Source organism: Streptomyces sp. LUP47B, from assembly GCF_001746295.1.
Taxonomy (GTDB): domain Bacteria; phylum Actinomycetota; class Actinomycetes; order Streptomycetales; family Streptomycetaceae; genus Streptomyces.
The window spans coordinates 1-57,671 of sequence record NZ_MJAH01000031.1; the positions used below are offsets into that span (position 1 = coordinate 1).

Annotated in this window: 42 protein-coding genes and 6 pseudogenes (1 of these 48 running past the window's edge); 31 read left to right on the forward strand and 17 right to left on the reverse strand. The window is 68.9% G+C overall.

Annotation, left to right across the window (positions count from 1 at the left end; all coding sequences use genetic code 11):
* Positions 1-2,018, forward strand: a 2,018-nt coding sequence (locus BFN33_RS46925; protein ID WP_141758081.1) for an FtsX-like permease family protein, incomplete at its 5' end; no start/stop codon positions are given.
* Positions 2,019-2,053: 35 nt separating this feature from the next.
* Positions 2,054-4,888 (forward strand): hypothetical protein, encoded by a 2,835-nt coding sequence (locus tag BFN33_RS46930; RefSeq protein ID WP_256123066.1) that lies wholly within the window; start codon positions 2,054-2,056, stop codon positions 4,886-4,888.
* Between the two features lie 13 nt (positions 4,889-4,901).
* Here BFN33_RS46930 and BFN33_RS46935 read toward each other — a convergent pair whose 3' ends face one another.
* Positions 4,902-5,870: an ABC transporter ATP-binding protein gene (locus BFN33_RS46935; protein ID WP_069766390.1), complete on the reverse strand. Its 969-nt coding sequence runs from the start codon at positions 5,868-5,870 to the stop codon at positions 4,902-4,904.
* A gap of 612 nt (positions 5,871-6,482) precedes the next feature.
* Between BFN33_RS46935 and BFN33_RS46940 the strand changes: the two genes are divergently transcribed.
* Both BFN33_RS46940 and BFN33_RS46945 read left to right on the forward strand, forming a co-directional pair.
* Positions 6,483-7,580 carry a HEAT repeat domain-containing protein gene (locus BFN33_RS46940; protein ID WP_069766350.1) on the forward strand — a complete coding sequence of 366 codons (1,098 nt, stop codon included), beginning with the start codon at positions 6,483-6,485 and terminating at the stop codon, positions 7,578-7,580.
* Between the two features lie 413 nt (positions 7,581-7,993).
* Positions 7,994-9,493, forward strand: coding sequence for a hypothetical protein (locus BFN33_RS46945; protein ID WP_069766351.1), 1,500 nt, complete (start codon positions 7,994-7,996; stop codon positions 9,491-9,493).
* On the opposite strand, the pseudogene BFN33_RS51035 reads toward BFN33_RS46945, so the two are convergent.
* The 6 genes and pseudogenes from BFN33_RS51035 to BFN33_RS55080 form a co-directional block, all read right to left on the reverse strand.
* A pseudogene (locus BFN33_RS51035) lies at positions 9,462-10,279 on the reverse strand (IS5 family transposase). The gene BFN33_RS46945 and the pseudogene BFN33_RS51035 sit on opposite strands and share 32 nt — an antisense overlap.
* Before the next feature lie 1,435 nt (positions 10,280-11,714).
* Positions 11,715-12,647, reverse strand: coding sequence for an aldo/keto reductase family oxidoreductase (locus BFN33_RS46960; protein ID WP_069766353.1), 933 nt, complete (start codon positions 12,645-12,647; stop codon positions 11,715-11,717).
* A gap of 287 nt (positions 12,648-12,934) precedes the next feature.
* Positions 12,935-13,093: a hypothetical protein gene (locus BFN33_RS55070; RefSeq protein WP_256123067.1), complete on the reverse strand. Its 159-nt coding sequence runs from the start codon at positions 13,091-13,093 to the stop codon at positions 12,935-12,937.
* A 397-nt stretch (positions 13,094-13,490) separates the two neighbouring features.
* Positions 13,491-14,086: pseudogene (locus tag BFN33_RS55760) on the reverse strand (transposase); the annotation flags it as partial.
* A 96-nt stretch (positions 14,087-14,182) separates the two neighbouring features.
* On the reverse strand, positions 14,183-15,799 hold the full coding sequence (locus BFN33_RS46970) for a flavin monoamine oxidase family protein (RefSeq protein ID WP_069766354.1): 1,617 nt from the start codon (positions 15,797-15,799) through the stop codon (positions 14,183-14,185).
* Between the two features lie 276 nt (positions 15,800-16,075).
* Positions 16,076-16,712, reverse strand: a pseudogene (locus BFN33_RS55080) (transposase); the annotation flags it as partial.
* 48 nt (positions 16,713-16,760) lie between these two features.
* Between BFN33_RS55080 and BFN33_RS46975 the strand changes: the two are divergent.
* Both BFN33_RS46975 and BFN33_RS51065 read left to right on the forward strand, forming a co-directional pair.
* On the forward strand, positions 16,761-17,264 hold the full coding sequence (locus BFN33_RS46975) for a GNAT family N-acetyltransferase (protein WP_069766355.1): 504 nt from the start codon (positions 16,761-16,763) through the stop codon (positions 17,262-17,264).
* A 138-nt stretch (positions 17,265-17,402) separates the two neighbouring features.
* Positions 17,403-17,558: pseudogene (locus tag BFN33_RS51065) on the forward strand (CGNR zinc finger domain-containing protein); the annotation flags it as partial.
* 593 nt (positions 17,559-18,151) lie between these two features.
* Here the strand turns inward: BFN33_RS51065 and BFN33_RS46985 are convergent.
* On the reverse strand, positions 18,152-19,522 hold the full coding sequence (locus BFN33_RS46985) for an APC family permease (RefSeq protein WP_069766357.1): 1,371 nt from the start codon (positions 19,520-19,522) through the stop codon (positions 18,152-18,154).
* Positions 19,519-20,397: a carbon-nitrogen hydrolase family protein gene (locus tag BFN33_RS46990; protein WP_069766358.1), complete on the reverse strand. Its 879-nt coding sequence runs from the start codon at positions 20,395-20,397 to the stop codon at positions 19,519-19,521. The genes BFN33_RS46985 and BFN33_RS46990 overlap by 4 nt, the downstream gene beginning before the upstream one ends.
* Positions 20,398-20,590: 193 nt before the next feature.
* Between BFN33_RS46990 and BFN33_RS46995 the strand changes: the two genes are divergently transcribed.
* A complete protein-coding gene (locus tag BFN33_RS46995; protein WP_069766359.1) occupies positions 20,591-21,487 on the forward strand; it encodes a LysR family transcriptional regulator in 897 nt (298 codons plus the stop codon).
* A gap of 752 nt (positions 21,488-22,239) precedes the next feature.
* Here the strand turns inward: BFN33_RS46995 and BFN33_RS47000 are convergent.
* Complete coding sequence (locus BFN33_RS47000) at positions 22,240-24,207, reverse strand: beta-lactamase family protein (protein WP_256123068.1); 1,968 nt, start codon at positions 24,205-24,207, stop codon at positions 22,240-22,242.
* Between the two features lie 731 nt (positions 24,208-24,938).
* Between BFN33_RS47000 and BFN33_RS47005 the strand changes: the two genes are divergently transcribed.
* The gene (locus tag BFN33_RS47005) at positions 24,939-26,948 is read left to right on the forward strand and encodes a hypothetical protein (protein WP_141758082.1); all 2,010 of its coding nucleotides are present in this window, start codon (positions 24,939-24,941) and stop codon (positions 26,946-26,948) included.
* 225 nt (positions 26,949-27,173) lie between these two features.
* Entirely contained in the window at positions 27,174-27,848 is a 675-nt protein-coding gene (locus tag BFN33_RS47010; RefSeq protein WP_069766361.1) for a hypothetical protein, read from the forward strand.
* A gap of 588 nt (positions 27,849-28,436) precedes the next feature.
* Here the strand turns inward: BFN33_RS47010 and BFN33_RS47015 are convergent.
* Complete coding sequence (locus BFN33_RS47015; RefSeq protein WP_256123069.1) at positions 28,437-29,192, reverse strand: hypothetical protein; 756 nt, start codon at positions 29,190-29,192, stop codon at positions 28,437-28,439.
* Between the two features lie 87 nt (positions 29,193-29,279).
* On the reverse strand, positions 29,280-29,804 hold the full coding sequence (locus tag BFN33_RS47020; RefSeq protein WP_079141413.1) for an SMI1/KNR4 family protein: 525 nt from the start codon (positions 29,802-29,804) through the stop codon (positions 29,280-29,282).
* 36 nt (positions 29,805-29,840) lie between these two features.
* On the opposite strand from BFN33_RS47020, the gene BFN33_RS55765 reads away from it, so the two are divergent.
* Complete coding sequence (locus BFN33_RS55765) at positions 29,841-30,182, forward strand: diguanylate cyclase domain-containing protein (protein WP_370743394.1); 342 nt, start codon at positions 29,841-29,843, stop codon at positions 30,180-30,182.
* Here BFN33_RS55765 and BFN33_RS47025 read toward each other — a convergent pair.
* Complete coding sequence (locus tag BFN33_RS47025) at positions 30,163-30,687, reverse strand: AAA family ATPase (RefSeq protein WP_069766363.1); 525 nt, start codon at positions 30,685-30,687, stop codon at positions 30,163-30,165. The two genes, BFN33_RS55765 and BFN33_RS47025, sit on opposite strands and share 20 nt — an antisense overlap.
* 343 nt (positions 30,688-31,030) lie before the next feature.
* Here BFN33_RS47025 and BFN33_RS47030 point away from each other — a divergent pair, with 343 nt between their 5' ends.
* Positions 31,031-32,038, forward strand: coding sequence for an FAD-binding oxidoreductase (locus BFN33_RS47030; protein WP_176742656.1), 1,008 nt, complete (start codon positions 31,031-31,033; stop codon positions 32,036-32,038).
* A gap of 403 nt (positions 32,039-32,441) precedes the next feature.
* Here the strand turns inward: BFN33_RS47030 and BFN33_RS47035 are convergent, their stop codons facing one another.
* Positions 32,442-34,631: a glycogen debranching N-terminal domain-containing protein gene (locus tag BFN33_RS47035; protein WP_069766364.1), complete on the reverse strand. Its 2,190-nt coding sequence runs from the start codon at positions 34,629-34,631 to the stop codon at positions 32,442-32,444.
* Between the two features lie 210 nt (positions 34,632-34,841).
* Here BFN33_RS47035 and BFN33_RS47040 point away from each other — a divergent pair, with 210 nt between their 5' ends.
* The 15 genes and pseudogenes from BFN33_RS47040 (at position 34,842) to BFN33_RS51090 (ending at position 50,142) form a co-directional block, all read left to right on the forward strand.
* Positions 34,842-35,876, forward strand: coding sequence for a LacI family DNA-binding transcriptional regulator (locus tag BFN33_RS47040; protein ID WP_069766365.1), 1,035 nt, complete (start codon positions 34,842-34,844; stop codon positions 35,874-35,876).
* Positions 35,877-36,036: 160 nt separating this feature from the next.
* Positions 36,037-37,281 carry an extracellular solute-binding protein gene (locus tag BFN33_RS47045; protein ID WP_069766366.1) on the forward strand — a complete coding sequence of 415 codons (1,245 nt, stop codon included), beginning with the start codon at positions 36,037-36,039 and terminating at the stop codon, positions 37,279-37,281.
* 51 nt (positions 37,282-37,332) lie between these two features.
* Complete coding sequence (locus tag BFN33_RS47050; protein ID WP_079141415.1) at positions 37,333-38,586, forward strand: carbohydrate ABC transporter permease; 1,254 nt, start codon at positions 37,333-37,335, stop codon at positions 38,584-38,586.
* Between the two features lie 109 nt (positions 38,587-38,695).
* Positions 38,696-39,610 carry a carbohydrate ABC transporter permease gene (locus tag BFN33_RS47055; RefSeq protein WP_069766367.1) on the forward strand — a complete coding sequence of 305 codons (915 nt, stop codon included), beginning with the start codon at positions 38,696-38,698 and terminating at the stop codon, positions 39,608-39,610.
* Positions 39,611-39,677: 67 nt separating this feature from the next.
* Positions 39,678-41,345: a glycoside hydrolase family 13 protein gene (locus tag BFN33_RS47060; RefSeq protein ID WP_069766368.1), complete on the forward strand. Its 1,668-nt coding sequence runs from the start codon at positions 39,678-39,680 to the stop codon at positions 41,343-41,345.
* Between the two features lie 385 nt (positions 41,346-41,730).
* Positions 41,731-42,789 carry a YihY/virulence factor BrkB family protein gene (locus tag BFN33_RS47065; RefSeq protein WP_069766395.1) on the forward strand — a complete coding sequence of 353 codons (1,059 nt, stop codon included), beginning with the start codon at positions 41,731-41,733 and terminating at the stop codon, positions 42,787-42,789.
* A 276-nt stretch (positions 42,790-43,065) separates the two neighbouring features.
* Entirely contained in the window at positions 43,066-43,485 is a 420-nt protein-coding gene (locus BFN33_RS47070; RefSeq protein WP_069766369.1) for a phage holin family protein, read from the forward strand.
* Positions 43,482-43,949, forward strand: a complete 468-nt coding sequence (locus BFN33_RS47075; RefSeq protein WP_069766370.1) for a DUF3618 domain-containing protein — start codon at positions 43,482-43,484, stop codon at positions 43,947-43,949. The genes BFN33_RS47070 and BFN33_RS47075 overlap by 4 nt, the downstream gene beginning before the upstream one ends.
* Positions 43,946-44,212, forward strand: a complete 267-nt coding sequence (locus BFN33_RS47080) for a DUF4235 domain-containing protein (protein WP_069766371.1) — start codon at positions 43,946-43,948, stop codon at positions 44,210-44,212. The genes BFN33_RS47075 and BFN33_RS47080 overlap by 4 nt, the downstream gene beginning before the upstream one ends.
* A 106-nt stretch (positions 44,213-44,318) precedes the next feature.
* Positions 44,319-44,514, forward strand: a pseudogene (locus BFN33_RS55090) (hypothetical protein).
* Positions 44,515-45,074: 560 nt separating this feature from the next.
* Complete coding sequence (locus tag BFN33_RS55095) at positions 45,075-45,287, forward strand: ankyrin repeat domain-containing protein (RefSeq protein ID WP_256123070.1); 213 nt, start codon at positions 45,075-45,077, stop codon at positions 45,285-45,287.
* A 24-nt stretch (positions 45,288-45,311) separates the two neighbouring features.
* The gene (locus tag BFN33_RS55100; protein WP_256123071.1) at positions 45,312-45,674 is read left to right on the forward strand and encodes an ankyrin repeat domain-containing protein; all 363 of its coding nucleotides are present in this window, start codon (positions 45,312-45,314) and stop codon (positions 45,672-45,674) included.
* A 540-nt stretch (positions 45,675-46,214) separates the two neighbouring features.
* Positions 46,215-47,735, forward strand: coding sequence for a hypothetical protein (locus tag BFN33_RS47090; protein ID WP_069766373.1), 1,521 nt, complete (start codon positions 46,215-46,217; stop codon positions 47,733-47,735).
* Between the two features lie 520 nt (positions 47,736-48,255).
* The gene (locus tag BFN33_RS47095) at positions 48,256-49,113 is read left to right on the forward strand and encodes a GAF domain-containing protein (RefSeq protein ID WP_256123072.1); all 858 of its coding nucleotides are present in this window, start codon (positions 48,256-48,258) and stop codon (positions 49,111-49,113) included.
* Positions 49,114-49,351: 238 nt separating this feature from the next.
* Positions 49,352-50,142 (forward strand): IS5 family transposase gene (locus tag BFN33_RS51090; RefSeq protein WP_370743396.1). Its coding sequence is split into 2 segments (ribosomal slippage): positions 49,352-49,682 and positions 49,682-50,142, totalling 792 coding nucleotides; the frame shifts between segments, so codons are not numbered across the junction.
* A gap of 535 nt (positions 50,143-50,677) precedes the next feature.
* Here BFN33_RS51090 and BFN33_RS47110 read toward each other — a convergent pair.
* Positions 50,678-51,124 carry a nuclear transport factor 2 family protein gene (locus BFN33_RS47110; RefSeq protein WP_256123073.1) on the reverse strand — a complete coding sequence of 149 codons (447 nt, stop codon included), beginning with the start codon at positions 51,122-51,124 and terminating at the stop codon, positions 50,678-50,680.
* Positions 51,125-51,487: 363 nt separating this feature from the next.
* On the opposite strand from BFN33_RS47110, the gene BFN33_RS47115 reads away from it, so the two are divergent.
* The 3 genes from BFN33_RS47115 to BFN33_RS55105 all read left to right on the forward strand — a co-directional run bounded on the left by BFN33_RS47115 (position 51,488) and on the right by BFN33_RS55105 (position 55,685).
* The gene (locus BFN33_RS47115; RefSeq protein WP_069766375.1) at positions 51,488-52,237 is read left to right on the forward strand and encodes an SDR family oxidoreductase; all 750 of its coding nucleotides are present in this window, start codon (positions 51,488-51,490) and stop codon (positions 52,235-52,237) included.
* 477 nt (positions 52,238-52,714) lie between these two features.
* Positions 52,715-53,551, forward strand: a complete 837-nt coding sequence (locus tag BFN33_RS47120; RefSeq protein WP_069766376.1) for a helix-turn-helix transcriptional regulator — start codon at positions 52,715-52,717, stop codon at positions 53,549-53,551.
* A gap of 1,294 nt (positions 53,552-54,845) precedes the next feature.
* Positions 54,846-55,685 (forward strand): hypothetical protein, encoded by an 840-nt coding sequence (locus tag BFN33_RS55105; RefSeq protein WP_256123074.1) that lies wholly within the window; start codon positions 54,846-54,848, stop codon positions 55,683-55,685.
* Between the two features lie 65 nt (positions 55,686-55,750).
* Here the strand turns inward: BFN33_RS55105 and BFN33_RS47135 are convergent, their stop codons facing one another.
* Together BFN33_RS47135 and BFN33_RS47140 are read right to left on the reverse strand one after the other, a co-directional pair.
* Positions 55,751-56,218 carry a hypothetical protein gene (locus BFN33_RS47135; RefSeq protein WP_069766377.1) on the reverse strand — a complete coding sequence of 156 codons (468 nt, stop codon included), beginning with the start codon at positions 56,216-56,218 and terminating at the stop codon, positions 55,751-55,753.
* A 28-nt stretch (positions 56,219-56,246) separates the two neighbouring features.
* Entirely contained in the window at positions 56,247-56,675 is a 429-nt protein-coding gene (locus BFN33_RS47140; RefSeq protein ID WP_069766378.1) for a hypothetical protein, read from the reverse strand.
* On the opposite strand from BFN33_RS47140, the pseudogene BFN33_RS51095 reads away from it, so the two are divergent.
* Positions 56,623-56,976 (forward strand): annotated as a pseudogene (locus BFN33_RS51095) (transposase); the annotation flags it as partial. The gene BFN33_RS47140 and the pseudogene BFN33_RS51095 overlap by 53 nt on opposite strands.
* Before the next feature lie 50 nt (positions 56,977-57,026).
* Positions 57,027-57,671 carry the 5' portion of a class I SAM-dependent methyltransferase gene (locus BFN33_RS47150; RefSeq protein WP_069766380.1) on the forward strand. The gene runs 24 nt beyond the window's last position, so the window shows 645 of its 669 coding nt (coding positions 1-645); it begins with the start codon at positions 57,027-57,029; the stop codon falls past the right edge of the window.

Here is a 57,671-nt window from a genome sequence, read left to right on the forward strand (position 1 = left end):
GGACGGGTCCGGGCCGCGGCGCACGGGCCGCCGCCGCGCAGCGGCTCGGCGCCGACCTGGCGCTGGCGGCGGTCGCCGCCCTGGGGTATCTGGAGTTACGGCGGCACCACTCACTGCTCGCCGGCCTGGGCAGCGGCAGCGCGTCCGCCGACCCGGTGCTGGTCCTGGTACCGGCCCTGGTGGCGGGCGCCGGAGCGCTCCTGCTGCTACGACTGCTGCCGCTGACCTCTGTCCTGCTGGACGCGTTCGGCCGTCGCAGCCGGGGACTGGTCCTCGCGCTGGCCGGATGGCAGCTGAGCCGACGAGCCGCCCGCAACGCGGGACCGGTGTCGCTGATGTGTCTGGCCGTGTCGGTGAGCGCCTTCGCCACCACCGCGCTTGCCTGCTTGGGCGGCCTGGCGTCCGAGGAGGCCGCGTTCACCGTCGGTGCCGATGCGCGGATCTCCCCGTCCGCGGCCGACAGCTACCCCTCCTCCGTACTGGCCACCGCTTATCGCGCACTGCCCGCGGTGACCGCCGTGACACCGGTGACACGGTCGACGGTGAACCTGCCCGGCGGCGCTACCGAAGACCTGGTCGGCACCATCGGCGGGCCCGCGCCGCGCACCCCGTCACCGGACGTCTTCGGGATACGGCTCCCCGGACGTCCGACCGCGCTGCTTCTGGACGAACGGCTGAGCAGCGACGGCAGCCGGGCGGCGCCCAGTCTGGGCCTGACCGTGCAGGACGCGTCCGGCCTCGTCAGCACCGTGACGACCCGTCTGCCCGCCGCCGACGGAGCCCGGCACACCGTCGTGGTCCCCCTTGATGTGGCGCTGAGTGGCGGCCATCTGCGGGAGTATCCGCTGACGGTGACCGCCGTCAGCGTCCTGCCGCAGCCGAACGTGCGTCCCGCACGACTGGACCTGGAACTGATCCGGGTGGGCGCGCGCCGTACCGCTGACGCCTGGGGCCCCCGACTGCCCGGTGGGCAGGTCTGGAGCAACGGTACGGACAACGCCTCCGACTCCACGGCGGGGGCGTGCGAAGGAACGTCCACCGGCGCCTACGAACTCGGCACTCCCGGGGTGTGCTCCATCGTTGCCGGCGGCTCCGAAGTGCTCCGGACCACCATCAGTACCGGCATCCGGGCCTCCCAGGCCGTCGATGACGCCTTCGGTGGCGACCTGTCCGACAGTGACTACGACACCCGTCCCCTCAGCCAGGTGCGACTCGTGGCGGGCCCGGCCGCAGGGCAGGCGCCGCTGCCGGTGCGCGCCGACGCCCCGGCGTTGCGCGAGGCGCGCCTGGGCGTGGGCAGCACCGCCACGCTCGATGTGGGTGGCGCCCGGATCACCGCCAAGGTGGTCGGCCGGGTCGACTCGCTGCCCGGACTGGGCCGCGGACAGGGGCACTTGATCGCCGACCAGCGCCAACTCGCCACCGCGATGACGCGGGCCGGCGCCGACCCCGAGGATCCCGCGTTCTGGTGGCTCAGCAGCACCGACAGCGCGCGCACGGCCTCCGCCGCCGAGGCGCAGCCCGCGCTGGGCCGCGTCACCACCACGGCGCGCACCGCCGCTTCCCTGCAGGCCGACCCGTTCCGCAGCGGGCTGCGCCGGGTGCTGGAACTGGTCCGGTATCTGGCCCCCGGCTTCGCGGTCATCGCCTTCACGGTGCACGCCGTGGTCTCCACCCGCCAGCGCCGCAAGGAATTCGCCCTGCTGCGGGCCATCGGCGTCCGTGCCGGAAGCCTGTCCGCGCTGCTGGGCGCCGAGCAACTGGGTCTGGCGCTGTTCGCGGTGGTCCCGGGGGCGCTGATGGGTCTGGCCCTGGCGTCGGCGGTGCTGCCATTGGTCACCGTGGACGACAGCGGGCAAACCCCCTATCCGCCGCTGCCGCTGGTCATCCCCTGGGGCACTGTGGCGCTCACCGTGGTGGCGACGGCTGCTGCCATCAGCGCGGTCGTGCTGGGGCTGGCCCGGCTGCTGTCCCGAGTGGACCTGGTGCGTGTGCTGCGAGCGGGGGAGGACCGTTGAGGCCAGGGGGCGGACAGGACCGGAAAGGGCGGACGGTGACGCGAACCGTGGGCGCGGGCGCGGCAGTGACGCGGCGCCTGATACGCAAGGAGGCCCGCGGCGATCTGCCGCTGCTGGCCTGCCTGGCGGTGGTCGTCCTGGGGCTGACAGCGCTCTGCGCGTGGGTCCCCGCCTTCGCGGGCGGTCAGGAGGACCGGGCACTGCGGCAGCGTGTCGACGCCGCGCAGGCCCAAGTGCCCCTGATCAGTCTGAGCACCACTCCTGAGGTCTTCGAGACCGTGCCGCCCGCCATGGACGCGGCCGGACTGCTCGACGCCGGACGCACCCTCACCGAGCAGCTCAGCGGCCCAGCCGCGCGGCAGGTGACCATCACCGGAGGCAGCTACGACTACGCGCAGGCGTCCCTGATCTCACCGCGCCCGCCGGGGCCGGCGAACACCGGCACCCAACTGCGGGTCAGCTATCTGCCGTCCGCGCGGACCCATCTGCACTACGTCAGCGGCCATGCGCCGGCCGACCACACACCGCCGGGCACCGCGCCTCAGATCGGGCTGTCGCAGGCCACCGCGCAGGCGCTCGGCGTCCGGGCCGGCAGCCGGCTGACCCTCGAGTTCGCGAAGACGCTCGGGGTACAGAACGCACCGCCCCGCGCGCGGCTGCTGGTGAGCGGGGTCTACCGCACCACGGCCGCGACCGACGGCTTCTGGTCGGGCCGCGAAACGCTGGATCAGCCCTTGCGCTACCCGGCCGAGCACTCCGCCGGCACCGTGCTCGCCGTCCGCGGCCTCGTCGGCCTCGACGCGGCCGACCTGCTGGCCGGCGCCGGGGTGGGCGGCCCCCGGGTGACCTGGCAGTTGCGCGCCGACCTGTCCGGAGCGGCGCTCGACCAGGCCAGCGCATTGACCGGCCCGCTGTCCCACTACGGCGCGGACCTCAGCGACGCCCTGTGCCAGGGCGTCGACCCGATCACCAGCGACCTCAGCTGCCATGTCGGCGGCCAGGCCACCGGGGAACTTCTGGTGATCGACTCCCTGACGCCACTGCTCGCCGACTTCACCGCTCAGGACCAACAGGCCAGGGGACTGGCGACGTTCGCCGTCGACGCGCTGGCCGCGGTCGCGCTGGCCACCGTCACTGTCGCGGTACGGCTGCTGCTGCGCCGGAGACAGGCGCACCTGCGGTTGCAGCGCGCGCGGGGCGCGTCCACCGTGCGGCTGGTGCTGCTGCGCTGCGCCGTGGCCTGGCCGGTGGTGCTGATCGCCGCACTGCTCGGCTGGGCGCTCGGAGGGGCCCTCGCTCCCACCGGCACGTCCGGATCACCGCAACCGATGACCGCCGCCCTCGCCGCAGCGGTGGTGGCGCTGACGGTGCCGCTGCTGACCTGGCTCGCGGTCCGTGAGCCGCGCAGACCCGGCCGACTGCGGCGCTCACGCCGGAACATCGCCATCGGCCGGCGCGTGGTCCTGGAGCTGACGGTGCTGGTCACGACGGCGGCGGGCGTGGTCGCGCTGCGCTCGCAGGGCCCCGACGGGATTCTGGGCGCGGTGCCGGTGCTGGTCGCGCTGACCGTCGTACTGATCCTGCTTCGGATCTACCCGCTCGTGCTGCGCCTGGTGGTGCGGGCAACCCGGCGCGGCCGGGGAGCGGTGGGCTTCGTCGGAGCGGCCCGGGCCGCCCACGACGCCCCGGCGACCGGGCTGGCCCTGTTCGTCCTGGTCCTGACCCTGGGGACGGCCGTGTTCGGCGGCCTCGTGCACCGTACGATCGACGACGGCCTGGCCACAGGGGCGGCCTGGACCACCGGCGCCGACGCGAGCGCCACCGTGGCCGGGACCGTTACCTCAGCACCGGACACAGGCACCACCGGAACACGGACCGCCCTCCAGCACGTGTACACCCTCACCATGGCAGGACAGGCCGACGGCGCGGAGATCTCCCCGGTCGCCGTGATCACCGTGAATCCCCGGCAACTGGCCGCCGTCGCCCCGAAGTCGCCGATGGCCGCAACCCTGCTGGCCCGGCTGACCACCCCGACGGGCGCCCGAGCCGACCCGAACACCCCGCTGCCGTCCCTCCTCTCGCCCGGCCTGCGGGCGAGAGAGCGCACCGGAGGATTCACCGCCACCGTCGTGCCCGACGGGCAGCGCCCAAGGGACCTGACCTTCAAGCCGGTCGGCACCCTCACCGCCGCGGAACTGCGAGACCCGCTCCTCGGCCCGGTCACCGCGCAGATCCCCGCCGGAGCACCGATGCTGATCACCACCACCGCAGCCGAACAGCTGATACCCCATCAGCCCTCGGGAAGCACCGTCCTGCTCCTCAAGGGCGACACCCCCGCCACCGCCGAACCCGCCGCACTGCGAGCGGCGGCGGCCAAGGCACTCGGGCCACTGGCCCGGATCCGCGTCCGCTCCGAGACGCTGAGCGCCCTGCGCACGGACGGCCTGACGCGGGGACTCGGCACGATCTACACCACCAGCTCGATCCTGGCCGCCCTGTCGGGCCTGCTCGCGCTCATCCTGGAACTGACCCTCACCTCGAACGAGCGCAGCCGCACCACCTCGTTCTTGCGCACCCTCGGACTCGGCGGCAGGCAAGCCGCAACACTGCACTTCCTGCAACTGCTGCCGCTGGCGGTCGCCTCAGCGGTGGGCGGCACGCTGCTCGGGCTGCTCGAACCGCGGCTCATGGCACGGACCCTGGACCTGCAGCAGTTCACCGCAGGCCCCGCCCAACCGGCGCTGCACACCGACTACTCACTGACCGTCGCCCTCGTCGCCGGCGTGACGGCGCTGATCCTGGCCGCCGCGCTCACCGAGGCCGTCCTCGCCCGCCGGCGCGGACTGCGAGCCGTACTGCGCCTCGCGTGAAGCCTCGACGCGATCAGCGTTCGGGGCCACCGCCGGCCGCGTCCTGCGCGGCGGACCGTGCCCGGCGCGCGGCCTCGTCGGGCCACACACCGACGTGGTCGCTCTCCAGAACCAGCCGCACCCGCTTGCGCAGGTGAAGCCGCTCGGTGAACTCGCCCGGCAGCTGCAGCCGGCCACTGCCGTCCAGTACCGCGTACTCCTCGGCGCTCAGCACCTCGACTCCGTCATCGCCGGTGGCGACGCGGCGCAACACCTCCGTCGAGGTACGGCCGTTGCGGATCCCTACGGTGCGTTGCACCTGCTCGGACACCAGCGCGTCGTGGGTGACCACGACCACGGTGACACCCAGGTCCTCATTGGCCCGGCGCAGCGCCGCGAAGACCTCGTCGCTGGTGGCGGTGTCGAGTTCACCGGTGGGTTCGTCGGCGAACAGCACCCGCGGCTCGTTGGCACTGGCGACGGCAATGGCGACCCGCTGCTGCTCGCCACCGGAGAGCGTGTCGGGGGTGCGGTCCCGGCAGTGCCCGACCGACAGCAGATCGAGCAGTTCCTCCGCCCGGGCCCGGCGCCGGGACCGTTTGATCCCGGTGTACGTCATCGGAAGCATCACGTTCTCCGCCGCCGAGAGATAGGGCAGCAGATTGCGGGAGGTCTGCTGCCAGACGAAGCCCACCGTGCGGCGCCGGTAGCTGAGCCGCTCGCGGCGCTTCATCGCCAGCAGGTCGTGTCCGGCGACCTCGGCGCCACCCGCGCTGGGCACGTCCTGGCCGGAGAGTATGCCCAGCAGAGTGGACTTGCCTGAACCGGAGGCCCCGATCACCGCGATCATCTCGCCCTGGGCCACCGTCAGATCGAGGCCCTGGAGAGCCTGCACTTCGACGCCCTCGGTCTGATAGATCCGCACCAGGTTCTCGCAGACCACCAGCCCGGCCTCGCGTTGCGGGACAGCGGTGGCCACCGCCCGCCGACCCAGCTCGTCCAAGTCCGGCACTGCGGACGGCTGTTCGTGAACTGGCACACGGTCCCCCGAAGAGATGAGGTCTGCGGACAACGCTGTCAGACAGTCGCCAGGATAATGCGGAAGTCTGTACGAAGTCGCGTCGACGTCGTCACACAGCCGGGCCCACCGCCCGTGCGGACCCGCTTCGGTGAACAGCCGCTGTTCATCAGGCTCGGCCATCAGCTCGCCGTCCGCATACCCCTGGCCCGGTGAGAACCGCCCCTCCGCGGCCTGGTCGCCTTCGGGAAGAAGTGGCCTGCCGGCCATCCCGGCGATCTCGTATCCCGGTTGTCACCGGCTGCGGCGCCCCGCAATCGGCTGACCTGCGCCGCAACCACGGGGGGCGGCAACCGCCCTGTCAAACTGCATCCGTCGGATAGCGAGCCGTCGACCTGGCTTTCCTGGAGGGTAGTTCACAGAACCACCCACAGGCGGCAACGGGTAACCATCTGAGCTATGCCTGTGGGGGCCCCGGGCACCCCCGTGTGACCGGTTGTCAGTGCTGTTCGGCAGGGTGTCCATGTGACGAATCGAGACGAGGAACGTGGCGCCCCCATCTGGCCAGGGCTGCCTTCGAGGGCCGGAGAACTGCTCATGGCGACCGAATGGAGCGCTCTGCAGCATGCATATGGGAGCGCCGAGGACACCTCGTCGTACCTGTGTCAACTTCTGAACGAGGATCCCGAGGTGCAGGCCGAGGCACTGGGAAAGCTCGATATGTCCGTACTGCATCAAGGATCCCTGTACAGCTCCACCCCGCCGGCCGCACTGTTCGTCGCAGCGATCCTGACCCACCCCCATACTTTGGCCGAGCACGAGAGCTCCTTGCCCTGGGACGACCGGACCCGACCCCTACGGGCCGCACTACTCGACTGGCTCGGCCAGATTGCCGACTCGGCCTCCTACGGCGAGACCCCCGGCAGCGAGGACGAATACGGGCATGAGTACGACGGCGGGGACGAAGACGAGCTCGAAGCGATCCACGCATGCCGGAGTATCCGACGGGAGCTCTACGACGCGGTCGAACCGTTCCTCGACGATCCGCATCCGGACACCCGAGAGGCAGCCCTCGGAGCGGTCACCCTGCTTCTGAAGGCACCCGACCTCACCGAGCTCGTTCCCCGCGCCGCCCACCGCCTGCGCAGCGTTCTCGCAGCGGACGGCAGCCGCCGAGAACGCTCCTCCGCAGCTCTGGCCATGGGCGCCTGGAGCCAGGACATCACCGGCCTCCTCAACGATCCTGATCCAGCCGTGCGCACCTGCGCCGCTCTGGCCACCGGATGCGCGCACCTGCCACGCGCCACCGCCGTCCTGCTCGAAGCCCTGCAAGACCCGGTCGAGGCAGACCACTGGTTCCCCGACCCACTCCCTCAATTCGACGGCTGGCTCCGCTTCACTCTCCTGAAGACCGTCCTTGACCGTGTCGACGCCTTCGAAGAACTGGTTCCGGCGGCCATGGCCCTGATACCGCTCGCCAGCGACTACACCGTCGACCGCGACTGGGGTCCGCTGCTCGTCAAAGCCTTCCCGACCGGCTACAGCCCCGGCCTGCCACTGTCGGCCGCGCAACGAGAGCTTCTGAATGCCGTCACCGCAAACGGCAAGTGCTGGGGGAACATCGGCAACAAATTCCGCTGGCTCAGGGAAGCCGGCCTGCCAGAGCAGCGCGACGCCATCCGAGCCCTGCTCTGATCACGGGCCGCCGGCCGATCTGGTCCAAGAACCAGACCGCAGTCCCCTCTGTACGGGGCAAAGGTCGTCCTGTCGCACTGAGCCTGTCGGACTTCTCGTTGCGTCGTGGCGCGCGCAGTCCGGCGGTCCGGGCGCCAACAACCTGCGGCCAACCCGCCCGGACTCGCTGACGACTTCACGGCATGGGTCCGTGTCGGCTGAGGTATTCGTGGGCTCTGACCGCAGATTGTCGTGCATCCGTCGGCGGGGGTGGATGCGGAATCTGGCGGTGTGCCGCGGACGGTCAGGGTACGCATGATGAGCAAGGCACTGCGCGACGTGGTCCGAAGCCCTGCGGACGGAGCCGCCGGTCAGCGCCGACGAGGGAGGCATCGGACGGCCTGGTCCAGGAGGCGAGGTGGCAGGATGACGCGGTGTCCGACTCTCTCTGTGAACTGTGGCTGCGCGGCATCGCCTTCAACCCGGTGGCGTCCGCCGACGTACTGATACGTCTCCTGGACGAAGCGGCAGGTGAGGCCGGCTCGCTGATGTGCGAGGGACGCGACCTGCCCGGCGCCGTCATCGACGCGGCCCTCCGCCACCCCGTCGAGCGAATCCGCTGCGCCCTCGCCCGCAACCTGTACGTCGACCCGGCGCGACTCGCTCCCTTGGCATCGGACCCTTCGGGACTCGTCCGTGCGCGTCTCGCCGGCGGCACCCGGCTCCAGCCCCGATGGGTCCGGCCCCTGCCGGACGACATCCTCGTCACCTTTCTGACCGCCCAGGACGGAGGCGAGGACGGCAGGGTCACCGAAAAGGAGATCGCCGGGGAGCTCTGGTCCTCCCGGCAAGTCCCTCTGTCCTTCCCGCGGGACATGGCCGGTCACGACCACCCCGCACTCCGTCTCTACGCCGTCTTCCAGTGGCAGTCGCTCACCGTTGCGCAGCGCCATGCCCTGCTCGACGACCCGGACCCCGCCGTACGGGAAGCAGCCAAGAAGGGCAGCCGGCAGCTGGACCCGGAGGCGGTGGAGGCCGAGCTGCCGCCCATCGGATCACGCTACGCGGTGTCCGTGCTCAGCACCTGTGCCCTGTCACCCGCCGTCGTCGAACGGTGCTTCGCGGCCGACGAGGTAGACCCGCTGGCCCGGAACCGCCATACACCGGCCGACGCCCTCGCCCGGCTCGCCCGCCACCCCGATGCTGAGATCCGCAGGCTGGTCGCCACCCGTCCCGACCTGGGACAGGCGGCGGAGCGGCTGAGGCAGGATCCGGACCAGGACGTGCGGATGCGTGCCCGCCTCCAGCCCTCCATCCGTACCTGGGTCGAATTCCAGGAGGTCCAAAAGGTCGTCGATCACGGGCGCGACTGCACGTGCCCGATCACGCAGCCGGCCTCCGAGCCGTCGCCGGACTGGTACGCCACCTGCGCCGCGTCCGAGGAACCGGTGCTGCGCCGGGTCGCGGCGAGTTGGCCCGGCCTGCCCGCAGAGCTCGTGGGGACGCTGGCGCTGGACGATGACGAGGAGGTACGGATCCGGCTGGCCTGCCACCATCCGCTGGCTCCGCCGCACCTTCTCCGGGACGTCTTCGTGACCCGCCCGGCCCACCGTCCGCACCTGCTGACCCTGCCCGCGTTCCCCCGCACCGGCTGGACCCATCTCATCGCCCACCCGGACCCCGAGGTGCGCGCGCTGGCGGCGGCCGACCCCACCCTGCCCGAACCTCCGCTGGGAGACACCGACGATGCAGTACGCCGGGCAGCCGCCGCCAACCCGACCCTGACACCGGAGACCCTGGAGACCCTCCTCACCGACCTCCGCACCGCAGAGGGCGCCGCGGCCAACCCCTCCCTCCCCGTCCACCGCATGCACGCACTCCTCGACCAATGCCTTACTGGCCCTAACAAAGCCTCTGGACGTGCCGGTGGGTGATCAGGCAGACGGCAAGTCCGAGGAAGGCCTCGTGGATGTCGTCGCGGCGTTCCCAGCGGATGCGCAGGCGGCGGAAACCGTGCAGCCAGGAGATCGTCCGCTCGACGACCCATCGGAAGGTGCCCAGGCCGGTGCCGTGCGGTTGTCCTCGTTCGGCGATCGCAGGCTGGATGCCGCGTTGCCGCAGGAGTCGTCGGTACTTGTCGTGGTCGTAGCCGCGGTCCGCGAAGAGCATGTCGGGCCGCCGACGCGGTCGGCCGACGACTCCGGCCACGGCCGGGATCTTGTCCAGCAGGGGCAGCAGTTGGGTGACGTCGTTGCGGTTTCCGCCGGTCAGCGACACCGCGAGCGGGATGCCCTGGCCGTCGGTGATGAGGTGGTGTTTGCTGCCCGGCCGTGCGCGGTCGACCGGGCTGGGCCCGCTTTTGGGCCCCTGCGTGCGGCCCTAACGTGGGAGGAGTCGATCACCGCCCGCGACCAGTCCAGCTGGTTCTTCGACCGCAGCTTGTTCAGCAGGAGTTGATGCAGCTTCTCCCAGACGCCGGCCTCGTTCCAGGCAGCCAGGCGGCGCCAGCAGGTCATGCCCGAGCCGAAGCCCAGTTCCTGGGGCAGGTACTCCCACTGGATTCCGGTGTGCAGCACGAACAGGATGCCGCACAAGGCCTGCCGGTCGGGCACCCGCGGCCGTCCCTCGACCTGCTTCGGCGGCGGCTCGGGCAGCAACGGCTCGATCAGCGACCACAGTTCATCCGAGACGATCCACGGCCGCGACTGTCTCTTCCCCACGGCCAGACCAACGATCCAGCGGGCCAACAGTCACATGATCAACAGCTTTTGTTAGAGCCAGTTAACGCCGCCGTCGCCGCGCCGACGGCGGCCCGACGCCGAGAGACGACACCCACGTAGCGATCACGCACAGGGCAGCCTCCGTCGGCCATCGACTGACGCCAACGCGCTGGGCGAGTGGTTGCGACTCTCATCAACATTCCGCACACCAGCAAAGGCGACTGCTCCAGCAACTCGTCTACAAACGTTCCTCCTTCTCGCCTACGCAGCCACAGCACGGTGCCCTGGCCGGGCCCGAGAGCCTGAGTCGCGAAAGCCTCGGGCAGGGCTGGACGGAGCGGATGCTGTTCGACACCGTCGCCGCCGTGGTGCCCGGCGCCCGGGCCGTGCGGCGCCACCTGGACGACGTGGGCTGCACCGCCTCGTACGAAGACGTCCAGGGCCACTTCCCCGTGCACCCCGACGCCGATCGCCCCGAAGCGGATCGACGGCACCCTCACCAGCATCCGCGCCGTTCGGCGCCGGGTCGGCCCCGACAACCGGTCCAACCTCCTGGAGAGGAACGACCGCAGGCGCATCCACTGGATCGATCCGGCCCTCCTGGAGGGCCTCAAGCGTGCTTTCGACCTTGCCGACGCCCCGCCCGACCTGCTGCGCCGCTGCCCACGGCGAGGTCCATCGAGATCCAGGCCTCCGTGCCGCTGGAGGGGATCGATCCGATCCGTGTCCCGGGGGGCTACTGCCTGGTGCCGGACGGTCAAGTGGCGGCGAAGCCGTACAAACTGCTGCGGCAGGGGGCGTCGAGGGTGGCGATCGCCAAGTACGCCTGGAGCGCGTGGGAACGCCTCGGACTGCTGCGTACTGACGGAGATCACTTATTCCTGGCGCGGCGGGGTATTCCGTGCGCTCAGGCTTAGCGACGCTGAGGCCAGGGGTAACCGAGTTGCCTGGCGAAAACCCTGGTGAGCCACCGCAGACCTCGGTGGCTTGGCGTGGGTCAGCTGCGACGAGTTGCTCAGCGAGCCGTTCAGTTTGGTCTGCCGGGTCGTCACTGGAGACGGCGAGGATCATCCGGAACTGCAGCCGCGAACGGTCTTCCTTGATAGCGGAGCGGCCCGGATGGAAGAGGAAGACGTTGATCAGGCATCCTCGCCGATCTCTTGAACGCGGCGGCGTGACCGCCGCCCGATGCCCTGGCACGCCAAGGAACGGTGCAGAACCGAAGCGCCGTCGATCTTATGTGGAAGGGGGTCGCACCGTCCGCGACAGCGGCTGATCAGGGCTCTGCCTGATACGCCCGGTGCCGTCTGGGCGTCGCCCTCGAGCGGGCCCGCACGAAAGCGATGCGGCCACTCCCGGCCACGGCGGTACCGCAGGGATCCTGTGCTGTCAGGCCCAACAACCGAACGGAAAGGTCATCAGGAAGGGGCAGAGGCTAGGGCACCTTGTATCCGGCGGCGCGGAACAGTTCGTACCATTCGGATCGGGTGAGCGGGAGGTCGGAACCGAGCGCGGCGGCCGTGACGCGTTCTGGCGTGGTCGTGCCGAGCACGACCTGCATCTGCGCGGGATGGCGCGTGATCCAGGCGACCGCGATCGCCTCGGCCGGCACGCCGTACTTGTCGCTCAGCCGGTCGATCACCGCGTTCAACTCGGGGAAGCGATCGGAACCGAGGAACGGGCCGTCGAAGAATCCGGCCTGGAAAGGCGACCACGCCTGGATCGTGATGTCGTGCAGGCGGCAGTAGTCGACGATTCCGTCATCACGTACGACCGACTGATCGAGGTCCTGCATATTCGCGGCAACGCCCTGCGCGATCATCGGCGCGTGAGTGATCGACACTTGCAGCTGGTTCGCCACGATGGGTTGCGTGACGTGCTTGCGCAGCAGGTCGAGCTGTCGGGGGGTCTGGTTGGAGACGCCGAAAGCACGCACTTTGCCTGCCGCCGACAGCTCGTCGAAGGCGCGGGCCACCTCTTCCGGCTCGACGAGAGCGTCGGGACGGTGCAGCAGCAGGATGTCGAGATAGTCCGTGCCCAATGCCTGAAGTGAACCGTTCACGGACTCGATGATGTGGTGGTGAGAGAAGTCGAAGTACGGCCCGTCCTTGACGATGCCTGCCTTCGACTGAATGACGAACTGCTCACGCTCCGACGAGCTGAGCTTCATGGCTTCAGCGAAACGACGCTCACAACCGTGGTCGTCCGAGCCGTAGACATCGGCGTGATCGAGGAACGTGATGCCGGCGTCGCGCGCAGTGTTCACCAGCCTGCGCACCGCCTCGTCGGTCATGTTCTCGATGCGCATCAGGCCAAGGACGACGTTGGGGACCACGATGTCGGTGCCGGGCAGAATGAAGGTCTTCATGTGCTTCTTTCGCTGTGACTTGACGTTTCAGACGGAGGAAAGTGCGAACTGGTCAGCCGTGGGCTCGAGACCGGGCCCGGCTGCGGAGTCGCGGTGCTTGCGGAGCGCGAGGCGGCGAGGTCCTTCACGTTGGTCGATACCGCCAGGGCAGGAAGCAAAGGCCGCCCCGGCTGGGGTGGAAGGCGGGCGAGAACTGGTCCTGCACCGACACGAGCCGTTCGCCGGGCACCTCGCGGGCTCGTGGGCTACGTCGGTCTGCGAGACGCCGGCGTTCGAGATGCCGGCCATCACGACGACACCCTCGTCGAGCAACTCCCACGTTGCACCCACCGTGAGGGCGGGCTCGGACGATGGAACCGGTAGGGACTGATCGCGTCGACGGGACTGATCGCGTCGACGGCGCCGATCGGGGAGACGGTCCGGTCGTCGAGAGTGCGATGCTGCATGAGTTTCCTCCTCCCGGACGCCTTGGCGAGTGCGCGGTGCAGTGCGACGTCGCGTGCTCACTCTAGAAATCACCGATCTGGAAATCCAACAGCTGTTGGTTCTGATATTGAGAACTGTGGGATGTGAATGGATCTGCGCCAGACGGCGTGGGTGCCTGCGATCGCTGAGTGCGCGACCGCCTTGACTTCCGCTCGCCCTCCTATGGGGAGGTGATGCCTACCACGGTCGGCTGACTGCCAGCAGACCTGGCAGGTCGGCTCGAGCCGTCCGATGCGATGGAAGCTGCGGCCGAACTTCGCGGCCTTTTACTCCAGCATCGTCACGGACGCGGACCATCCCGCGTCGTGGATGAACTTGGGCAGCCGCGTACGGGCGAGCCCCTTCATCGCCAGGTCCTCAACGGCAATCGCTTGGTGATCGCGAATGATCCTCGTTGAGCGCTGGTGGTGGAACTCGCGCCGTGCGTCGGCCACCCACGCGTAAGCGCGGGGCGGCCTTGATGCGAGCCTTGTCCCTGTTCTTCGATCCCTTGACCCTGCGGAACAGGCGGCGCTGTTCCCTCTTGAGTTTCTTCTCGGCCCGGCGCAAGAAGCGCGGGGCGTCGATCTTCGTGCCGTCGGACAGAACCGCGAAGTGTCCCAGGCCCAGATCTCTGGGCCGGGTCCGGTGCAGCGAGGTGAACGCCCCGTACGGCCCCTCGACAAAGGCGCGGCTGCTGACCTGGACGTTTCGCAGGCCGGCGCTGGTGCTGCCCGCCGCCTTCGCCGTGAGGCGCAGCCCTATTCCGCCTGGCGCCGCCGATAGGGGTTGGCCAGCCGCCAGTGGTTGTGCCCGGGGAACCGCCGAAGCAGAACTGACCCGCCCTGGCCGGCAGCTTGTCGAGGTGTCGGCCGGTGACGTACACGGAGACCACGTTGTCCGACTCCGTGCACCACGGCCGCGACGCGGAACCGGTGGTAGGCGTTGCGCCACAGCGGCATGACGACTCGGCCCTCCGTGTGGGCCGCATACGGACCAGCCACCGGCGAGCCGTCGGCTATCTGGCGCCCGCCCTTCCGAATCGATCCGCGCGCCGCCGAAGGAGAAGGTCAGGCGGCGAGCACGCGTGTGTGGAGCTCTGTGACGATCTTGCGTGCCGAGGAGATCGCCCCGTGCTGCCAGGCGTCGAGATAGCTCAGGTAGTCGCCGGCGAAGTACACATTGCCCTGCGCCATGTTGAGTGGCGCGTACGCCGGCGCGTCGGGGCCTCCGGGCATCGAGTGCCAGGCGCCCTCGAGGTACGGGGCGAGCTTCCACTGATGGGAGAAGGAAGTCGCCAGCTCGGTACGGTACTTGTCGCCGTGGATCATGACGCCCTGCGCGACGGCACGCTCCAGCCGTTGAGTCGGGGTGAGCGCCGAATACACGTCCGAGTGAGCACCGGTGTTGTAGTAGCCGATGATCAGGCCACGGTCGCCGAGGTGGCCATAGGACGGGTACCAGATGTGGTCCAGGTCCATGTCGGTCTCGGTAATGCCGCCGAAGATTCTGAGGTCCTTCTCCCACCACCGGGTCTTGTACTCGAGGCCGATCTTGGAGGCGTTGGCGGGCTTCACGGCGAGAAGCGCGGTCTGCACCGTGGTGCCGAGGTTGTGCGGGGTCTTGGCGAGGACATGCGGTGCCAGGGTGGCGATGCAGTAGTCGGCCTTGACCACACGGGTTCGGCCGCCTTGGGTGTAGGTGACCACCACGCCGTCCGTAGTGTTCTTGATATCGGTCACGGCCGCGCCGGTGCGGATCTTCTCGTGTCCGACGGCTCGCGCGAAAGCCTTGGGTATCTGGTCCATCCCGCCGACCGGCTGGAACATCAGCATCGCCTGGTCGTAACCGAATTCGAACGAGAAGGTGCGGCCCACGTTGGAGGCAAAGACGTCCGACAGTGACGGAACGCTGCCGAGTTCCTCACCGGGCGTGCCGGAGGCGCCGGGGTCGACGGTGAACCCGCGGTGTTCGGTGCCGGTGTACGTGTAGTCGGCGCCGAGCGAGCCGTAGCTCTTGAGGAAGGTGAGCAGCCGCTCCTTGTCGTCGGCCGTCAACTCGCCGTCGAGAGCGCCTGCGTTGGTTGCCTTGGAGAGCAGCTCGGAGACATAGCCGTATACGTCGGCTTTCGCGGTCCGGTATTGGACCGGTTTCGTCATGCCCCGGCCGGGGTTGTAGATGAGCGCACTGGCATTGGTGTTGGTGAAGACCTCGATCGGTACGCCGAGTTCGCGGCAGTAGTCGAGGGTGACCATCCATTGGGCGAGGCGGGCCGGGCCTGCATTCATGTACTGGCCGTCGCTGAAGTGGGCTGTCTGGCTGATGCCGTTGATGTCCGTGAGGCTGTCGCCGCCGCGGATGGTGAGGTTTCGGCCACCGACGCGGTCCCGGGCCTCGAGGATCGTACAGTCGTAGCCGGCCTTCCCCAGCTCGTAAGCCGAGGTGAGGCCCGCGATGCCCCCTCCGATGACGACCACTCTGGCGGGCTTGCCGCCGCGTCCCTGAAGGGTGAAGTCGCTGCGGCGTGGTGCCTGGAAGGACGCCTCCTTCTCTGCCGCGTAGGCGGCCGTGGGCGCGAGGCCGAGCGCCCCCATGGTGGCGAACATGGCTCCGGCGCCACCGGCAACTCCTACGCGGCGAAGGAACGCTCGGCGACTCGTTCCCGGCCCGACCTGAGGCTGTGCCATGACTGGGCTCCCATTCGATCTGGAATGAAGACCGGGGAAGCCTCCCAATGATCGATTACGGCCCGTGGATTGTTGATGTGACCCACACGTTTCTGCAAGCTCGTATCTCGAAAGGACAGGGTGGCGTGTTCGTGGCATCGGGTGGGTGTCAGCAGGATGGGATGCTGGGTGCCCGGTCGTGGGGACAGTTGCGGCCCGGTCGGTCACGACCGCGGGAGTGGTGTATTGACGGCACCCGGTGATCTCGTTTTGAGGCAATGCGGTGAGTTCGGTGGGCAGGGCGGTGTCGTCGGTTTCTGATTCGATCGGGTGGAGGCGGGCCTTGGCCGGCCGGTCGAGTTCCATGTAGCGGCGTGCTTCAGTCCATTCGTCGTTCCGCTCAGCCCGACCGCGCCGACGAGCCGGATCACGGCGGTGCGGTTGGGAAGGATCGCGACCACGTCGGTGCGACGGCGGATCTCCTTGTTCAGCCGCTCCTGCGTTTGTTGGACCAGATAGCCCGCGGGAACGCGGTGAAGGCCGGCAGGTCGTGCTGTGCGGTGTCCAAGTGGGTTGCGGCTTGGGGAATTTGGTCTCCAGCGCGTCCAGGAGGTGCCGTATCTGGGCTTGGTCGGCGTCGGTGTCGGGCTGTTCGAAGCCGGTGCGTAGCAGGGTGGCCACCCATGGCTGGGCCGATTTCGGAACCTGGCTCAGCAAATGTCGGGTCGTGCGTGCGGCATCGCTGCTACGAAGCACCCGGTAGGACCGCGCCGATGGCATCAACGAGGCCGTCGTGCGCGTGGGAGATCACCACGCGGACTCCGGACAGGCCGTGGGCGGGGGAGCGCGGGAAGGTGCCGACCGCGATGAGCGCATGGACGTTGACGATGCCGCCGCCCTCGCGGACCAGAGAGCAGGACCTGGCGGTATACGGGGAAAATCCAGGGGATGGAACGGCGGCGCGCTGCTACGGTCGGGCGCCATGAGCTGGCTTCCCGATGACTTCGTCCACCCCGTCCTGGTACCGCTGCCGGGCGGTGCTCATCACCTGCGGCCGATCCGGGAGGCGGACACCCCGCTCGACTATCCGGCTGTGATGGGTTCGCGCGAGCGGCTGTGGACCATCTTCGGCCCGGCCTGGGGCTGGCCCGCGGCCACCATGACCTACGAGGCCGACCAGGCCGACCTGTTGCGGCACGAGAAGGAGATCGCCGCCCACCAGTCCTTCAACTACGCGCTGTTCGACGCGGCGGAGACAGCTCTGCTCGGCTGCGTTTACATCGACCCACCGGAGAAGGCCGGCGCGGACGGCGAGATCTCCTGGTGGGTGGTGGACGAGCTGGTGGGCAGCAAGGTCGAGCAGGCCCTCGACGCGCTGGTGCCGCAGTGGATCGCCGCCGACTGGCCGTTCGAGCGGCCGCGCTTCATCGGCCGCGAGATCTCCTGGTCGGACTGGCTCGCCCTGCCGGAGCGTCCCGAGGGGTAAGCCGCAGGAACGACGACCTGACAGCCGCTACTCCCACGGGTTGTGCCGCGCCTATCCGTGACGAGCGGAACACGTCAATCACACCCGGAAAGACAACAGCTTTGAAGGGTTCCAGACCGCCGGCCCGATTGCATCTGGGGGCGGGGCATGCACCGGCTGCCGCGCTGCGAGACGACTGAGTGCGGCACGGCCTTCGCCGACACCTCGCGCACCGGACGACAGCGCTACTGCTCCCTGCGCTGCGCCAACCGCGACGCCGTCCGCAGACACCGGGCGCGAGCCACGCTCACCTGACCAGTTGACGGCACGAACTCATGGTCGCCTTCGCTCGTCTTGCAGCTCTGCCCCGGCCCGCCACCTAGCCAGAAACGCGGTCTCTGCCCACCCACGACTGAGGAACTCTGGAGAACCCGACCCCGCGCCGCAACAGGGTCCTGGACGCCCTCCAGCGGGCGGAGCGCAAAGTGTTCACTCGGCTCATGCCGAAATCCGCGAAGGCCCAGATGGAATTCCTCTACACCCACACGCGCGCGAAGCGCCCGGTTCGACGCGCGGCGCGAGCACCTGGCCACGACGAACGCGGCGGGGCGGAGCTCGTGGGATGGAAGCGCATCGAGCAGCTGCTCGCCGACGCGGCCCCGGACGGCGTCTACGAATCGGACGCCGACGACGTCGTCCAGGCGGAGCTCGCCACCGACGCCGCGGCCGCCGCCGCGCGGGAAGCCGAGCTGCGTGAAGCCGCAGGGGTCGCGGCCCGCGCCGATGAACTCCAGGCGCTGCGCGAGCTCGGCACGCTGGAGCGCGCCGAGCCCCGCGCGGGCGACGAAGCCGTACGTGACGAACTCACCCGGCGGTCGGCGCCCTCGTCTCCGCACGTCGCGAGGGAGCTACGCGGTGACTCTGTCCCGGGCCGCGGTGTCGTCGTCGAAGGTCATCTCCGGTGCGGGCCGGCGGAAGCCCTTGGTCAGGACGGCCAGGTAGACGACGCCGATCGCCAGCCAGATGCCGCCGATCTGGAGTGCGACGTGACCGAGCTTCGTGAGCAGGTAGAGGGAGACGGCGGCGCCGATGGCCGGCATCACCAGGTACGAGAAGAGGTGGGGGGTGCGCCCGTGTCCGCGCTCTCGGACCAGGTGGGCGATCACGCAGACGTTCACCAGGGTGAAGCCGAGGAAGGCGCCGAAGTTGATGAACGAGGTGGCTGTGGTCAGGTCGAGTTTCATGGCGATGACACCGGCGGCCGCGGTCAGCAGGAGGTTCAGGACGGGCGTGCCGGTCTTCCCCGACAGGTTGCCGAAGACGGCCTTGGGCAGTGCGCTGTCGCGTCCCATGACGTACATGAGGCGGGCGGCGGAGGCTTGCAGGGCGATACACGAGGCGATGGATCCGGCGATGGTGACGAAGTTGATGATCTCGGCGTACGTCGTGCCGCCGACCTGCACCTTCAGGTGGTAGGCGGCCGCGTCGACGTCGGCGAACTTCGCGCCGGGGTGGACCAGTTGCATCACGAAGGACAGCACGATGAAGATCGCTCCGGCTGCGATGACGCAGCCGATGATGCCGCGGCCGATCGTCCTCGCCCCGCCCCTGGCCTCCTCGCCCAGGGTGGAGACGGCGTCGAAGCCGAGGAACGAGTAGGCGGCGATGGCGGCGGCCGCGGTGACCGCGCCGATCGACGTGCCGGAGTTCCACAGGGCGTCCGTGGCAGGCGCGGAGGAGCCGTGCTTGCCGAGGAAGACGACACACAGGGTGGCGAAGAGAACCAGCGACCCCAGAGCGATGAACATCAGGACCTTGTTGACGCGGTCCGCGAGCTTCATGCCGAAGACGTTGATGGCGGTGGTGATGCCCACCGAGACGATCAGCCAGACCCACTTGGGTATCTCGGGGAACTGGGCGTGGAAGTAGATCGCCGTGATCAGCCAGCCGACCATCGGGATGAAGAAGTAGTCGAGCAGCATCGCCCAGCCGGACAGGAATCCGATGCGGCTGTCGAGCATCTTGCGGGCGTAGGTGTAGACCGACCCCGCGCCGGGCACGGCGCGCGCCATCTTCGCGTAACTCAGCCCGGTGAGCAGCATCGCCAGGGTGGCGACGGCGAACGCGGTCGGGGCCGCGCCGCCACTGGTGGCGGCGACCACGCCGAACATCGTGACGACGATGCCGGGGGAGATGTAGGCCAGGCCGAACAGGACGACGGAGAGAAGGCTCAGGTCGCCCTTCAATCTCATGGTGCTCTCTGTGGTCTCGCTGCTCATCGTCGTGGCTCCTCGGTGGTGTGGGCGGGGTTCCAGGTGGCGGGGTCGATGCGGCCCCCGTACAGCGGGAGCTCGAGAGCTGGGTCGCCGGGGCGGAACTGGTCCCAGATCCGGTTGAGGCCGGCGGTGCCGTAGCGGCGTACGTTGCTGGCCTCGTCGAGGTCGATCACGTCGGTGAGGGTGGAGTCGCCGGCGTCGACGGTTTCGGCGCGCACCGTGCCCTGGGGATCGACGACGAGGCTGCGGCCGAGCCCGGATGGGGCAGCGGAGTTGACGCTGGCGACGAAGACCTGATTGGTGATGGCGTTGGCGCGGCTGAGGACGACTTCCTGCGCACGGTCGCTCGTCGACGTGCGGACCACGTTGACGATCAACTCGGCGCCCATCCAGGCCAGATGGCGGGAGATCTCCGGGAACCAGGTGTCGTAGCAGATGGACAGTCCGATGCGGCCGACCCCGGCGAGGTCGACGACCTCGAACCGGTCGCCGGGCGTGGTCGTCTCGTACGGGCGCCACGGGAAGACCTTGCGGTACGCGGCGAGGCGCTCACCCTGCGGTGAATAGACCAGTGTGGTGTTGTGGACGCGGTCGCCCGCGCCTCGCTCGTAGACGCTGCCGGGCACCAGCCAGATACCCAGATCCCCCGCGAGCTCGGCGAAGGCCGCATCGCGCTTGCCGTCGAGCGGCTCGGCGGCCTTCTCCGGGGCGGCCGGGACGCCGGGGGCGCACTCGCCGAGGTGCAGTTCGGGGTAGACGACGAGGGCGCCGGGTGCGCGCAGTTTCACGCGCCGCTCCACGTCGGCGGCAAAGCCTGCGAGGTCGTCGGCCGGGCGTCCGGGCGCCTGGGCGAGGATCAGGGGCAGGGGGCGGGCCATGCGGGAACACCAGCCAATCGAAGGAACTGTTCGAGGAGTAGTCGACGGCGATTCGGACGCCGATAACCAGAGATTTCGGTGGGACAAGAATGCGGCTGGTCAGCCATAGCCTCAAATACTTGTGAGGGGTGACTACCATGCCTTTGAGGCATGAAGGTGTCATGCCTCCTTCGTTTCCCGAGGGGCCACCGCCATGGAACTCCGAGTGCTGCGCTACTTCCTGGCCATCGTGGAGACCGGTTCGGTCACCAAGGCTGCCGAGGTGGTCCGCGTCGCCCAGCCTTCGCTGTCGCGCCAACTGCGCGGCCTGGAAGGGGCCTTGGGGATGACGCTCTTCGACCGCGGCGGCAAGCAGATGGTCCTGACGGCGGCCGGCCGGCGCTTCCTTCCCCTGGCCCGCGACCTGGTTGCCCGCGCGGACACCGCCGAGGCCGCGGTCGGTGCGCTGGCTGCCGGTCGTGCCATGCGGATCACCGTGGCGGCGCCGCCCACCACCATCACCGACGTGATCGCGCCGTTCCTGGCCACCTGGGGGCCGGAGGATCCGCTCGTCACCGTGCAGGCGGAGAGTCCGGCACGTGCGTACCAGGCCCTAGCGAGGGGCGCCGACGTAGCCATCTCCTCGGCACCTCCGAGGCGCCGTTTCTCCGGGCTCCCGGTGGCCCGCCTGCCGCTGTGGGCCTACGTCCGTGCCGACCATGCCTGGGCGGATCGGGACCGCGTCACCATCGGGGAACTTGCCGCGGAGCCCCTCATCGTCCTCACCCCGGCGCACGGCACCCGCCGCATCCTGGACCATGCCGTGCAGGATGCGGACGCCTCGTACGACATCGTGCTCGAATGCGACACCCCGCACGTCGCACAGGCCATGTCGGCTTCGGGCCATGGTGTCGCGGTGGTCTCCGACGATCCGCGTTTCGACCTGCACCCGCTGCTGATCCTCGACAGCACGGGCGAACCGCTGCAGATCCACCTGCACGCGGCGTGGGACGCCGGCCACTACGCGCTGCGCAGCATCGAGGCATTCGCGGCCGGGTTGTCCCGTTTTTGTGTCGAGCGATACGGGCCACAGGTCGCCGACCGCCTGTGAACTGCAGCGACGACTACAGACCACGGCCCTCACCACGACGCGAAGCCGATCCGACGGTCGGCAGGCCCCCAAGATCTGGAGGTGTGCGTTGCGGGCAGCCCGCCCAGACCGGGCAGGCATTGGACGGTGGCCCCGGCACGCCCCGCCATGCGGCGATATCCCGCATCGGCTGCCGGCCCGCGAGGCTGGCCCAGCAGCTCGCGGACAGTCGCCGCGGCCTCGGGAACGCGATCCTGTGCGGCAATCGAGCTCACCGCCGAGGTTCTGCAGTACCACTCCATCCTCGCCCGCGGCGGAGTCGAGGCGCTGATGGCACGACCCACTGGTCACGCGCGTCGGCCGCCCAAGCCCTCGACCGTGCGGCACGCACCTGGGCCCGGCCCGGGTTCTTCCACCACGCGGCGGCCGTCGCCGACCAGACTCTGCTGGCGTACGCGCTGATGGCCGCCGAGCGGCGAGGCGAGGCCCGTCCGGTCTCGGAGGCAATCAACGGTACGGCCGCGGAGTTCGGGAAGGCGGGATCAGTAGCGGGACCGGCGGGCGAGTTGCGGGGCCCCCTCGACACGAGGGGCGGACAGCTCTTGACAGGAGCGTGGGAGGGGGCCCGGCAGATGCCGGGCCCCCTCCCACGAGCAGCCAGTGGGGGCCGTCAACCGCGGGTCATGCTCCCGGCCTTGGTGTCCAGTGACCACGGGCACTGGACACCCGCGCATCATGCAGTCGATCAGGGGGATGCAGAGGCCCAGGCTCGACTACCGGCCGCCGGCTTCGATCCCGATGAAGGCGAACGGGGCGCCGCTGTGCGGTACTTCCCGCGTGTTGTCGGACGCGACCTTGTCGTCCGCCGTCCACGGCGGCGCCGTCCCGGTCTCGAAGCCGTCGTTGCCGAGCAGCCGGCCGCCGCCTCCGCCGGTGGCGGGCAGCTTGTACGCCTGCGCGGCCGCCGCCGACCAGCCGAACTCGTTGTTGTCGCTGAAGTAGTAGTACGTGGCGCCGTTGGGCAGCATCGCCGCGGTGATGCCGCCGAAGCCGGACATGAACGGTACGTACACCGGGCTGGTGAACACCGGGTTGTCCGCCGAGGTGAACTGCCGGGCCCACAGGCCGTCCTGGTACTGGTAGGTCTTGCCGGTCGTTTCGGCGGTCGTGGTGAGGCCGCGGTTCGCCGGGTTGCGCTGCATCGAGTCGGCGAGCATCGTCGGGTCGAGCTTCTGCACGCCGCCGATCTTCCCGCCGTCGGCGTTCAGGAACCGGCTGACCTTGGCGATGTCGTCCTGCGTGTAGAACAGCCCGTACCCGCCGAACGGCTGCCCGGTGGCGCTGTTGTCGGTGCGCTCGGTGCTCAGCACGTCCGGGCTCAGGTGCAGCGGGACCAGCACCTGTTCGCGGATCCAGCGGTAGATATCGCTGCCGGTGCCGGCCTTGGACGCCAGGTAGTTCTGCATCGCCCGGGCCAGCACGAAGGTGTCGGAGGAGTGGTAGACCCACTTCGTGCCGGGCGCGGCGGAGTGCGGGAAGGCCAGCGCGGCGGTCATCTTCGGCCCGTACGCCTCGGCGTCGAAGAACGCCGTCATGCCGCCGCCAGCCTCGTCGGACTCGAAGGCGCTGGAGAGGTAATTGCCGGTGGCCATGTTCGCGGTGTCCTGGAACGTGACGCCGTTCCAGGCGGAGGTGTCCGCCTCGCTGACCCAGTCGCGGATCAGCTGCGACGACACGGACGAGCCGTAGACCTGCGTCAGCCGCATCAGCACGATGCCGGCGAACATCGTCTTGGCCAGCGAGTACGACGGCAGCACCATCTGGTTGCAGTACGGGTACGCGCCCTGCCGGGTCCGGCACGTGCCGACGTAGTTCACCCCGCCGTAGGACACGCCGTACGTACTCAGCGCCGAGGCGGTGACGCCGCTGCCGAACGCGCTGGTGTCGATGCCGGCGTTCGGGTAGTCGGTGCTCAGCGCGCTGATCGGCTTGGTCGGGATGCGGTGGGTGACCTCGGCGGCGTACGCGTTCTTCAGGGCGGTGTCACTGGTCACGGTGTGCCGGGAGTAGGTCGCGCCGACCTGGCCCCACATGTCGAACTGGAAGTACTCGCACGTCTCGTTCACGATCTGGTACCGGACCTGAGAGATCGTGCTGCCGTCGAAGAGGAAGGTCAGAAGGCCGTTGTGCACGCAGTTGGCGTTGCGCTCGACCAGCGCGAAGGGCAGCGAGACGCGAGTGCGGCCGCCGTCGCCCTTCTCGTTCCAGGCGCGGCCGCCCCCGAGGATCACGTTCCAGTACGCGCTCCCGGTGATCTGCAGTCCGCGGACGGCAGGGATGACGTGGCTGCCGTTCTGCACGAGGTCGATGCTCACCGGGGGCAGATGCTTGAGCGCGGCGGTGGCCGCGTAGTGGTAGGTGTCCTTGATGGTGCGGAAACGGCCTGCGGTGGCCACGCCGTTGAGCGTCAGGGTGCCCTCGAAGGTGTGCGTCGGGGCGGCGGCCGCCGCGGGCAGCGCGAAGGCGTCGTCGGTGACGGTGCCGGTGGCCGCGCCGCTGGTCAGGTCGGCGGCCGTCAGCACCGACCTGTTCACGGCGCCGCTGCCGGTGAGCCGGTCACCGGGTACGGCGGTCGCGGCGTACGCGGGTCTCGCCGCGAGCGGCGGGAACGGCACGAGGACCAGAGCCAGTACGAGAAAAGCCAACACGGCACAACAGCGCCGGGCATACAAGACGGACACAGTGAACTCCTCGGGAAGGCGAAGGGGTAGTGCCCGCATTCTGGGGACGCGCGGTGCGGCCGTCGAAGACCCATTGGGGTTCGACGACATGCCTCGAAGGCATCGGCGGGGGTCAGAGGTCGGCGGCCACCGGAGGGCAGAAGTCGTGGGCGCGCAACCGCCGCTGGTGGCCAGTCAGCAGCCGGGCGAGGAACTCGGCGGCGTGGCGCGGGACATCGCTTGTCGCCAGCCCTGAACGCGGCGCAGCGGATGCGGCAGTTGTCCTCGTTCGCTTTGCGCTGGTACTCGGCAGTGCCACGCTTTCCATGGGTAAAGGCACCGCCTCGGCTGCTGCCGAACCTGCCTTGGTGGTGCTTCCATTGCAGCCGGACGCCGGCGTGACCTACATGCGGCTGGCTGGCATCCCACCCAGCGGCACGTTCGTGGGTCAGCCAGCGCTCCCGGCTACGGTGCCGTTGGCGTGTCCGGAAGGCGGGAGCCGGAATCGTTGCAGGCAGGGGGAAGGAACGACGGATATCCGGCCGTGCTTGACACGGAGCCGAGGCCCCTCGAAGATCTTCACACTGCTGCCACACTGGCTACTCGATTTCCCGCCCGCACCAGGGCGGGAGACCGTCTGCTCTCCCGCGTCTTGCGCCACGGTCCGTCATGGACCGGGCCCTGAGCGGAAGCGGCGTGCGGGTCGCACCGAGCGCCTCCGCCGGGTCGGGCACCGGGCCGGAAGGAACACCGTGGGAATATCCCGATCCGTCAGACCGCTCGCCGCTGTCGCGAGTGTCGCCGTGCTGTGTGCTGTGACACCCGCGTCGGCTGCTGTGGCGGACGACGCGGGCGCCGCGATCACGTTCGTCAGCATCACCTCGGACGCCGTAGGCGACGGAACGGTCAGCGCTGGGCAGACCATTGCCGGCAAGGCTGAGGTCACCGTCACGGTTCAGGCGGACCCGGGGGACGAGCCGGCCACGGTCGTGGTCAGCATCACGGGCAGCAACCAGTACCTGGGCAGCGGAACCGTCAAGCAGGCCTTCAGCCTGAGTCCGGGGGACTGTCTGCCGTCGTGCACTCTGCACGCGACCCTCGACACCGACGCCACCCAGCAGTTCGGAGGCCCGGCGAACGGGGTGGACGCGCCGCTCGTCAACGACGGTTCGAACACCGTCCACGTCGAGGTGAACAGCCCCCGCCCCAGGACGGTCACTGCCGACGCCGCCGTCACCGTCGACAACCAGCGGCCGGTCACCACCCTGCCCGACCTGCCCGGAGCCGACGCCTGGACCACGTACAAACCCATAGGCCTGTCCGCGGACGCCGAGTTGTCCCTACGGGCCACCGCGGTCGGTGGCAACGGCGTGTCGCGCGTACGCTACTTCAGCTCCAACGGCAGCTGGCCGGCTGCCACCGACCTGACCGCCCCCGACGGCGACGGCCTGTGGACCACCACGCTGGACACCAGCGCGATCAAGCCGGGCCTGTGGAACGAGGTCTACGTCGTCGCCTACGACAGCGACGGCCGCGCCGGCTCCCCGGTCCGCGCCGACACTCTGGTCGACCACGGCTTCACGATCACGCCGAAGCTCGCCGCCCTGCTCCACCCCGACGACGGGCCGGTGAACATCGACTACGCCTACCCCTCGGCGCTCAACAAGACGTTCCCGTCCAACCTCAACTACGCCTACCCGGTCAGCACCACCGTGTCCCTCGACGGCACGGTACGCACGACGACGCCGGTCACCGACTACACCTACGCAGGCAACCCCGCCGGCTTCGTCGCCGGACTCGGTGACGGCCAACTTCCCTACGGCGCCCACACTCTGACCTTCGACTCGGTCGACGACCGGGGCGCTCACGGCCGGGTGGACCTGCCGGTCAGGGTCGTGTCCGCCGTCGAGCCGACCTGGACCGACGGCTTCCAGAACTTCCCCGTCGCCGGGCACAACCAGACGTTCGTCGCCACGACCGCCGCCGCCGACGGCATCAGCCGTGCCGAGCACTGGACCCTCGCCGTCGACGGCACCCAGGTCTCCTCCGGCGACTACCCCGCGCAGCCCTCGGGTACCTGGAAGGCCACCACCCCCGGGCTGCACGACGTCACGCTGACGATTGTCTCCCAGTACGGCGACACCACCACCCGTGGCCTGCCCCTCCGTGTCCTGGCCGCCACGACGACCCAGCTGACCGGACCGGGCACCAGCACCTATGGCAGCAAGGCGACCTACACGGCGACGGTGAGCCAGACAGGCGCGAAGCCCGCGCCCGGAGCCAAGGTCGGCTTCCAGTACAAGCGGGCCGGCACCACCACCTGGAAGACCCTCGCCACCGTCACCGCGGACGGCACGGGCAAGGCGTCCTTCAGCACGACCGCCAAGTACAACGGCTCCTGGCGTGCCGTCACCGCGGCCAAGAACCTGGCGTGGGCGACCTCGACAAGCAAGACCGTCACGTCGCACGTCAAAGCCGTCCTCACCATCAGCAGTCCGAAGACCACCGCGGTCCACGGAAAGCCGGTGTCTTTCACCGCGCACAGCTCCCCCTACGTCAAGGGCACCACACTGCGCTTCCAAGCCCGGCAGAAGGACGGCACGTGGGTGACGCTCACCAGCAGCACCCTCTCCAGCACCGGCAGCGCCACTACGAAGATCACCTTCTCCCATGCCGGAACATGGACCCTCCGCGTCTACCGCCCGGGCACGACCGACCTGACAGCCACGTCCTCCTCGTCCTGGACGGTCAGGGTCAGCTGACTCCGAGATTTGCGCCGCACCTCCCAGCTGGTCGTGGCCGAGCTCTCCAGTCGATCGCGCGCAGCGAGTTCCCTGATCAGAGCAGTCGGTCACGTGTGGGTTTACGTAGTTTCCCCGATGTCGTTGATCCAGAATTCCGGGAGCGTGGTCGTGCGCCGCTGCCCACAACTCCGGGCCGGCCCACACGGCGGAGCGTGCGGCGCGACGCAGAAGGAGGACAGGCGCATGGCTTCTCGGCCACCGGACGATGCCCCGCTCACCGACCCGGCGGACGAGGCGGACCTCCTCTGGATTTCGGTCAAGCCCGACAACGGGACCAGCAAGGCCCTACTGATCAAGGGGTCGCCGCTCATCGCCATCGGGGCACTGCGTTTGGGTCTCATGATGGCCGCGGGGCGCGGTACGTCAGCGGGGTCAGGGACGGCGGGCCTGGTGATCGGGATCCTGGCAGTGCTATTCCCGCTGCTCTGGGTCGGGGCGCTGATCGGCCTGCGCTGGGCCAACGCCGGCATCCTCCTGAAAGACGGCGTCCTGACGTTGCGCGACCGATGGAACCGCAAGGTTCTGCACGCCCCAGTGTCCTCCCTCACGGGGCTGCATACGGTCAGGGCGCCCATCGACGGTCCGCACGACAGCCGGATCGTCATCACCTCCAGAGCCCACCGGCCCGTACTCATCGACCCCCGACTCTGGGACGCGGAAGGGCTCCGGGAACTGTGGCAGCACCTGCGTCTTCCCTTCCAGGACCACGGTTTCCTCAACTGGCCTCTACTGAAGAAGCGCTTTCCCGGGATACCTACGCCGTGGCGTCACGTCCACATCGTCCTGTCCACCCTGCTCATCGTGCTCGGCGGCATCGCATACATCGCCCTGGTGGTGAACCTTCCCTTCCTCCTGTGACCGGCCGGGTACCGCGACAATGGAATTTGAGGCTGTCCGGCGAAAGGCTGGACGCCCAGGCGGTGCACACGCTGACGGCGGAGGCGATAGCCCTCAACCGGCAGTTGCTGAGATCGACAAGCGCATCGAGGCAGGTTTCCGGGACCATCACACCATTCAAGTGATCGCCAGCCTCCCGGATAGGGCGCGCCTCTCTAGGCTTGCCCCGTGAGAGTGCCGACGGCGAACTGCGGATGGTGCGGTGCTTTCGCAGCGATGCAATTCGTTCCGTTCAGTGTGACGGCGACTGGCCGGAACGCAGTTGTGTCCAAGGCCCCGACGGACGTCCGCGGGGCTGCTCCGACGTTCTGGGAGATGTACACCTGCCCGTCCTGCGGCGAGCATCGCACTGGTTGCCCGCCAAGGCGACGAGAACGACGGCGTCTTTCTGCGGTGGGTTCCCGACAGGCCTCCGGTGACGACAGCTTGGGGAACTGCCGCAGTATCCGGCCCGTCGCGCCGCTGGGCCGGCCGGTCGCCACCTACTTCCGATAGGGCTGTTGCCGCACGCGGTGGGGCTTGGCCACCTCCCGTGCTACAGGGCGGGGTTCAGGTAGGGGGCCACGTACCGAGCGAGCGGGCCAGCCGGTCGCTCTGGTCTCGGGAAATGCCCTGAGCTATGCGTGTTCCGCACCGAGGACTTCCGGGCTCGTCGCAGCAGAGGATGCCGGCGAAACCTTCCTCGCCACCGGAGAGCGGGGACGTGGGCGGCAGCGACCATCCGGCCGGCTTCCAGTATGGATGGTCCAGAAGCAGGGCGTCGATCAGTCGGTGGGTTTCTGTCTCTGGTGCTCCTGCCCACGTGAGGGCGCCGCGCAGCACGTCCGCCGCGTCGGTGGGCAGATCGCTGTCTCCCAGGGCGGGCAGGAGGAGGAGCAGGCGAGCGCTCGGGTCGTGGACGCCGGGGGCCGCCAGTTCGGTGGTGCGAGCGATGTGGATCAGCTCGCGCCACGACAGGCCGGGGCCGGCCTGGTGTCCGTCGAGCGTCGCCAGGTGTCCAAGGCGATCCCACGAGGGATGCGTCACGAGGTACTCGGTCCCCGCGTCGTCGGCAAGATTGCGCGCCAACACAACGGCGCTGTGGCCTTCGCTGAAAGGGATCCGGAAAACCGGCCACCGCTCCTGGTTCGCCAGGCCTTCGTACGCCGCGTCGGCGTCAGCCTCGTCCGCGCCGAACCAGGCCGGATCGGGCTCGTCGTCCTCCGTTTCACACAGCCACATCAGATAGGCAGCCCAGTACCCCGGCAAGGACAGCAGCTCTTCCCCGGCAACGAGCGGGGCATCGTCATATCCGTCGATCAGCACCCGTACAGGCTGCCAGCTACCGACGACAGCACTGCGACCGCCCCTGCACGCAACGATTGGTGCTGCTTCGTCCAGAAAGGACCGGCGTCAATTCGTCGTGGAGGCGCCAGGGTCGAGATCGAAGCCGCTGGCTGCAGTGAGTTTCTCGACGAACGTCCTGAAGTCACTGGCCAGTGTGAGTTCCGTGTCGAGTTCGGTGTCGAACCAGGTGACCGAGGGGTCGCCCTCCGGACCGCAAACTCGGTAGTCCAGACCGATCCAGCAATGTCCATCGCCAGAGAGAAGCACGATCGGCGATGGCAGCCCCCACTCCTTGACCAAGTACGGCGTATCAAGCAACGACGTCACCTGTTCGAGTCCCCCAATTCCCATCAGGGCATCGAAGGCGACGTGGTCCTTGCTCCACGACGTCGGCCGGCTGGTGGGGAACGCATCGTGATCAGCAGCCACGGTGCCGCCGTTCTGAACCCGCAGAAGATCAAGCAAAGCCGAGGGCAGCGTCACCCCGAGCACACGCTCGGCTTCTCGCACCGTCTCGTCCGTCAGCGGCGGCTGGACGCCGTAATCAACGCCAGCCCAGAACGTCGCCTGGATCTCATCGAGTCGCGCCATGACAGGCAGCCTACGACTCAACTGGAAGATCCTTTATTGGTCCGGAAAATCTATTTCAAGCAGATCAACGACACGGTCGAGCATGCCGCCGGAGACCGGATGCTTGCCGTGACCGCTGACCGACTCCGCAGATGGGCGGGCAGCCGCGGCGTGGCCGGACGCCTCGGAGGGGACGAGTTCGCTCTCGCTGAACGGATCGCTGCACCGGAGACCACGACCGGCATCCCGAACCCGACCACGATGCGGCACCTGCAACCTGGGAGGCCTGACACAGTGCCATCGACAAGGGCCAGCCGCTCCTCCTGGGGCATGCCGCTTCGCCGTTCGGCCCGAGCGATGTCCAATGATCATCGGCCGCCTACCAGGCAGCCGCCTTGATCACATCCACGGCGATGTCCCCGACCAACCGTCCGTCGGTCGGGATACGGACCGTGCCCGCCGGAGCCCTCTCGCCCAGTTCCCGTGCGTTCCGCAGGCTCCGTTCGATGTGGGCGGTGAGCTGCGAGCCGATTTCGCGTTGGGCGAGGCGTTCCCGCACGGTCGTCTCTCCTGCCGTGAGCAGTACGCAAATGGTTCTGACCTTGTCTCCGCCCATGGCCCGGCTGATCATCGGCGCTTCCAGGATGCTCACCGTGTTCGAGTAGATGAGGCGCTGCTGGCCGAGAGCGGCGTAGTTCGACCAGACCGCCGCGGTGTTGCGTTCGGTGATGGCAGCGCGGTGAGGGTCGTCCTGTGGGGCCGGATGGATCTGGTCCATGTAGTCGCCCTCGATCAGACAGTGCGCCGTTCCCCTCTCTTGCAATGCCGCAGATACCTCCCATGCAACGGTCGTCTTGCCGACACCGGCCCCACCACTGATGAGCAACAGTTCGTAAGCAGTCATGGATGGGCAGCCTGACAGAGTCCGGACTGCCCGGTCGACCGGAAATAGACGGGTTGCCGTTGAAGACCGTGACACGGAAGCTCCCACCATGCAGATGCACGCCGACCAGCTGACGGTTGGCTCTGAACGGTTTCTCTGGCCCAGAGGAACGAGTCTGGTGGCCCAGGGGCTTGATCGGGAATTGAGTGTTCGTCAGAAGTGGACCCGGGGGCGTCCTGTGGTGGGAGCATCGTTGTGCTGCCGACAGTCGGGGCCTGGATGGACGGCCTAGTGCCCCGCGTCTACATCTCGTTTACGGGCGGAGGCTGCGGACGTTACGGTCGTGAACGTGATGAGCCCACCGGTGCTTACGGACTTGGTCGTCGTCGGCTCCGGCATTGTCGGCGCATCGGTGGCCTATCACGCCGCCCGGGCGGGCGCCACCGTGACGTTGGTCGACGCCGGGCGGCCAGGCGCCGGCGTGACGGCGGACTCGTTCGCCTGGGTCGGATCGTCCGGCGTGCCCAAAGTGCCCTCCGCCGGGCTGCGGGCCACCGCAACGGCGGAGTACCACCGACTCGGGGCCGAATTGCCGGGACTCCCGGTGACCTGGTCCGGCTCGCTGAGCTGGAACAGGCAGGACAGCGCGCCGGACGCCGGACCAGAGCAGACGATCGTGGACGCGGCCACCGTAGCGACGCTCGAACCCAACCTTCGGCGGCCTCCGGAGTGGGCTGTCTGGGCGCCAGGTGACGGCGCTGTTGACTCGGTGGGCGTGACAGAGCGGCTGGTCGCGGCCGCTCGCACCCATGGAGCCCGGGTACATCTGGACACGCCGGTTACCGCGGTCCGCCGGGACACGGCCGGCCGGGTCGCCGGGGTCGAGACGACAGCAGGCCCCCTCTCCGGTGCGACGGTGGTGCTGGCGGCCGGAGTTGCCACGGCCGCGCTGGGCGCGCCGCTCGGGGTGCACGTTCCGGTTGAACCGTCGCCGTGCCCGCTGTTCCGGCTCAGCGCCCCGGCCGGTCTGGTCCGCACTGTCGTCAACAATGAGGACTTCGATCTTCGGCAGGTCGCCGCGGACCAGCTGGTCGCTGCCGCGGACTCGCCCGAACGGACTCTTGCCGCCATCCGATCCACTTTCCACGGCGCCGGGAGCGTCGAGCTGATCAGCACCCGACTCGGAGTGCGCCCGATGCCGACCGACGGTGAGCCGATCGTCGGCCCGGTCGCCGAGGTTCCCGGCCTCTACTTGGCAGTGATGCACTCGGCGGTCACGCTCGCCGCTGCCGTGGGCCGCCTGGTCGCGCGGGAGTTGGTCGACGGAACCGTGGAGTCGGTTCTGTCAGGTTGCCGCCCGGATCGCTTTTGACGAGCCCGATGGGGTGGGCGATTCTCCCAATCGCTCCTTTGCCCGAGCAAGATCAAAAGGAGCGACACGAGGGTCCGACGTGCCGATTCGACTCGCAGAACTTGTTCTCGCTCAAAGGCGGGTTCGGGGTACTTCTGAGAATCGCTTGTTACCGCATCGGGGGGGGCATGACGGTCCGTCAAGAGGCTTCCCGGAACGGCGCCGACGATGTCGAGCGCCCCCCTGTCGGCGCTGCACCGTCGGACCGGGATCGCCGTCGCGCGCCGGCGCGGTCGGGCGGCACTTGCCACACCGGCCGCTGCTCCGGTTGGGCAACTGGTCCCTGCACGTGGCGGCAGGTCCGCCGCCGAGTCGCCGCCGGCTTTGGCGAGACGGTCGTGGCACCGGCCTGCCGGCATGATCCTCAGGAGTGCGGCGCCAGGTGTTCCTCGATGATCAGTCCCGCAGGTGCCGTAACCGATGCTGTCCGGCCGTCGGTGCCGATGGCGACGTCGAGTCGTTCTCCGGCGAGGGTGAGCCCTGTGACGGTCAGCGCGCCGACAGACAGTGGGCCTGTCGGGCGGAGGTGGAGGCGGCCTGCGGGTACGTCGGGGTCCAGTCCGGTCAGTGCGGTCATGACGGCGATGGCCGCTGCCGCTGACCAGGCTTGCGGTCGGCAGGCGGCCGGGTAGGGGACCGGTGCGGGGGTGTCCGTGCGGGCGTCGCCGCCCCAGAGTTCGGGGAGCCGGTAGTCGAAGGCGGGCGCTGCGTCGAGTATGCCCTCGATGAGCCGTGCGGCGGCTTTGGGGTGGCCGGTGCGGGCGAGGCCGGTGACGGCGATGGCGGTGTCGTGCGGCCAGACGGTGCCGCAGTGGTAGCGCAGTGGGCCGAAGCCACCGGATGTCGACGACATCGTCCGGAGCCCGTAGGCGTCGGACATGTCGGGGGCGGCGAGCCGTGCGGCGACGGCGGCATTCTCGTCGGCGTTGAGGATGCCGGTGGCCAGGAGGTGGCCCATGTTGCTCGTCACGGCGTCAACGGGGCGGCCGGAGCCGTCGAGTGCCATGGCCGGGTAGGGGCCGTGCTGGTCGGAGACCCAGAACCGGGCGCGGAAGCGGTCGGCGAGGTCGGACGCGAAGGTGCGCCAGCGGTCGCCGTCGGGCAGTTGGAAGGCGTCGAGGAGTGCCGCGCCGGCGAGGGCCGCCTCGTAGGCGTAGCCCTGTACCTCGGCGAGAGCTAGAGGCGCTTCGGCGAGGCGGCCGTCGGCGAAGCGGGCGGCGTCGCCGGAGTCCTTCCAGCCCTGGTTGGCCAGCCCGTTTCCGGTGTGGTCGATGTAGGACAGGAACCCGTCGCCCGCTTGGGCTGCGGCCTCGATCCAGCCGAGTGCCGCTGTGAGCGCGGGCAGCAGGGGTTCGATGTCATCGGCGGGCAGGCCCCAGCGCCAGGCGTCGTGGAGCAGGCAGATCCACAGGGGCGTCGCGTCGACTGTGCCGTAGTAGACAGGCGGCAGGCGCAGGCCCTGGCCGTCGTCGAAGAGTCCGCGCCGGATTTCGTGGAGGATCTTGCCCGGTTCTTCCTCCGCCGCCGGATCGGTGCGGGTCCCCTGTTGGGCGGCCAGGGTGCGCAGGGTGCCCAGGGCGAGGTCGGTGCCCAGGGGCAGGAGCATCCGTGCGGCCCACAGGCTGTCCCGGCCGAAGAGTGTGAAGAACCACGGCACGCCTGCGGCGAGGAAGGTGTCTCCGGGTGCGGCGGGTGTGGCCATGCGCAGCGAGTGCAGGTCGTCCAGGCTCTGCGCGACGAGGGCGGGCAGTCGGCGGTCGTCGGCAGTGATGTCCGGCCGCTGCCAGGTGGGCTTGTGGCCGGCGGCCGTGACGACCGCCGTCGTGTCGGACACCTCGACGGTCAGGTGCAGGTCGGCGCTCTCGCCGGGCTTGACCGTGAGGGTCCAGGTCAGGGTGGAACGCTCGGCGTCGGGCGTCGCGCCGCGGGCGCTCACGGCGATGGCGACTGCGTCATCGCTCCAGCGCAACACGCCTGCGCCGGAGCGCAGTTCGCTGCTCGGCCCGGCGGGGGAGCGAGGGGGCAGACCCGCCTTGGCGTGCTCCAGTGTCACGAGGTCTCCGGCGACCTCGACGCGGACGGCAAGATGCACCGGCGTCGTCGCGGTGGAGCGGACGGTCAGCTGTTCGGTGAGCCGGCCGGGCGTGACGGTGCGCTGTCGGTCGACGCGGACGGTCGGGTCGGGGACGGCGTCGCCGAGCGCCTGGGCCAGGCCGACGAAGCGGCTGCGGCCGGGTCCGTCCGCCGCGTGCATGACCGCGACGACCGGAAGCCAGTCCCCGCCCGCGCGTGCCTCGGCCTCGCTTTCAGCCTCGCTGTTCCCGCGGGCAGCGGGAGGCGCCTTCCCCGCGTGCTCGCCCGACGGTGCGTGGTCGGGCCGCAGCGTTACGCGCAGCAGACTCAGCGCCCGTAGGTCGGCGTGGAAGAGCCCGTGTACGCCGGCCCCGGGAGCGGAGGCGTCCAGGTTGCCGTCCGGCGCGGACAGCACGACGGTCGGGGCGGCGAGAGTGACCGCGAGATCGTGCAGGAGCGGCTGCCGTTGGGGTGAAGTCATGGAAGCTCCGTCCGGTGCCCTCGTGTGTCGTGGGCGGTGGTGGGGGGCGGTTTGTGACCGCGCCGACTCTTGACAGCCTGCGCGGCGATCGCCACAGTAACCGATTAGAACGCTAAATTTAACGTTCAAATCGAACGGGACGGCGACACGCTGCGGCACCACCAAGGCGGATACGCTGCGGCGCAGTGGACTTATGGAGGTGGCTTCGCGATGGCGCGAGTAACACTCGAGAGCGTGGCGCGGCATGCCTCCGTGTCGACACAGACCGTGTCCAACGTGATCAACGCTCCGCATCGGGTGCGTCCAGAGACGCTGGCCCGGGTGCAGGCCGCCATCAAAGAGCTCAACTACCGCCCCAACCAGGCTTCCCGGACGCTGCGGACCCGGCGTTCACGTCTGATCGGTGCCCGCATCGAGCCAGTGGGCGATGGCGTCAACGGCGCCGTTCTCGCCCAGTTCCTCCAGTCGCTGACCGCTCGGACCCAGGAGGCCGGCTACCGGATCGTGGTGTTCACGGCGACCGACGACGACCACGAGTGCTCCCTTTACGAACAGCTTCTCGAGGATCACGATCTCGACGCCTTCGTCCTGCACGCCACTCACGCCGGCGACCGCCGGACGGAGTGGCTTGCCGAGCGCCGGGTGCCGTTCGTGACCTTCGGCCGCCCCTGGGGGGCCGAACCCGAGGCGGCCGAGCGGCATGGCTGGGTCGATGTCGACGGCGCGCAAGGGACCCTTGCCGCGACCCGGCACCTCATCGAGAGCGGCCACCAACGGATCGCGTTCCTCGGCTGGCCGGAAGGGCCGCGAGGATCAGAGGTCGGCGATGACCGGCGCAGCGGCTGGGCCGCGCTTTTGGCCGTGTCCGGGATCGACGCCCCTGCCGGTTACGACATGGGCGTCCCCGACGGGCTGGATACCGGCCGCAAAGCCGCTGCGGCGATGCTCGACCTGCCCAGTCCGCCGACGGCGATCGTCTGCGCGAGCGACTCGCTGGCGCTCGGGGCCTGGACCGAGATCACCGCACGCGGGCTGCGCCCCGGGGCGGATGTCGCGGTGGTCGGCTTCGACGACTCGCCGACGGCGGCGGTCGTCGGCCTGAGCAGCGTGGCGCAGCCGTACGACGAAGCCGCCGCCGCCTGTCTGCGGATGCTCCAGGAACTGCTGGCGACTCCCAAGCCGCCGACCGTCCCGCCGCCCCCGATCCTGCTGCCGCCCCGGCTCGTCGTCCGGGCCAGTGGCTGAGCCGTCCCACGGCACCCACACCCTTTTCACACCCTGCCGAGCGGCTCCGTGGCCCGCTCAGCGAACACCCGCGATCCCGCTCGTAGCAGCAGTGCAGCGACCGGGATGCGGTCCCCTCTACCACCGGCGCGTCAGGCCGGCCTGCGCAAGGAGATTTATCATGAGAAATACCCGTACACGCTGGGCTGTTGGTGGCGCCGCGCTGCTGTCGCTCAGCCTGTCGGCGTGTGGCGGCAGCGGCTTCGACAGCGGCACCGACAGCCAGCAGTCGGCCGGTCCCGCCTCGATCAAGGTCCTCATCGCCTCCAGCGGCGACGCCGAGACGAAAGCCGTCACGGACGCCGCCAACGCCTGGGCGACGAAGTCAGGCAACAAGGCGACCGTCACCCAGGCCCAGGACATCAACCAGCAGCTCGGCCAGGGCTTCGCCTCGAACAACCCGCCAGACGTCTTCTACGTCGACGCCGCCCGCTTCGCGACGTACGCCAGCGCCGGCAGTCTCGAACCGTACGGCGACAGCTTCGCGGGGAAGGACGACTTCTATCCCGCGCTGCGTCAGGCGTTCACCTACAAGAGCAAGCTCTACTGCATCCCCAAGGACTTCTCCACGCTGGGCCTGCAGATCAACACCGCGGCGTGGGCGAAGGCGGGCCTGACCGCCGCCGACTACCCCACCACCTGGCCGCAGCTGGCGGCCGTGGCGAAGAAGCTCACGACGGGCAAGCAGGTCGGTCTGGCATTGGGCGACACACGTGACCGGATCGGCGCCTTCATGGTCCAGGCCGGCGGCTGGGTCACGAACAAGGACGCCACCAAGGTCACCGCGGACTCTCCCGAGAACCTCAAGGCCCTGAAGTTCGTCCAGTCCCTACTCGCCGACGGTTCGACCAAGTACCCCAAGCAACTCGACTCCGGCTGGTCGGGCGAAGCGTTCGGCAAGCAGAAGGCCGCCATGGCGATCGAGGGTAACTGGATCGCCGGCGCCATGAAGAGCGACTACCCGAACGTCAAGTACACGACGGTCCCTCTGCCTGCCGGTCCCACGGGCAAGAAGGGCACGCTCGCCTTCACTCAGTGCTGGGGCATCGCGGCCAAGAGCAAGCACAAGGCCGCGGCCATCGACTTCGTCAAGGCGATGACCGCGAAGGACAACCAGCTGACCTTCGCCAAGGCGATCGGCGTGATGCCGTCGCGGCAGTCCGCCCAGGCCGAGTACGTCGCCCAGTTCCCGCAGGACAAGGCGTTCATCGACGGCGCCGCGTATGCCCAGGCCCCGGTGAACGTCGCGAAGATCGACCAGGTGCTCGCCGACTTCGACACCGGCCTTCAGGGGCTGCCGGGCGCCGACCCGAAGCAGATCCTCGCGCGGCTTCAGAAGAACGCGCAGGCGGTCGTAGGCCAGTAGCCCGGATATCGCGGACAGTGCGGACACGAACAAAGCGAGAGTGAACCTGCGATGAGTGAACCGAATCCCGGGCCCGCCCAGGGCCCGGGCGGCGGCCCGGCACCGGCCCACCCGGCAGGCGTAGCCAAGGCCGACACCCCGTCATCCGCGCTGCGCGGACGCCGCAAGGGCAGTGGAGGATCTGGTGGAAGTCGCCGCACGCGAACCCCCCGCGGCGGTATCCGAGGCCGGGAAGGTCTGGCCGGCTGGCTGTTCGTCTCACCCGTCATCGTCGTACTCGGACTCTTCCTGGTCGTGCCGATCGTCATGGCGCTGTGGGTGAGCCTGTCCGACTGGAACGGCCAGGGCAGCCCCTTCTCCTCAGGCGTGCACTTCGCCGGCGCACAGAACTACGAGCAGATCGTCACCAAACCCGGCCTGGCGCAGAGCGACTTCATGACGAGCCTGCGCAACAACGCCTACTACGTGCTCTTCGTTGTGCCGCTGCAGACCGCGCTCGCGCTGGGCCTGGCTCTCCTGGTCAACGGCAGACGATTGAAGGGCAAAGGGTTCTTCCGTACCGCGTACTACTTCCCGTCGGTGACGAGCTCGGTCGCGATCTCGGTCGTCTTCCTGTTCATCTTCTCCTCCAGCGGAGTGGTCAACGCCCTGCTCGAGAAGATCGGAGTCAACGGACCCGCCTGGTTCGCCGACCCTCGCGGCATCATCCATCTCGCCCTCGGCGCCCTGGGCATGAACACCGACGCGCCCCCGTCCGCACTCGCCGACACCACCGTCGGCGGCCTGTCCCTGTGGGACTGGATCTCCGGCCCCAGCGTCGCCATGACCGCGATCATCGTGCTGGTGGTGTGGACGACGGCGGGGACGTTCATGCTCATGTTCCTCGCCGCGCTCCAGGACATCCCCGTCGAGGTCGAGGAAGCCGCCGAGATCGACGGCACCGGGCGCTGGCAGCGGTTCCGCCACGTCACGCTGCCCATGCTCAAGCCGACCCTCTTCCTCGTCCTGACCCTCGGACTCATCGGCACCTGGCAGGTCTTCGACCAGATCTACGTCATGAGCCAGGGCAGTCCGGGCAAGACGACACTGACCCCCGCGTTCCTCTCTTACCAGACCTCGTTCATCAACAACGAGTGGGGACAGGGCAGCGCCATCGCCTTCATCCTCTTCGCGATCATCGTCGTGATGACACTCCTGCAGCGGTTCGTCCTGCGCGACAAGGACGAGGCCCGCGCCAGGGCCGCTACACGGCGCGCGGCGAGAGCGGCCCGCTCCGGGTCCGGCCCGACCGCGGAGACTGCCTGATGCCCCGCACCCGTGCAGCGGCCCCCTGCCCACAACGCGGAACCGACGCAACCTCGCCCACCACCGCAGCCGCACCGGCGGCCACCCCCGACGTCCACAGAGGCACGCGATGAGCACACATCCCAAGCTTGCCGGCAAAGACACCGCAGCGCCCGCAGACGGCCTGCACGCGACCCGTGGGAAAGGCAACCGCACACGACGCGGCGGCCTCACCCGGGCGCTCGGCTACACGGCCCTCGTCCTCGTCGCGATGCTCTACATCTACCCGTTCCTCATCCAGCTCGCGACAAGCTTCAAAACCGACGCGGACGCCACCAACAACCCGCTGTCACTGTGGCCGCAGCACTTCACGACAGCCGCCTTCAGCCGGCTCGCCGAAGCGGACTACCCCCGCTGGTTCGCGAACTCCGCCATCGTCGCGCTGTTCGTCACCGCAGGCCGCGTCTTCTTCGACTCCCTCGCCGGATACGCACTGGCCCGGCTGCGCTTCCCCGGCCGGGGCGCACTGTTCGCCGCCGTCATCGCGGTCATGGCCGTGCCCGGCGTCGTCCTGCTCATCCCGAAATTCCTCGTCCTCAACCAGATCGGGATGTACGACTCCTACTCCGGCATGATCGTCCCGCTGCTCGCGGATGCCGCGGGGGTGTTCATCATGAAGCAGTTCTTCGAGTCGATCCCTGTCAGCGTCGAGGAAGCCGCCCGCATCGACGGCGCGAGCACCTTCCGGACCTTCTGGTCCATCGTGCTGCCGATGGCCCGGCCCGCACTGCTCACCCTGACCATCCTGTCGTTCCAGGGATCATGGAACGAACTGGGCCACTTCATCGTGTCCCGGCAGAGCCCGGACCTGAACACCCTCACCACCGGGGTCGCCTCACTCGTCTCCGGCCAGCTTGGCTCGGGCAACCAGTACCCGCTCAAACTCGCGGCCACCCTGCTCATGACCATCCCGGTGGCCCTCGTGTTCTTCGCCTTCCAGCGGCACTTCGTCCGCGGCGGCACATCCGGCGCGACCAAGGGCTGACCGGGCCGGCGCCCCGAGTGATCAACCATCAACAACGCGTCTGTGTATTCCGACAGGACCGAGCCCCATGAGCAACCCAACCCGCACCAACGACGTCACGCACGACGCCGCGAACGACTCCTGGTGGCGCTCCGCGGTCATCTACCAGGTCTACATACGCAGCTTCGCCGACGGCGACGGTGACGGAACCGGCGACATCGCCGGCCTGCGCTCCCGCCTGCAGTACCTGGCCTACCTCGGTGTCGACGCGATCTGGATCAACCCCTGGTACCCGTCCCCGCTTGCCGACGGCGGCTACGACGTCTCCGACTTCCGCGACATCCACCCCGCCTACGGCACCCTCGAGGACGCCCGGAAGCTGCTCGCCGAGGCCCACCAGCTGGGCCTGCGAGTGATCCTGGACATCGTCCCCAACCACGTCTCCGACCAGCACGCCTGGTTCCAGCAGGCGTTGGCGGCACCGCCCGGCTCCCCGGAAAGAGAGCGGTTCGTCTTCCGTGACGGCAGGGGCGAGGGCGGATCCCTGCCCCCGAACAACTGGTACGCGGCCTTCGGCGGTTCCACCTGGACCCGCACGCCGGACGGCCAGTGGTACCTCCACCTCTTCGCCCCCGAACAACCCGACCTCAACTGGGACAACGCCGAGGTCCGGGCCGAGTTCGAGTCGATCCTGCGCTTCTGGTTCGACCTGGGCGTCGACGGCTTCCGGATCGACGTCGCCCACGGCATGGCCAAGGACCCGGCCCTCCCGGACCTTGGCCTGACGGAGTTCTCCGTCATCGCCGGCGAGGGCCAGGAAGGTCACCCGCACTGGGACCGCGACGACGTCCACGACATCTTCCGCAGCTGGCGAGTCATCGCCGACAGCTACCCCGACCCCCGCGTCTTCGTCGCCGAGGCCCACGTCCGCCCCGGCCGCCTGGCCGACTACCTCCGCCCCGACCAACTCCACACCGCCTTCAACTTCGACTTCCTCAAGTGCGCCCTGGAGGCGGACAAGCTGAGGGAGGTGATCGACCGCACGATCACCGATCTGGCGAAGGTCGGCGCCCCCGCCACCTGGGTCCTGTCCAACCATGACGAAGCCCGCCACGTCACCCGCTACGGCCGCGCCCACACCGGTGTCACGACCCCGATGCGCGACCAGGGCCACTCCACCGATCTCGCCCTCGGAACCCGCCGAGCCCGAGCGGCGGCCCTGCTGATGCTGGCCCTGCCCGGAGGCGCGTACATCTACCAGGGCGAGGAACTCGGCCTCTACGAGGTCGAAGACCTCCACGAGTCGGTCCTCCAAGACCCCACCTGGGAACGTTCCGGCCACACCGTCCGAGGCCGCGACGGCTGCCGCGTCCCCCTCCCCTGGACCGGCGACACCCCTCCCTTCGGCTTCGGCACGTTCGTGTCCGCCGCCCCCTGGCTTCCCCAACCCGACGCCTGGAAGTCCTACACCGCCGAAGCCAACCAGGCCGACCGCACTTCCATGCTCCAGCTCTACCGCTCCGCCCTGCGCCTGCGCCGCACCAACCCGGGCCTGCGGGGCGAGGAGTTCCGCTGGCTGGACAGCCCGCCAGGCACGCTCCTCTTCGAACGCGGCACCGGACTGCTGTGCGCGGTCAACCTCTCCGACCAGCCGATCCCGCTCCCCGACGCCAGCAGCCCCCTCATCGCGTCAGGACCGCTGGGCAAGGACGGGGTGCTGCCACCGGACACCACGGTCCTGCTGCACCGGGACTGACGGACGGCGAGAGGATCACCACAGACGACATCCCACGCGCGCGCAGCCGCGCCCCCATGCGCCAGGGCCTGTCCGGTGTTCACTCCCCGCTGATCGGACAGGCCCTGGTCCATCTGTGGGCGCCCGGTGGAGCCAGGAAGCCCTCGCAATGACCTCATGAGTTCTGTGGACACCGGACAGCCCCGCACCCTGTCCATAACACTGTGCGCACCACTCCTGGCAAGATCGTGTCTTGGCTGGATCAGGAATGCCCTCGGCCCTTGGCATGACGCCGGTGGGCAGGGCATGACCACCGTTACGGCGCCTTTGCGGAGAAACGTCCAAAAATTTTGCGTTCTGTCACGAATGTGGGTGTGGGGTATGCGTGCCCGGCTACCCGTGCGCCATGGTGCGGACTTTGAAACGGAATGGAAGGCACGGCGGGTACGCCGCGGCAGGCCAGAGGGCCGAGACCGTGCGGGCACCTGAGGCCGGGCCGGATGAGCAGGTGGAGCGGCAGGCGCCGGATACTCCGACGGATCTACCCAAGCGCTCCTGGGGGGCGGTGCTGAAAGGCACCTTGAAGGAGTTCAAGAAGGATGAGCTGACCGACCGGGCGGCGGCACTGACCTACTACGGGATCCTGGCGCTGTTCCCGGCTCTTTTGGCGTTGATCTCACTGCTGGGGATCGTCGGGCAGTCGGCGTCGCAGCAGGTGCTGGACAACATCCAAAAGCTCGCCCCGGGCGCGGCGCGGGACGTGTTGAGTAACGCGGTCAAGCAGATGCAGGGCAATGCCGGGATCGGCTCGGTGATGGCGATCGTGGGTCTGGTGCTCGCGGTGTGGTCGGCGTCCGGGTATGTCGCGGCGTTCATCCGCAGTGCGAATGCGGTCTACGACGTCCCGGAGGGCCGCCCGGTGTGGAAGGTGCTTCCCGTCCGCGTCGGCGTGACGGTGGTCCTGATGGTCCTGGCCGTCGTCAGCGCGGTGATCGTCGTGTTCACCGGCAGCCTGGCCCAGCAGATCGGCTCCGCTCTGGGGGTGGGCGACACCGCGCTGACGGTGTGGTCGATCGCGAAGTGGCCGGTACTGGCGGTCCTCGTCACGACCATGATCGCGATCCTGTACTGGGCGACGCCGAACGCGCGGGTGCGGGGCTTCCGGTGGATCACCCCGGGCAGTTTCCTGGCACTGGTGATCTGGCTGGTCGCCTCGGCCGGGTTCGCGCTGTACGTGGCGAACTTCGCCTCGTACAACAAGACCTACGGCACCTTCGCCGGAGTGATCATCTTCCTGGTGTGGTTGTGGATCACGAACCTGGCGATCCTGCTCGGCCTGGAATTCGACGCCGAACTGCACCGCCAGCGCGCCGTGGCCGGCGGTCACCCGGCTGAGAAGGAGCCGTACGTGCAGCCGCGGGACACCCGCAAGTGGGACGAGGAGGACCACCGCCGCCTCGACTGAGGCGCCTGGCAATGTCGCGGACCCCCTCCAGGGCTTGGCCCTGGCGGCCGCGGCGTGCCCGGCAACGGCGAGGCCGATCCATACCGGTGTGTGACAGCGGTACGCACTGTCCCTCCGACGTGGCCGCCGGAGCCGTGATCGGGCTGGCCGCGGCCGCCCCGGTCCGGGCCGCACCCCATCTGCCGTGGCGATGGGTGCTGTGACGGGCGGTGATGCATTACCGGCGGGGGCGCCCGGGCAGCCGGCCCGACGGGAACGAAGGACAGGTGAGCACTCATGACAGCAGATGGTTCTGCCCGCCCGGGCAGCAGCGCACAGGAGCCTGTGGGTGACCTGGTCCAGCGCGCGTCGCAGCAGCTGTCGCAGCTGGTCCGCGACGAGATGCGCCTGGCGCAGGCGGAGATGACCGAGAAGGGCAAGCGGTTCGGCAAGGGCGGCGGCCTGTTCGGCGGCGCCGGCCTGATGGGGGTGCTCACCCTGCAGGCCCTGGTGGCCACCGTGATCGCCGCACTCTCGCTCGTCATGGACGTGTGGGTGGCGGCGCTGATCGTCACCGGCGTGCTGGCCGTCGTCACCGCGCTGATGGCGGCCCTCGGCAAGCAGCAGGTCAGCAAGGCATCCCCGCCGACGCCCGAGCGGACGGTGGACAGCGTCAAGACCGACGTGGCCGAGATCAAGGAGAGGGCACAGCGATGACCGAGAACACGCCGCAGGGTGATGGGGCAACGCCTTCGCCCGAGGAACTGCGCGAGCAGGTGGAGGCGACCCGCGAGGAACTCGGCGAGACCGTCGAGGCCCTCGCCGCGAAGACCGACGTCAAGACCCGCGCGGCGGAGAAGACCACGGCCGTCAAGCAGCAGGTCGCCGCCAAGACCACGCAGGTCACGACCCAGTTGCGAGACAAGGCCACGCACGCGGCTCACGCGGTGCAGGACAAGACGCCCGAGCCGGTGCGTGCCAAGGCCGCCGCGGCCACCGAGCAGGCCCGCCACCAGGCCACGCACCTCGGCGAGCTGGCCCGGGACAAAGCCCCGGAACCTGTCCGTGATAAGGCCGGCCAGAGCCTGCAGGCGGCCCGCGCCAACCGCGCCCCGCTCCTGGCGGCGGCCGGCACGCTCGTTGCGCTGCTGCTCATCCGCCGCGCCAGGAGGCACCGATGAAAGCCTCGAAGATCGCTTACAAGCCGGTCGGCCTGGCCATGGGCGCCCTCAGCGGCGTCCTGGCCGGCGGACTGTTCAAGCAGATCTGGAAACAGCTCGGACACGAAGAAGACGCCCCCGACGCCACCGACGAGCGCCGCACCTGGCGCGAGGTGGTCTCGGCAGCCGTCCTGCAGGGAGCGATTTTCGCCGGAGTCAAAGCCGTCGTCGACCGTGGTGGCGCCACCGCCACCCGCCGCCTGACCGGCACCTGGCCCGGCTGACCCGCCCCTTGACGTCCCCCGGAGGTGGGTTTGCTCACCCGTTGCGGGCGATGCCCGTGGACCAGAGCCGATCTCAGCATGAGACAGGCCTGGAATGGGTGGGTCAATGCGATGCGAGTTCCGTGTCTGCGGCTCGGTCCCGGAGAACGCTGCGGAGACGGGTCCTGAGCTGGACACCGTGATGCTTGGCAGGCAGAGGTCTCCTACGGCACCGTCGTAGACGAGGCGCACCAGTTCGGCCTGCTGGCCCGCTGCCGCATGCTGGGGGAGGGGCCACGGAAATGCGACAGCTGCCGCCTTGATCCGAGCGCGATCAGCGCCTGATCGCACATCACTCGGCCGTGCGTAGAGACACAATCGCTTCTGGCCTCCCGCCCGTTGACGAGAAGCTGTTGGGAATGGACGTCGTACCCAGCCGGATTCGTCCGGCGGGAATGTCTGCCCGGCCGGGTCTGTTGTGGAGGGCGTGGGAGTGAAGGGGACAGTGTCCCCGGGCCTCACCTATTGCCTGCGGGGACGATCGTTCGGCTGAAGCCCCGCAGAGCCTTTCGCCGCGTAGGCGACCGCCCTTCACCCCCACACGTACGGCTGTGGCCCTGACCGGAATCCCGGTCAGGGCCACGTGCATGTGCCGGAGAGATCGCGTAGGCGCCCGTGGGCGGGCTCGCCGATCAGTAGTCCCCGGGGGGTACGGGGTCGCCAGCCCTGAACACGGCGCAGCGGGTGCAGGTGCGGCTGGGCCGTGTCCTCGTTCGCGTTGCGCCGGTACTCGGCGCAGTGCCGCGCCTTCCATGGGTACGGCACTGCGCCACGGACCTGGACCGTTTGCCAGTGAACCTGGATGGCCAGGCATGATCACGACATGAACCAAGCGGAGCAGTTGACACGGGCCGCCAAGGATGGCGACGCGGCTGCGGTGGCACGGGTGCTGAGCGAGGGTCCCGAGGTGGACACCCCGAACGCGGCTCGGCGTACCGCACTGGATCTCGCGGCCGGGGAGGGACATGCCGAGATCGTCCGGCTACTGCTCGCGGCGGGGGCGGACCCGCAACAGCAAACAGGTGAGTACGACTAGACGACGCCTCTGTGCCAGGCAGCGATGCACGGGCACACAGAAGCGGTGAGGGTCCTTCTCGGCGCCGGTGCCCCGACCTGCGCCCAGGGCAGGCTTGGGTACGTGCCGATAGTGCTGGCGGCGACGTCGGGAGACCACGGACACCCGCAGACTGTGGACCTGCTCTTGAACCATGGGACGGACATCGATGCGGTGATGAAGGACAGGACGTCTCTGGAGTGGGCGGCCCTCATCGGGCAGGTGCAGATGGTGCACCATCTGCTCGCTCGCGGCGCAACGCCCGAAGGCACTGGGGGAGGCACACCACCGCGCGCAGCGGTTCCCAAAGGCCGCGGAGCGGTACGCGCTCATCATCGATGCCCTGCATGCCGCTGGTGGCGGGGCTGAACCTCCCTGGCCGCCCACTTCGAGGTGGTCGAATGCCAGGCGCGTCACGGGCTCAACGGCAGATCCTGCCCTCCGGGTGGTCGAGCTGAAGATCCGCGATCACCTGTCCCCGCGGACCCGGCACATCCTGCACGTCGACCCGGACATGCCGCGTAAGTACAGAGTCGATCCGGACGACGCGCCCACGATGGCGCTCGCAGAGCTCCTCGGACATGCAGCGGTGGCGCGCACTCGGACTGACGCGTGTCGACGACGCTCTCGGGGCGTCTGGTCGCTTTCCCACGGGGACTACCGACAGGATTCGGTGATCTCCGGCAACGCGGCGTCTGGCCTGTGGGGATCACGCGCTGGTCCCTACAGATTCCTGGTGAACTTCTGACCGTCGGCTGTCGCTGGTTCGGGTGCTCCGGAGCGCAACCCGTCCGTCAGCTGACGGACGCTCGGGCGCAACCTTCGGGGGTTCTGGCGTGTCCACGTAGTGTGCTGAAGATACGCAGAACCTGGCGGACAGCGGCGGCCGCCGCTGTCGCGACCGCAGCTATGGCGGTCGCAACCCCGGCCGCGCACGCCGCCGGAACGACGCTCGTCCTGGATGCCCAGGAGAACTACTACCTTCCCACCGCGGGCGAGGGCCCGAACCTGGACCTCGGCATCACCGCCTCGGGCGGGGACGCCCATGACGTCTCGGTCGCTGTCGACGCGTCGTCCCTCGCCGGGAAGGCGACGATGGTGATCACGGGGGACTGCGTGAGCACCGGCACTCTGAAGGTCAGGTGCGACGTGGGCCCGCTGTCGGACAGGGAGTCGATCGACCCGTTCTTCCTGAAGCCCACCGCGGCCGCCAAGGCAGGCGACACCGGTGCCATCACCTACACCGCCACCGCCTCCGACGCGGCCACCGTGACAGGGAAGACGGACGTCCTGGTCGGCGGGCCGAAACTCGTCACCCCGCCCTACCCGGCGCTGAAAAGCATCGCGCCCGGCGCCGTCTTCGAGCGCACCCCGGCCTTCGCCAACACCGGCACTGCCTCCGCCGACAAGGGCGTCATGCTGCTGGTTCAGGACTCCGAAGGCGTCTCTCTCGCACATGATCACTCCAACTGCCACTACTCGGACCGGCCCGCCGCCGGCGCCTGGTGCCGGTTCGACACCCCGGTCACGCCCGGCGCGGCCTACGAGACCATCGCGCCGCTGCGCTACACCGCCTCCACGGACACGATGTACGGCTACAACACCTACATGGTGTGGCCGGTCGGCGCCGCCGCGCCCGACTCCTTCAACCCGGCCAATTTCCCCGAGACCGGTACCGGCGCGCCGCTCGGCCTCAAGCCCGTCGCCTCAGGCTCCGGATTCACCGGCTCTGGATACGGCACCTTTGCCACCACTCAACACGCCGACTATCAGGCGGTCGGCGGCACGATAGAGGGCAAGGTCGGCGAGACGGTCAGCATCACCGTAGGCGTGCGGAACAACGGGCCGGGCTGGATGAACTTCCGGTGGATGGACCCCGACGACTCCGGCACCTTCGTGGTGACCCCGCCCGCCGGCACCACCATCACCGGCGCCCCCGGCCCCGACGAACAGGGCGACCCCGGGCCGCGCTGGAACTGCACACCGGGCAAGGCCGGCGCGAAAAGCTACACCTGCGCCATCACCAGCACGGACTTCCACCCGGGCGACTCCGTATCCCAGGAGTTCACGGTACGCATCGACCGGGTCGTCCCCGGCGCGCGCGGCAGCGTGCGGGCGGTGGCGAACCCCGAGTACCCCAACCGTGACGAAGACGCGGCGAACGACACCGCGGCCATCGCGGTGAAGGCCACCGGCTCGGCGACGCCCAGCCCGTCGCCCAGCGCCTCCCCGTCCCCGTCGGCCACGGCCACCGCGGGCCCGTCCGGCTCCGGGGAGGGAACCAGCAGCGGGACGACGACTGGTGGCGGGCTCGCCGCCACGGGCACGGACGGAGTCCTGCTGCGGGCAGGCACCGCCGTCCTCCTCGTGGCGGGCGGCGCGCTGGTGTTCCTGGCAGCGCGGAGGTCGCGGCCGCAGAGCGGCCGATGACGCCGCTGTCCGCTGCCATCGAATCGAGGCGTTGACAGCGAACCCAGCCCCTTCCTGGGAAGGGGCTGGGCCCTGCCACGGACCCGATGTACGTCGATGCCGCCGACGGCGCTCTGATCTCGATGGTGGCGATCCACGACGCCGACAGTCCCAACGGGGTCGCGCCGCCCGCACGGTGGGCGGTGCGACCCCGTCCCGCTCACCGAGACGGCCGCCGGCTCTCTTCCACGTAGCGAACGCAGTGGCGCTGCCCAACGTGGTGGGTCCGCGCCAACTGTCCGCTGCGCTCAGTCATCTCGCAGTCCGCTGCCAGCGCGGTGGGCATCTTCGAGGCCCGACGGCAAGTCCGCGAGCCCGCGCTTTCGAACTTCTAGCAGGTGGGGCCCTGTTTCGAGCTGGGCGGTCGTGTGTCTAGGGTGAGCGTGAGTGCTTAGGCCACAGGCACACCGCGGGACGCGTCGCGAGCAAGCGTGCGCTCCTGCGGTCCGTTTGTGTCCTTATGCGCTCAGGAGGTGCCGTTGTGATCGACGAAAGCCAAGAGATGTCCGGCCCCTTGCCGGCCGCTCCCCGCACGGACGGGCCTGGTGAGGGCATACCCACCGCTTCGGCGGATGCCCTAGAGGTCCGCAACCGGCAGCTCGCGCGGGCCGCGGTCGAACCGGCGCAGCGGATCCTGGTCCACCGCTACCGTCTGGCCAGTCCCGCCGCAGGGTTCGAACTGCTGAAGCAGACCTCTCAGCGCTACAACATCAAGCTGCACACGCTCGCTGATGCCGTGGTGCGTATCGCCGGCCCGGACGCCGGTGCCGCGCAGTGGTTTCCACGCAGAGCCCGCTTCGTCGCCCCCGCGCTGCCGGATCTGGCGCTGCAAGGCGCGGGGGCCGAAAGTCACGCAGTGGTTCTCCGGGCGGCGTTGCGGCGGGTCCTGCATGTCACCGAAACCGATATGGGCAACGTCCAGCTCGCCGAACACGGGATGCTGCGGCTGGAGAAGCACACGGGGCTGAACCGGTATTTCACCGACTTCTTCGCCTTCGTCCAGGATTCGACCACCGCGTGTGCGCAGGCCGCCGAGCAGCGTCAACAGGTCACCGTGAAAGACGTCGAATCAGCCGACATCTTCGATGACGATTCCCGCCACGCCATCCTCCAGGCCGGCAGCCGCGCCGCCCACAGCCTTCCCCTGACCAGCCGTGGCCACGTGCTCGGCATGATCTCCTCCCACCATGAACGACCCTTGGCAGGCCTCAGCCAGACACAGCTCACCGCCTTGGAGAAGACCGGCGCCACCGTGGGCCGATGGCTGCACTGGCATCGCCACACCGTCGTCCTCGACGCCCTGGAACACATCCACAGCACCGCCCGTGATCACCGCTGACCGTTTCGCGTTGGGTCAGTGAGGAACATGTGCCCAAGTCCGAGGCCGGGCGTACGTACTGGCCAAAACGCCGCTTGCGATGACACTGTGGGCAAGCGGGTACAGGCTCTGGTGAAACAGAGACGGACCCTCGCACATGGGGCTCGCTTAGAGGTCCTAACAGAAGCTGTTGATCATGTGACTGTTGGTCTGGTTGTTCGTTGGTCTGGTCGTGGGAAAGAGGGAGTCGCGTCCGTGGATCGTCTCGGACGAACTGTGGTCGCTCATCGAGCCGTTGCTGCCGCAGCCGGGCCCGAAGCTGGTGGAGGGCCGGCCACGGATTCCGGACCGGCAGGCGCTGTGCGGGATCCTGTTTGTCCTGCACACCGGCATCCAGTGGGAGTACCTGCCGCAGGAGTTGGGCTTCGGGTCGGGGATGACCTGCTGGCGGCGGCTGGCCGCATGGAACGAGGCGGGCGTGTGGGACCAGTTGCATCTGGTGCTGCTGAAGAAGCTGCGGGCCGCGAAGAAGCTCGACTGGTCGCGGGCGGTGATCGACTCCTCCCATGTGCGGGCGGCTCGGCGCGGCCCAAAAGCGGGCCCAGCCCGGTCGACCGTGCACGGCCGGGCAGCAAGCACCATGTCCTCACCGACGGGCAGGGCATCCCGCTCGCGGTGTCGCTGACCGGGGGAAACCGCAACGACGTCACACAGTTGCTGCCCCTGCTGGACAAGGTTCCGCCCGTGGCCGGCGCGGTCGGCCGGCCACGACGCCGGCCCGACGCGCTCCTCGCGGACCGCGGCTACGACCACGACAAGTACCGCCGGCTGCTTCGTGCCCGTGGGATCCGACCGGTCATCGCCGAACGGGGCGAAGAACACGGCAGTGGCCTGGGCACCTTCCGTTATGTGGTCGAGCGCACGATCGCCTGGCTGCACGGATTCCGCCGTCTGCGGGTCCGCTGGGAGAGACGCGACGACATCCACGAAGCCTTCCTCGGCCTCGCCACCTGTCTGATCACCCACCGACACGTCCAACGCCTTTGTTAGGACCTCTTAGGAAAGCAGGCGAGAGCCGTCAACTCTTTCGAGGTGGACGGCTGTGCGTCCGCTCGACCGTGCTCAGTGCCTGGCCCAGCCGATGCATCCCCACCCACCGCGGCACCGAGGTCCTCGCCCGCCTCCACCGTCTCCGGTACGTCGTGAACGGCGAAACCTTCTTACGCGTGCCGGGACTGGTCCCAGCCGAGGCAGCGTGATCCGGTCGATGAGTCCTTCCTCGCGAGCCGAGACAGCCGCCGCCGCGTCTGCTCGATCCGCACCCCGCGCGCGATCATCGGGTGCATCTGCTAGGCGGTGGCCATCCGTACTGGGCCAACACCGCCAGCCGGTCCCCGCCACCCACATCCACGCCGATCATCGAGGTCTGCTCGCTTCCTCCCGGCTATCAGTTGCTGCGCAATGAGGTGTCGAGTCACTGCCCGATGTCAGCCGTGACGGGCGAGCTTGCCCGCGGAGACGAGCAGGATCAGGGCCAGCAGTGGAATCAGCACCAGGTTCGGACACGGCGATACTCAGCGGCCTCTTAGAAGCGATGTGGCCACGTCAAATGGATGACCCGTCGGGAAATGCGCCAGCCGTCATCGGTGTGTCGCAGGTCGTCGGCGTACACGACGCTGGCGACACCGCCGCCCTCCAGCAGGCTCAGACCTTTGGATCGGGCCCGCACCTCGTCACCCGGGCCTTCCGACACGACGATGGTCGTCGTGTGGTGGGCTTTCGCGTGTCCGGGGGCGTTCATGAAGGTCGCGATCGCCTCAAGCCCGACGACCGGGTCGCCGCCGAAGACGCTGCCGTCCCACACCGCGTCTTCGGTGAGGCATTCGCCGAGACGGTCCAGCTCATGGTCGTCCATGATGTGCGCCCACAGCGCCAGGGCCCTGCCGATTTCGACGGTGTCTTCATTCGTGGGTTTCATGTTCGGCTCTCCATTTTGTGCGTTGCTGGATCGGGCCTTGGCGCGGCTCAGCATGGCTAGCATCTGGTGGTAGGCGCCGTTTGCCTCAGCGGTTTTCTTCTTCGCCGCAGGGGCTGGGTGCGCCCGGCAGTCTCGACTATGGGCATGTATCGGCGAGGGCGGGAGAGGATCACATATCCATGGACCGACGATCCTCCCCAGCCAGCCGTCATGGAGATCGTGCACAAGAAGGAGCTGTGGACCCTAGCGGGAGTGTCCGCAGCTTCTGCAGGACCCAGCCCGACGGCCGGCGGTCCCTTCACGAGGCAGAGACCGCCGATCCATGGACAAACCTTCCTCTCCCGCCCCTGCGCATGCCCTCCTACGGTCGGGGCTGCGGGCGCTCACCGGCCCGCCGTACCGAAGGAGCAGACCCCCATGAAGATGACGGGCAACACGATCCTGATCACCGGCGGAACCTCGGGCATCGGCCTCGGCCTGGCCCTGCGGCTGCACGAGGCCGGCAACAAGGTGATCGTCGCCGGCCGGCGCAAGGAACTCCTCGACGAGATCACGGCCGAGCACCCGGGCATCGACGCCCTCGTCCTCGATGTCGCGGACCCCGACTCCATCGCCCGGGCCCGCGAGACCGTGGCGGCGAGCCACCCGGGGCTGAACGTCCTGGTCAACAACGCCGGCATTCAGCTGCTGGAGAGCGTCCTTGACCCGGCCGGACTCCAGGTCGCCGAGGATCACGTCGCGACCAATCTGCTCGGCCCGATCCGGATGACGTACGCCTTTCTGCCGCTGCTGGTGGGCAAGGACGACGCGGTCGTCCTGAACGTCACCTCCGCGCTGGCGTTCGTCCCGCTCCCGATCACGCCGACCTACAGCGCGACCAAGGCCGCGCTGCACTCCTTCTCCGAGAGCCTGCGCGTCCAGCTCGCCGGTGCCGACGCCGGCGTCCAGGTGATCGAGGTGGTCCCGCCGCCCGTGCGCACAACCCTGATGGGCCAGCAGGACAACGAGCAGTCCATGCCGTTGGACGACTTCCTCACCGAGGCCCTCGGCCTGCTGCGCGAGAAGCCCGACGCGAAGGAGCTGGTCGTCGAGCGCGCCAGATTCCTCCGCGACGCGCAGGCCAACGGCTCCTACGACGACGTCCTCGCCATGATCAGCAGCAGCTGACCGACGTGACATGCCCGACGGGCGACAACAGCACGCAGGAGGCGGCCCCGTCGGGCCACAGCATGGACGAACGCGAGCTCGACCCGCCTCGGGGAGGTCCTCGCCCAAGCCGCAGAACGGTCAGGAAGCGCCTTCGGCTTCGCCTCGGTCGTCGCACTGGAGGCGACCGGCACCGTCCTGAGTACCGACGGCGCGTCGAGCGCCCCTCACACGACGGACATCGCCGCGTCGGCCAGGGCGAACGGCGAGGCCCGAGGCCGGTCCGAAGCGTCGGGCGTCCTCGACGGAGGACCGGGGCCGCGGGCCGTCTTCCACACCGACGGCCTACGCCGCACCGCCGACAGCCGGCGGACTTTCCAGCGGCTCATATAGCGCCCTCGTCCTCGGCCCGGCGGCTTCGCGCGGGTGGGGGAGGAGGGCTCAGCCATGGATCGGCGGTCTCTGGATAGCCGGCCGGGATGCGGCGAGGATGAGGGCATGGACAAGAAGGAACTCGCGGAATTCCTGTACCGGCGGCGTGAGATGTTGCGCCCCGGCGACGTCGGCCTGGTCGAGGGGCCGCGCAGGCGTACGCAGGGGCTGCGCCGCGAGGAGGTCGCGCAGCTCGCCGGCATGTCCACCGACTACTACGCCCGGCTGGAACAGCAGCGTGCGCCGCAGCCCTCCGTCCAGATCACCGCGGGTCTCGCCCGGGCGCTGCGGCTGACCCTGGACGAACGCGACCACCTCTTCGTCCTCATCGGCCACAACGCCCCGGCCCGCTTCCACCGCTCCGAACACGTCAGCCCGACACTGATGCGGGTCCTGGACCGCCTCGACGACACCCCGGCCCTGGTAACGACCGACCTGGTCGATACCCTCGCGATGAACCCCTTGGCCGTCGCACTGCTCGGCGACCAGATGCGCCACACCGGTCTGGCCAGTAGCGGCTACTACCGCTGGTTCATGGACCCGGCCGAACGTCTGGTGTATCCCGAGGAGACCCACGAAAGCCACGGCCGCGCCCAGACAGCACGCCTGCGGGCCGCGCTGACCGCCGGCAGCGACACCCCCCGAGCCGCCCGGATCCTCGCCGAACTCCAGGAACACAGCCCCGAGTTCGTCCGCATGTGGGAACTCCAGGAGGTCGCCCGCTACGGCGACTGCAAGACCCTCCTCCATCCCGAACTCGGCCGCATCGACGTCGACGCCCAGCTCCTGTACACCGAGAACCGCGCCCAGACCCTGGTGGTACTGACCACTCGCCCCGGCACGGAGAGCCACAGCAAACTTGAGTTGCTCTCCGTCATCGGACACCAACAGCTCACCCCCTGACGTCCAGGACCGGGGACCCGAGCCGACGCTACTGGGCATGGCCGACCCCCCGTAGACAGGCCGTTCGCTCCCGTTTGTCCGGACTTCCGAGCGCCAGCCCCGAGACCTGAACCGGTCGTCAACCGCGTTGAGCGATCTCGGCGGCGTAGCTGTTGACTTGGCCGCCGATTCGCTTCCACGTAGTCGACGAGACCCACATCCTTCCGACGACGCACCTCCTCACTGGCCTGGCCACGAACCTGCAAGTCACTAAGCCAGGCAGGTGCCGGTGTTCTGGCCTGGGCCTTCCTCGCGGACCTGCGAGAGGAACCCGGCCTGCCGATGTCGGACCGAGCGACGGGCACGGTGGAGGTGGTGGTGAGCGAGCTGGTGACCAACGCCCGTAAATACGCTCCGGGACCCTTCTGCTGACCTTCGAGCTCACCGGAGAGGCCGTCGCGGTCGCGGTGTGGGACACCAAACTGAGGCTGCCGGTGATCCTGGCCAGGGATTCAGAGCGTGTGGGGCGACACGGTCTGGAGATCGTCACGGCTGTCTGCCGGAGCTTCGAGGTCCACCGCGAATCCGTGGGCAAGCGGGTGGTCGCAGTGAATCCGCTGAGCGACGATCCTGTCGGCGACACGGCCGGTCCCCGAGTGTCGTCAGGCAGCGCAGGCGTCGGTTGCAAGGTGCCCCGGACCTGACGACTGCGGGATGCTGTGACGGTTCAGGACAGTTGCGACAGCTGTCTGGCACTGTGCCCACACCGGAGGCGGTCGGCGTCGCCGCTTGCTCGGGGCGGAGCGCACGTCTTCGCGTCCCCGGTCTTCATCCTCTGGGGGACAGGGAACGTTCAAAGGAGCTCGCCAGAGACCTGGTGCCAGGTGTCGTCGGCCTGCGCCAGTTGGGTTGATGTCCCGGCCGCGGCGATGATCTCGAAGTTGTGGCCCCTACCCGCATTCGCCTCCTGCACGCCCTCCTGTTCCCCCGGCTCCGGCCCCTGGCCAGGTATAGCAAGCCCCAGCCGCAGTACCAGCCGGCGTGGGGACTGACCTGGCCGGACACGCCACGGCCCCGGGGGATCAGGCATGACGTCCCCGAGGCCGGCGCACCGTCCAACGAGGCTGCGGACCCGCCGTCACGCGGGTGTCGGCTGAGGCACCTCCCGCACGCCGGCCACTCTGCGCACCAACTCGGCTAGGTGCGGCGGAGGGTAGCTGTCCAGAGCATCAACGTAACCCGCGGGCCGAAGGGCTGTTGAATGCCGGAAAATCCTGTCCTCTGCTGCCCTTGCTGAGCAGTAGGCTCACGGACCATGACCCTGGCACGGCCGCCCTTCTCCGTTCGGATAGGCCAAAGCGAGCCTTACGACTTCGCCCCTTATGACGGTGTTCCCCGCCATCTTGTCGGAGCACTGCAGAAGTGGGTGGCAGGGCACTTTTCGCGGGACCACGAGTACGCGGTGGAGGCCTGTCTGCGGCTTCGATTGGCGCCGCGTCCTGGCCAGAACGCCTATGAGGCGTTGGTCAGCGCAGACGGCATGGTCCTGCTCGACGTGGTGGACGCCATCCTCGGATGGGAGCAGTCCGAGGATGGCGAGGACCTGGGGCTCGGAGGAGACTTTGAGGGACGGCTGGCCCGAATTCTGGACGCTGCGGGATCGGCCTACCGAGTCGATGACGCAGGGACCGGGTTGGAAGAACGCCTCGTCCCCACCGTCCGCGACGCGGTGAGCCAGACGATCGCCGACGCATCCACTGCCCCGGACGCAGGTTCCGCAGCCGAGCACCTGTCGCTCTCCTGGCAGGCCGCGTACGGGCTGCACCCAGACCCGGTACGGGCGTACAGCGAGGCGATCAAGGCAGTCGAGTCCGCCGCACATGCCGTCGTGGAACCGAACAACAGCAAGGCGACCCTCGGCACCATGCTGCGCGTGATCCGCGATGCGTCGCACCGGTTCACCACCACGCTGGGAGCAGGATCGACTGCGCCGGCCGAGGCGATGATGCGTGCGCTGTGGGAGGGGCAGACCTCCCGGCACGGTGGGCAGGGTGGCACTGTGCCGGAGACCCTGGAGGCCGCCCGTGCCGGCGTCCACGCTGCGGCGACACTGGTGCAGTGGTTTACCTCCGGTGCGGTAACCCGCGTGACCTGATGTCGATGACATCCCGTGCTGCTGAACCTGAACTCGTGATGTCGGGCCTGGCGGGCTGAGGTGATTCAGATGTGGGCCCTGATTTGCTGCACTGAATGTCCGAGTGCGTCCCCGATGGCGGTGAGTTCCTCATCGCTGAACCAAGCGCGCTCGGGGTTCCAGATGGCGATCTCGAATCGAGCAAAGCCACAGGGCCAGTCGTAGTCCAGTGCGTCCAGCGAGGTCGCGGTGCCGCAACAGGGGACCACCACGGCGAGGGTTGCGAAGCCGTCGTCGCAGTGGGCTTCGAGTAGGTCGCCCCACCACCGGGTGTCGATCGACGCGCCGCAGTGGGGACAGCCGATCTTCTGCAGATTCTGACCACAGTCGACAACGGTGAGTGTGTCGTGCCAGGTGACGTCAATCTCGACGTCGGCGCCGCCGGGGAGCCCGGGGGCCAGGTCCTCCACGATCGACGCAGTACGGTCAGCCGCGACCTGCTCGGGCTGCCAGTGCGGGTCGGTCGGAATGACAGAGAGGACGTCTTCACTCACGGCTCACTCGATTCGTCGGGCGGGAACCTCATCGAGGTGACACGATGCCATTGAACGCATGTTCGGGTGGCAGGTTCCCGGGCTGATCACGCGTCGAGGGCCAGGCCGCGGTGCCGATGAGACAGCCGTCGAGCAGCCGGGGCCGATACTGCAGCATCTTGAGCTTGCATTTCACCGTCCGGGTGATCTGCCCCAGGTCGGCGGCGCCGAGGTTGCCGAGGTCGTGCTTGACCATAGACCGCACGCCTTTGCACGGGTTCGGGTCCGGGGCGTGGGCAGGCAGCTGGAACACCGTGAGCCAGTCGGTGTTCGCCGCGAAGTCCTCGCGCGAGTCTGCCGTCAGGTGAGGGCGGACGTTGTCCCAGACCAGCACGAGCGCCCGGCAGACCTCAGCCGCGTAGAACGTCGCCGAGATCGGCGACGACCGGACCCGCTTCGCCGACGCCCGAGCACTCAAGTCCTACGCTGGCTCCGTCCCCATCACCCGCGCCTCCGGCAAGAAACGCTTCGGCGGCTGCCGCTTCATCCAGAACAACCGGTTCGTGCACGCCGGGTCTCTCTGGGCCTTCTCAGCCCTCCAGGCCTCGTCCGGAGCCAAGTCCCACCACCGGCGCCGACGCGAGCACGGCGACTGGCACAACGCCGCCCAGCGTCACCTGCTCAACCGATTCCTCGGACAGCTCCACCACTGCCTCCAGACCCGGCAACACTTCGACGAACAACACGCCTTCGTCCCACCCCCTCAAGTACCTGCGTGAGCCGGCCATCGGCCACAGTCGGTGTCAGTGCACCCGTCTAGATTCACCGTGTGACTGAGCCCTCCTACCTTGCTGCGGTCCGGGAGTCATACGACACCGTGGCCGACGACTACGTGGCCCTCGTTAAGACGCCGTCCGAGCTGGACCCCCTCTCCCGCTCGATGCTGATCGCCTTCGCCGAGCTGGTGCAGGCACCTGACCGCGGACCGGTCGCGGACCTGGGCTGCGGACCCGGAAGAGTGACGGCGCACATGGCCGGACTCGGGGTCTCCGTATTCGGCATCGACGTGTCCCCAAAGATGATCGAACTGGCCCGAAGCGCCTATCCGAACCTGCGCTTCTCCGTGGGCTCGATGACCGCGCTAGAGATCGACGACGACACGCTCGGCGGCATCCTGGCGTACTACTCCACCCACCACACACCTCCGGAGCTTCTGCCGGTCGTGTTCGCCGAGTTCCACCGCACCCTGGCGCCCGGCGGACATCTCCTCCTCGCCGGCCACGTAGGCACCGGTGAGCACCGCCGTCCGACACACGGCTATGGCGGCCACCCCGTGTCCTTCGCGTCCTATCGGCTGCCCCCACACCAGCTCGCTGAGCTGCTGAACCAGGCCGGGTTCTCCATCACCGCTCAGCTGGTGCAGGAGCCCGACGAGAAACGGAACTGGAAGTTCGCAAGTCTCCTGGCCTACAAG

Coding starts and splice junctions, on each gene's coding strand:
- BFN33_RS47010 (WP_069766361.1), top strand. CDS start 27,174: ATGGCTTCTCGGCCACCGGACGATGCCCCGCTCACCGACCCGGCGGAC.
- BFN33_RS47090 (WP_069766373.1), top strand. CDS start 46,215: ATGGCGGTCGCAACCCCGGCCGCGCACGCCGCCGGAACGACGCTCGTC.
- BFN33_RS46960 (WP_069766353.1), bottom strand. CDS start 12,647: ATGAAGACCTTCATTCTGCCCGGCACCGACATCGTGGTCCCCAACGTC.
- BFN33_RS46940 (WP_069766350.1), top strand. CDS start 6,483: ATGGCGACCGAATGGAGCGCTCTGCAGCATGCATATGGGAGCGCCGAG.
- BFN33_RS47060 (WP_069766368.1), top strand. CDS start 39,678: ATGAGCAACCCAACCCGCACCAACGACGTCACGCACGACGCCGCGAAC.
- BFN33_RS47065 (WP_069766395.1), top strand. CDS start 41,731: ATGGTGCGGACTTTGAAACGGAATGGAAGGCACGGCGGGTACGCCGCG.
- BFN33_RS46975 (WP_069766355.1), top strand. CDS start 16,761: ATGAGCTGGCTTCCCGATGACTTCGTCCACCCCGTCCTGGTACCGCTG.
- BFN33_RS55100 (WP_256123071.1), top strand. CDS start 45,312: ATGCACGGGCACACAGAAGCGGTGAGGGTCCTTCTCGGCGCCGGTGCC.
- BFN33_RS47120 (WP_069766376.1), top strand. CDS start 52,715: ATGGACAAGAAGGAACTCGCGGAATTCCTGTACCGGCGGCGTGAGATG.
- BFN33_RS47070 (WP_069766369.1), top strand. CDS start 43,066: ATGACAGCAGATGGTTCTGCCCGCCCGGGCAGCAGCGCACAGGAGCCT.
- BFN33_RS47040 (WP_069766365.1), top strand. CDS start 34,842: ATGGCGCGAGTAACACTCGAGAGCGTGGCGCGGCATGCCTCCGTGTCG.
- BFN33_RS55095 (WP_256123070.1), top strand. CDS start 45,075: ATGAACCAAGCGGAGCAGTTGACACGGGCCGCCAAGGATGGCGACGCG.
- BFN33_RS55070 (WP_256123067.1), bottom strand. CDS start 13,093: ATGCAGCATCGCACTCTCGACGACCGGACCGTCTCCCCGATCGGCGCC.
- BFN33_RS46995 (WP_069766359.1), top strand. CDS start 20,591: ATGGAACTCCGAGTGCTGCGCTACTTCCTGGCCATCGTGGAGACCGGT.
- BFN33_RS55105 (WP_256123074.1), top strand. CDS start 54,846: ATGACCCTGGCACGGCCGCCCTTCTCCGTTCGGATAGGCCAAAGCGAG.
- BFN33_RS47075 (WP_069766370.1), top strand. CDS start 43,482: ATGACCGAGAACACGCCGCAGGGTGATGGGGCAACGCCTTCGCCCGAG.
- BFN33_RS46985 (WP_069766357.1), bottom strand. CDS start 19,522: ATGAGCAGCGAGACCACAGAGAGCACCATGAGATTGAAGGGCGACCTG.
- BFN33_RS47025 (WP_069766363.1), bottom strand. CDS start 30,687: ATGACTGCTTACGAACTGTTGCTCATCAGTGGTGGGGCCGGTGTCGGC.
- BFN33_RS47110 (WP_256123073.1), bottom strand. CDS start 51,124: ATGCTGAGCCGCGCCAAGGCCCGATCCAGCAACGCACAAAATGGAGAG.
- BFN33_RS47080 (WP_069766371.1), top strand. CDS start 43,946: ATGAAAGCCTCGAAGATCGCTTACAAGCCGGTCGGCCTGGCCATGGGC.
- BFN33_RS47035 (WP_069766364.1), bottom strand. CDS start 34,631: ATGACTTCACCCCAACGGCAGCCGCTCCTGCACGATCTCGCGGTCACT.
- BFN33_RS47055 (WP_069766367.1), top strand. CDS start 38,696: ATGAGCACACATCCCAAGCTTGCCGGCAAAGACACCGCAGCGCCCGCA.
- BFN33_RS46990 (WP_069766358.1), bottom strand. CDS start 20,397: ATGGCCCGCCCCCTGCCCCTGATCCTCGCCCAGGCGCCCGGACGCCCG.
- BFN33_RS47045 (WP_069766366.1), top strand. CDS start 36,037: ATGAGAAATACCCGTACACGCTGGGCTGTTGGTGGCGCCGCGCTGCTG.
- BFN33_RS47050 (WP_079141415.1), top strand. CDS start 37,333: ATGAGTGAACCGAATCCCGGGCCCGCCCAGGGCCCGGGCGGCGGCCCG.
- BFN33_RS47115 (WP_069766375.1), top strand. CDS start 51,488: ATGAAGATGACGGGCAACACGATCCTGATCACCGGCGGAACCTCGGGC.
- BFN33_RS47020 (WP_079141413.1), bottom strand. CDS start 29,804: ATGGCGCGACTCGATGAGATCCAGGCGACGTTCTGGGCTGGCGTTGAT.
- BFN33_RS46970 (WP_069766354.1), bottom strand. CDS start 15,799: ATGGCACAGCCTCAGGTCGGGCCGGGAACGAGTCGCCGAGCGTTCCTT.